This window comes from Achromobacter sp. Root83 (assembly GCF_001428845.1).
Taxonomy (GTDB): Bacteria; Pseudomonadota; Gammaproteobacteria; order Burkholderiales; family Burkholderiaceae_B; genus Achromobacter.
This window is the reverse complement of record NZ_LMIU01000004.1, coordinates 112,562-155,809: the sequence shown is the minus strand read 5'-3', so window position 1 is coordinate 155,809 and position 43,248 is coordinate 112,562. Positions and strand designations below refer to the sequence as shown.

The 43,248-nt window shown below is 66.3% G+C and carries 29 protein-coding genes and 2 pseudogenes (1 of these 31 running past the window's edge); 12 read left to right on the top strand and 19 right to left on the bottom strand.

The annotated features are described in order from the left end of the window. Nucleotides 1-9 precede the first annotated feature (9 nt). Both ASE30_RS29175 and ASE30_RS07660 read left to right on the top strand, forming a co-directional pair. Nucleotides 10-981 (top strand): annotated as a pseudogene (locus ASE30_RS29175) (phosphopantetheine-binding protein); the annotation flags it as partial. A gap of 100 nt (nt 982-1,081) precedes the next feature. Beyond that, nucleotides 1,082-6,373 carry a non-ribosomal peptide synthetase gene (locus ASE30_RS07660; RefSeq protein WP_162259911.1) on the top strand — a complete coding sequence of 1,764 codons (5,292 nt, stop codon included), beginning with the start codon at nt 1,082-1,084 and terminating at the stop codon, nt 6,371-6,373. A 15-nt stretch (nt 6,374-6,388) separates the two neighbouring features. Here ASE30_RS07660 and ASE30_RS07655 read toward each other — a convergent pair whose 3' ends face one another. From ASE30_RS07655 to ASE30_RS07645, 3 genes are all read right to left on the bottom strand, one after another. Further along, nucleotides 6,389-7,600: a PepSY domain-containing protein gene (locus tag ASE30_RS07655; protein WP_057283702.1), complete on the bottom strand. Its 1,212-nt coding sequence runs from the start codon at nt 7,598-7,600 to the stop codon at nt 6,389-6,391. After that, on the bottom strand, nt 7,600-9,735 hold the full coding sequence (locus ASE30_RS07650; protein WP_162259910.1) for a TonB-dependent siderophore receptor: 2,136 nt from the start codon (nt 9,733-9,735) through the stop codon (nt 7,600-7,602). Before ASE30_RS07650 ends, ASE30_RS07655 begins: the two co-directional genes overlap by 1 nt. A gap of 437 nt (nt 9,736-10,172) precedes the next feature. Beyond that, nucleotides 10,173-11,600: a diaminobutyrate--2-oxoglutarate transaminase gene (locus ASE30_RS07645; RefSeq protein WP_082601494.1), complete on the bottom strand. Its 1,428-nt coding sequence runs from the start codon at nt 11,598-11,600 to the stop codon at nt 10,173-10,175. 232 nt (nt 11,601-11,832) lie between these two features. Here ASE30_RS07645 and ASE30_RS07640 point away from each other — a divergent pair, with 232 nt between their 5' ends. Both ASE30_RS07640 and ASE30_RS07635 read left to right on the top strand, forming a co-directional pair. Beyond that, a complete protein-coding gene (locus ASE30_RS07640) occupies nt 11,833-14,226 on the top strand; it encodes a penicillin acylase family protein (protein ID WP_057283700.1) in 2,394 nt (797 codons plus the stop codon). Nucleotides 14,227-14,330: 104 nt separating this feature from the next. Beyond that, nucleotides 14,331-16,070: a cyclic peptide export ABC transporter gene (locus tag ASE30_RS07635; RefSeq protein ID WP_082601493.1), complete on the top strand. Its 1,740-nt coding sequence runs from the start codon at nt 14,331-14,333 to the stop codon at nt 16,068-16,070. 28 nt (nt 16,071-16,098) lie between these two features. On the opposite strand, the gene fhuF is transcribed toward ASE30_RS07635, so the two are convergent. From fhuF to ASE30_RS07620, 3 genes are all read right to left on the bottom strand, one after another. Then, nucleotides 16,099-16,929 carry a siderophore-iron reductase FhuF gene (gene fhuF / locus ASE30_RS07630; protein ID WP_156407574.1) on the bottom strand — a complete coding sequence of 277 codons (831 nt, stop codon included), beginning with the start codon at nt 16,927-16,929 and terminating at the stop codon, nt 16,099-16,101. A 3-nt stretch (nt 16,930-16,932) separates the two neighbouring features. Continuing rightward, nucleotides 16,933-17,130: a hypothetical protein gene (locus ASE30_RS07625; RefSeq protein ID WP_156407573.1), complete on the bottom strand. Its 198-nt coding sequence runs from the start codon at nt 17,128-17,130 to the stop codon at nt 16,933-16,935. A gap of 127 nt (nt 17,131-17,257) precedes the next feature. Next, the gene (locus ASE30_RS07620) at nt 17,258-18,157 is read right to left on the bottom strand and encodes a LysR substrate-binding domain-containing protein (RefSeq protein WP_057283697.1); all 900 of its coding nucleotides are present in this window, start codon (nt 18,155-18,157) and stop codon (nt 17,258-17,260) included. 125 nt (nt 18,158-18,282) lie between these two features. Here ASE30_RS07620 and argH (ASE30_RS07615) point away from each other — a divergent pair, with 125 nt between their 5' ends. Then, on the top strand, nt 18,283-19,815 hold the full coding sequence (argH, locus tag ASE30_RS07615; protein WP_057283696.1) for an argininosuccinate lyase: 1,533 nt from the start codon (nt 18,283-18,285) through the stop codon (nt 19,813-19,815). 24 nt (nt 19,816-19,839) lie between these two features. Next, complete coding sequence (locus ASE30_RS07610; RefSeq protein ID WP_057283714.1) at nt 19,840-20,802, top strand: tripartite tricarboxylate transporter substrate binding protein; 963 nt, start codon at nt 19,840-19,842, stop codon at nt 20,800-20,802. Nucleotides 20,803-20,808: 6 nt separating this feature from the next. Here the strand turns inward: ASE30_RS07610 and ASE30_RS07605 are convergent, their stop codons facing one another. Continuing rightward, entirely contained in the window at nt 20,809-21,723 is a 915-nt protein-coding gene (locus ASE30_RS07605; RefSeq protein ID WP_235515205.1) for a tripartite tricarboxylate transporter substrate binding protein, read from the bottom strand. A gap of 111 nt (nt 21,724-21,834) precedes the next feature. Further along, the gene (argH, locus tag ASE30_RS07600) at nt 21,835-23,346 is read right to left on the bottom strand and encodes an argininosuccinate lyase (protein WP_057283694.1); all 1,512 of its coding nucleotides are present in this window, start codon (nt 23,344-23,346) and stop codon (nt 21,835-21,837) included. 131 nt (nt 23,347-23,477) lie between these two features. Between argH (ASE30_RS07600) and ASE30_RS07595 the strand changes: the two genes are divergently transcribed. After that, on the top strand, nt 23,478-24,383 hold the full coding sequence (locus ASE30_RS07595) for a LysR family transcriptional regulator (protein WP_057283693.1): 906 nt from the start codon (nt 23,478-23,480) through the stop codon (nt 24,381-24,383). A 57-nt stretch (nt 24,384-24,440) separates the two neighbouring features. Here ASE30_RS07595 and ASE30_RS28405 read toward each other — a convergent pair. The 6 genes and pseudogenes from ASE30_RS28405 to prpR all read right to left on the bottom strand — a co-directional run. Beyond that, nucleotides 24,441-24,655, bottom strand: a pseudogene (locus ASE30_RS28405) (tripartite tricarboxylate transporter substrate-binding protein); the annotation flags it as partial. Nucleotides 24,656-24,842: 187 nt separating this feature from the next. Then, on the bottom strand, nt 24,843-27,227 hold the full coding sequence (locus ASE30_RS07590; RefSeq protein ID WP_156407572.1) for a TonB-dependent receptor: 2,385 nt from the start codon (nt 27,225-27,227) through the stop codon (nt 24,843-24,845). A 170-nt stretch (nt 27,228-27,397) separates the two neighbouring features. Next, complete coding sequence (locus ASE30_RS07585) at nt 27,398-28,366, bottom strand: FecR domain-containing protein (RefSeq protein ID WP_082601491.1); 969 nt, start codon at nt 28,364-28,366, stop codon at nt 27,398-27,400. Continuing rightward, nucleotides 28,363-28,872 carry a sigma-70 family RNA polymerase sigma factor gene (locus ASE30_RS07580; RefSeq protein ID WP_057283691.1) on the bottom strand — a complete coding sequence of 170 codons (510 nt, stop codon included), beginning with the start codon at nt 28,870-28,872 and terminating at the stop codon, nt 28,363-28,365. The genes ASE30_RS07585 and ASE30_RS07580 overlap by 4 nt, the downstream gene beginning before the upstream one ends. A 131-nt stretch (nt 28,873-29,003) precedes the next feature. Beyond that, nucleotides 29,004-30,227: an MFS transporter gene (locus ASE30_RS07575; protein ID WP_156407571.1), complete on the bottom strand. Its 1,224-nt coding sequence runs from the start codon at nt 30,225-30,227 to the stop codon at nt 29,004-29,006. A 315-nt stretch (nt 30,228-30,542) separates the two neighbouring features. Beyond that, on the bottom strand, nt 30,543-32,474 hold the full coding sequence (prpR, locus tag ASE30_RS07570; protein WP_057283690.1) for a propionate catabolism operon regulatory protein PrpR: 1,932 nt from the start codon (nt 32,472-32,474) through the stop codon (nt 30,543-30,545). A 165-nt stretch (nt 32,475-32,639) separates the two neighbouring features. Between prpR and ASE30_RS07565 the strand changes: the two genes are divergently transcribed. The 3 genes from ASE30_RS07565 to ASE30_RS07555 all read left to right on the top strand — a co-directional run bounded on the left by ASE30_RS07565 (nt 32,640) and on the right by ASE30_RS07555 (nt 35,813). Further along, the gene (locus tag ASE30_RS07565) at nt 32,640-33,836 is read left to right on the top strand and encodes a CaiB/BaiF CoA-transferase family protein (protein WP_057283689.1); all 1,197 of its coding nucleotides are present in this window, start codon (nt 32,640-32,642) and stop codon (nt 33,834-33,836) included. Nucleotides 33,837-33,844: 8 nt separating this feature from the next. Continuing rightward, complete coding sequence (locus tag ASE30_RS07560; protein WP_057283688.1) at nt 33,845-34,765, top strand: hydroxymethylglutaryl-CoA lyase; 921 nt, start codon at nt 33,845-33,847, stop codon at nt 34,763-34,765. Between the two features lie 109 nt (nt 34,766-34,874). Next, nucleotides 34,875-35,813: a tripartite tricarboxylate transporter substrate binding protein gene (locus tag ASE30_RS07555; RefSeq protein ID WP_235515208.1), complete on the top strand. Its 939-nt coding sequence runs from the start codon at nt 34,875-34,877 to the stop codon at nt 35,811-35,813. Between the two features lie 163 nt (nt 35,814-35,976). Here ASE30_RS07555 and ASE30_RS07550 read toward each other — a convergent pair whose 3' ends face one another. From ASE30_RS07550 to ASE30_RS07530, 5 genes are read right to left on the bottom strand one after another with little or no spacing between them, the layout of a single operon-like run. Continuing rightward, nucleotides 35,977-37,002: a tripartite tricarboxylate transporter substrate binding protein gene (locus ASE30_RS07550; RefSeq protein ID WP_057283686.1), complete on the bottom strand. Its 1,026-nt coding sequence runs from the start codon at nt 37,000-37,002 to the stop codon at nt 35,977-35,979. Between the two features lie 53 nt (nt 37,003-37,055). After that, nucleotides 37,056-37,829: an SDR family NAD(P)-dependent oxidoreductase gene (locus ASE30_RS07545; RefSeq protein ID WP_082601490.1), complete on the bottom strand. Its 774-nt coding sequence runs from the start codon at nt 37,827-37,829 to the stop codon at nt 37,056-37,058. Continuing rightward, nucleotides 37,826-38,545: an SDR family NAD(P)-dependent oxidoreductase gene (locus ASE30_RS07540; protein WP_057283685.1), complete on the bottom strand. Its 720-nt coding sequence runs from the start codon at nt 38,543-38,545 to the stop codon at nt 37,826-37,828. Before ASE30_RS07540 ends, ASE30_RS07545 begins: the two co-directional genes overlap by 4 nt. An 8-nt stretch (nt 38,546-38,553) precedes the next feature. Then, entirely contained in the window at nt 38,554-39,450 is an 897-nt protein-coding gene (locus ASE30_RS07535; protein WP_057283684.1) for an oxaloacetate decarboxylase, read from the bottom strand. A gap of 21 nt (nt 39,451-39,471) precedes the next feature. Further along, nucleotides 39,472-40,194, bottom strand: a complete 723-nt coding sequence (locus ASE30_RS07530; protein WP_057283683.1) for a GntR family transcriptional regulator — start codon at nt 40,192-40,194, stop codon at nt 39,472-39,474. Nucleotides 40,195-40,492: 298 nt separating this feature from the next. Here ASE30_RS07530 and acnA point away from each other — a divergent pair, with 298 nt between their 5' ends. Together acnA and ASE30_RS07520 are read left to right on the top strand one after the other, a co-directional pair. Then, complete coding sequence (gene acnA, locus ASE30_RS07525) at nt 40,493-43,192, top strand: aconitate hydratase AcnA (RefSeq protein ID WP_057283682.1); 2,700 nt, start codon at nt 40,493-40,495, stop codon at nt 43,190-43,192. 30 nt (nt 43,193-43,222) lie between these two features. Next, nucleotides 43,223-43,248, top strand: partial view of a dihydroorotase family protein gene (locus ASE30_RS07520; RefSeq protein ID WP_057283681.1) — the beginning only. 1,336 nt of this gene lie beyond the right edge of the window; 26 of the gene's 1,362 nt are visible here — the first part of the coding sequence; it begins with the start codon at nt 43,223-43,225; its stop codon lies off the right edge, out of view.

The window sequence follows — 43,248 nt, the reverse complement described above, 5'->3', positions numbered from 1 at the left end:
GGCCGGGCGGTGGCGATCGGGCGGCCCATCTGGAACACGGTGTGCCGGGTGTTGGACGCGGACCTGAACGCGGCGCCGCAGGGCGTGGCGGGCGAGCTGTATCTGGGCGGCGCGGGCCTTGCCCGGGGCTACCTGCACCGGTCGGCGTTGAGCGCGGAGCGCTTCGTGGCCGACCCGTTTACCGAGGGTCAGCGGCTGTACCGCACCGGGGATCTGGTGCGCTGGCGCGAGGATGGGGCGCTGGAGTACCTGGGGCGGCTGGACCATCAGGTCAAGATCCGAGGTCTGCGCATCGAGCTGGGCGAGATCGAGGCGCGGCTGCTGGCCGAGCCGGGGGTGGAGCAGGCGGTGGTGGTGGCCGCGGCGCAGCCTTCGGGCGGCCAGCGGCTGGTGGCCTACGTGGCGCCGCTGGGCGTCCAGGCGCCGGCGCTGCGCGAGGCGCTGGGGCGGAGCCTGCCGGACTACATGGTGCCGGCGGTGATCCAGCCGCTGGCGGCGCTGCCGCTGAACGCCAACGGCAAGATCGACCGCAAGGCGCTGCCGGCGGTGCAGGCCGAGGCCTCGCAGGTGTATGCAGCGCCGCAAGGCGAGATCGAGCAGGCGTTGGCGCGCATCTGGGCGGTGGTGCTGGGCGCGGAGCGTGTGGGGCGGCACGACAACTTCTTTGARCTGGGCGGGGACTCGATCCTGAGCCTGCAGATCGTGTCGCGGCTTCGGGCGGCAGGRTGGCGCATCACGCCGCGCCAGATGTTCGAACGCCAGACGGTGTCGCAACTGGCGGCCGAGGCGGTGGCCGAGAGCGGCCAGGCGGCTGCCTCGCAGACCGAGGGCGAGGTGCCGTTGCTGCCGATCCAGGCGGACTTCTTCGCGCAGCCGCTCGCGCGGCCGCAGCATTGGAACCAGGCGGTGCTGCTGGAGCCGGGCGCGGCACTGGATGCGACGGCGCTGACACGGGCGCTACRGGCGGTGCTGGCGCAGCACGACGCGTTGCGCCTGCGCTTCGAGGTCGATGCCGAGGGCGGCGTGCGCCAGGTCTATGGACCGGCGCCGCGCGCCGAGGGCCTCGCAGACCGAGGGCGAGGTGCCGTTGCTGCCGATCCAGGCGGACTTCTTCGCGCAGCCGCTCGCGCGGCCGCAGCATTGGAACCAGGCGGTGCTGCTGGAGCCGGGCGCGGCACTGGATGCGACGGCGCTGACACGGGCGCTGCAGGCGGTGCTGGCGCAGCACGACGCGTTGCGCCTGCGCTTCGAGGTCGATGCCGAGGGCGGCGTGCGCCAGGTCTATGGGCCGGCGCCGCGCGCCGAGGAGATCCTGTGGCGCCGGGATGCCGCCGACGCCACGGCGTTGACGGCGCTGTGCGAGGCGGCGCAGGCCAGCCTGGACCTGAGCCAGGGGCCGCTGCTGCGCGTGCTGCTGGCGGATCTGGCCGATGGCTCGCAGCGGTTGCTGCTGGCGATCCACCACCTGGTGGTGGATGGGGTGTCGTGGCGGGTGCTGCTTGAAGACCTGCAGTCGGCCTACGATCAGGCGCTGGCGGGGCAGGTCATTACGTTGCCGCCCAAGACGGCCAGCTACAAGGACTGGGCCCTGGCGCTGGCGCGGCACGCTACGCGCCTTGACGGCGCACGGGCCACCACGGGCGATGCGCCGGACGTTCCGGACGCCTTGCCCTGCGCCCGTCCCCAGGGCGCCAACACCATCGCATACGCGGCGACCGAACGCATGTCGTTAGACGCCGCGCAGACGGAGGCGCTGCTCAAGGCAGCGCCGGCCGCCTACCGAACCCAGGTCAATGACCTGCTGTTGACGGCGCTGGCGCGCGCACTGAGCGCCTGGAGCGGCCAGGATCGCGTAGCTATCCAGCTTGAGGGCCATGGGCGGGAAGACATATTCCCGGACCTGGACGTGTCGCGCACCGTGGGCTGGTTCACCACCCTTTATTCGGTGGTGGTGGATGCCGGCGGCTCGCCTGAAGCCGCCCTCAAACGTGTCAAGGAGACGCTACGCGAAGTGCCTGACCACGGCCTTGCCCACGGCCTGCTGCGCCATCTGGACAGGGTGGAGCGGCGCGGTTCGTTGGCGTCGTCGCCACAGGTGCTGTTCAATTACCTCGGACAGCTCGATGGCAGCTTCGACGGCGCGGCCGCTTGGCGGCCTGCGCGGGAATCGGCGGGTGCGAGCCAGGACGCGGAATCGCCGCTGGGCGCCGAGTTCGCCGTCAATGCCCAAGTGCTGGACGGCCGGCTCAGCGTTGCCGTGACGTACAGTGCCGCGCGCCACGATGCGCTGGCGGTGCGCGGTTGGGTCGCTGGGTTGCGCGAGGAACTGCTCGCCCTGGTGGCCCACTGCACGAGCGGCGCCCGTGGCGTCACGCCCAGCGACTTCCCGTTGGCGGGCCTGGACCAGGCGCAGCTTGACCGCCTGCCATTGGCGCCGGAGGTCGTACAGGATCTGTATCCCTTGTCTCCCATGCAGCACGGCATGTTGTTCCATAGCCAGTACGACACCGGCAGCGCGACCTACGTGAACCAGCTGCGCATCGATATCGGCGGGCTCGATCCGACGCGTTTCGAGCAGGCCTGGCGTGAGGCGGTGGCGTGCCACGAGGTGCTGCGCACGGGATTCCTGCAGGGTGAGCCGCCACTGCAATGGGTGGCTCGAAGCCTGCCGCTACCCATCAGCCGGCATGACTGGCGTGGGCGCGGCGACGCGGGGCAGGCGCTGGACGCGCTGGTCGGCGACGATCGCGCGCGGGGCTTTGACCTTGCCAGCCCGCCGCTGATGCGCCTCAGCCTTGTCGAGCTGGACGGCGCGCGTCATCATTTCATCTGGACCCATCATCACCTGCTGCTCGATGGCTGGAGCGTGTCGTTGCTATTGGGCGACGTGCTGCGCCGATACCGCGGTGAAACCGGCGGACCCGCGGCAGGGCGCTATCGCGATCACATCGCCTGGCTCACCGGGCGCCCGATGGAGCAGACCCGCCGCTATTGGCAAGACCTGCTGGCCGATGTCGATGCGTCGGCGCGGCTCGCGACGGCCAGGAGCAGTCCGGCGCAAGCCGAATCGGGAACAGGCCGACTGCGGCTGACGCTGGACGAAACACAGACCGCCATGCTGATGCTGGCCGCCAAACGCATGCGCGTGACGCCCAACACGTTGGTGCAGGGGGCATGGGCGGTGTGGCTGGCGATGCAATCGGGCCAATCGCGCGCGCTGTTCGGCGCTACGGTGGCTGGCAGGCCCGACAGCCAGCCAGGCACGCAGGCCATGCTGGGACTGTTCATCAACACCTTGCCGGTATGCGTTCCCGTCGTGCCGGATCAGCGCATCGACGAATGGCTGCGTGCGCTGCAGGCGCAAAACCTCGCGTCGCGCGAGCACGACCATGCTCCCCTGTACGAAATCCAGAAATGGGCGGGCCAGGCCGGGCGTGATTTGTTCGACAGCGTGCTGGTGTTCGAGAACTATCCGATCGATCAGGCCCTGCGGGAGCAGGCGGACGACGGGCTCACATTCACGCAGCCCGAGGTCCGCGAAGAGGTGAACTATCCCCTGATGCTGAGCGTGTCGGGAACCGCGAGCCTGACGCTGGACCTGGTTCATGATCGCGCCCATTTCGGCGTTGCCGATGCAGAGGCGTGCGCGGCGCGCATGCGCCACCTGCTGTTGGCGTTGTGCGATGCCGGCGCCGTGCGCTTGGGCGATCTGCCGCTGGTCACGGCGCGCGAACACGAGGCCATGGCGCGGTGGGAGATCAATTCGACGCACGATGCGGCGGCTCTTCCATTGCCGCGCCAGATCGAGGCCATGGCGCGACAGCGTCCGGATGCCATCGCGGTGTCCGGAGACGGCGTGCGTCTGTCGTATGGCGAGCTCGAGACGCGCGCCAATCGTCTGGCGCACAAGCTGATCGAACTGGGCGTCACCCCGGGATCGCGGGTGGCGCTGGCGGTGACGCGCGGCGGGGCCATGCTGGTGAGCCTGCTGGCGATCCTGAAAACGGGCGCCGCCTATGTGCCCATCGATCCGGATTATCCCGCCCAGCGCATCCACGACACCCTTGAGGACTGCCAGGCGCGCCTGATCCTGACCCAGGTGGCCGTGGCGCAGCGGCTGCCCCGGGTGCCCCGGCTGCGGCAGCTGGATCTCGATAGCCTGGACCTTGCCGGCATGCCCGGCACGCCCGTCCGCGTGCCGTTGCATGCGCATGATCTGGCCTACCTGATCTACACCTCCGGTTCGACGGGCAAGCCCAAGGGAGTCATGATCGCGCACGCGGCGCTGACGAATTTCCTGGGCGCCATGCGCGGCGTGACGGGCCTGGGCGCCCAGGACACGATCGTCGCGGCCACCTCGCTGTCCTTCGACATTGCCGCGCTCGAACTCTATCTGCCCTTGGTCACGGGAGGCCACTGCGTCGTGGCGGACCAGACCGTTGCGCGAGACGGGGCGGCGCTGGCTGCGCTGCTGCGCGACAGCGGCGCGACCGCGTTCCAGGCCACGCCGGCGGGCTGGCGCGCCATACTCGCGGGCGGCTGGCGCGCACCCCATGCCGGGTTCAAGGGGTATTGCGGCGGAGAGGCGCTGCCGCTGGATCTGGCCCGCGCATTGACAGAGGGCGGCGTGGCGCTTTGCAACCTCTACGGCCCAACCGAGACCACGATATGGTCGGCTTGCGCGGCGGTGGACCCCTTGGCGCCCGAACTGGGCACGCCCGTGGATGCGACCTCGCTGCGGGTGCTTGATGCCGGCTTGCGGCCGGTGTGGCCGGGAGCCGTGGGCGAGCTCTACATTGGCGGCGCGGGCCTGGCGCGTGGCTATTGGCGGCGTGCGGGACAGACGGCCGAACGTTTCGTGGCCGATCCCTTCGTACCGGGTGCCCGCTTGTACCGTACCGGAGACCTCGTGCGCCGTCGCGCCATGGGCCAATTGGACTACCTGGGCCGCGCCGACCAGCAGCTGAAGATCCGGGGCTACCGGATCGAAGCCGGAGAGGTCGAAGCCGCGCTCGCCGATCTGCCGGGCGTCGCCGAGTCGGTGGTGGTGGCGCGCGGAGAAGGTGGGGATCAACGGCTGATAGGCTATCTGGTCGCGGAGGGCGGCGCGACGCTGGATCCTGAAGCCATGCGGCTGGCGCTCGCGCGGCGGCTGCCCGCGCAGATGGTGCCCAACGTGCTGACGGTGCTGCCCCGCCTGCCGCTCACCCCCAATGGCAAGATCGATCGAAAGGCCCTGCCCGCTCCGGAGACACGCCGCCATGCCGACGAGCCGCCCGAGGGCGAACGCGAAGTGGACCTGGCCCGGATCTGGTGCGAGGTGCTCGGGCTGGACGCAGTCGGCCGGCACGACAACTTTTTTGAGCTGGGCGGACATTCGCTTGGCGCGATGCGCGTGCTGGCGCTGGCGCGCGAACGGCTGGGCGCGGGCCTCGGCCTGAGCCTGCAGGACCTGATGCACACGCCGACGCTGGCGGCGTTGGCGGCGCGGAGCCGTTCGCCGCTGGTGCCGCTGAACCGCCCGGTGCCCGGGCCGGCGCTATACGTCCTGCACGCGGGCATGGGGACGGTCATGGACTATCTCCCTCTCGCGCGGCAACTGAGCGGCGGGGTGGCCGTGAAGGGGCTGGTCTGCCGCGGCCTGCAGGATGGCGCGCACCTCGACCACAGCCTGGCGCAGATGGCCGACGACTATGCCACGCTGATCCGCGCGGACCAGCCGCGGGGGCCGTATCTGCTGGGCGGCTGGTCGCTGGGCGGCGCGTTGGCCGGCCTGATCGCGCACCGGCTGGAGGCGGGCGGCGACGCCGTCGCGCTGCTGGGCATGATCGACCCCGCGATTCCCGGCGACGACCTTGTCGACGTGCGCCCGTGGAACCAGGCCTTTGAAGAGGCCCTGGGGCTGTTGTTCCCGGGCGAGCGCCACACCGGGACCTTGCCGGCCGAAACCGGGGATCCCCGGCGGGACGTAGCAGCCGTGCGCGTTGCGCTGGAGCCGCTATACGCGCGCGCCGCGGGCAGGAGGACGTCTCGCTATGGCCAGGCTGGCATGGACGAAGTAGCGCGCATGTTCATCACCGGCCGCATGCTGGCGCGCGCCAGTCATGGACCGCAGGAAGCGCTGCCGTGCTCCCTCGCGGCGCCGATGCACTGCTGGTGGACGGCAACGCGGCCGGAAACCGAGCGCGCCGCGTTGAGGGCGCAGATGGGGCCTTGCCGCCCCATCGAGCATGAGATCGACGCCTTGCATGCGGACATCGTCCACGATCCGATTCTGGTCGATGCGCTGGCGGACGCGGTGCTGCGGGCGGCGCGGCAGGCCCAGGCAGGCAACCCGGAACAGGGAGGAGCGATGGCCGCGGCAGTGCCGTAAGCGGCCGGCGTAGTGTCAGGGGCGGGTCGCGCGGCGGCCCGCCAGCGCCCGGGACTGATGCTTTTTCCACCAGATCACGATGCCGGTGATACTGAGGAGCGCCGTCACCAAGCCCAGCGCGCAGACCACGATGCGGCCCGCCAGCCCGCCGATCTGGCCGCTGTGCAGAGGAAACTGCAGTTGGGTGAAGACGTCGGCGGGCGTGCCCTGGCCGGGGACGGTGGCGCCGACCAGCGCGCCGCTCTGGGCGTCGTAGTACAGCAGGGGCGCACCCAGGCCCAGGCCCCGATCGTGGTGCGAGGGCCACAGCAACGCCAGATATAGGCCCAGTGAGCGAAAGTGGCTGATGCCGCTGACACGCTCGTCCCAGCCCTGCGACCGGGCGTGGTCGTCCGCGCGCTTGCGGATGGCGTCGAAACCCAATGCGGCGGCCGGATCGCGCGCTGGCTCCGGCGTGGCCGCCGCGGGAATCGGAGTGAGCGTGGAGACGGCAGACAGCGCCGGCCGGAACAGTTCTTCGCGCAGATTGAGATAGGCGCTGCTCAGCGCCAGCAGAATCAGCGCGACCCACAGCCACAGGCCGAATGCGCGATGGAGGTCCAGATTGAGCCGATAAGCACCCGCGCCGCGCTTGATCATCCAGGCGGGTTTCCATTTTGAAATTCGCGGTGCGCTTCGGGGAAGGGTGAGGTAGAAACCCACGAAGCTGTCGAGCAGCCAGATCAGCGCGATGCCTCCCATGAACCACCAGCCCCACAGGCCCGGCAGGAACAGGCTGTGATGCACCTGCAGCATGAAGGGCACGAAGTTCTCCGGCTGCAGGCAACAGGCCACGCGCGAGCGCCTGCCTTGCACCTCGCCCGTGCCGGGATCCACATACACCTGGTCATAGGCGAGCGGGGAATGGCCTGGCCGCGCGGATACAAAGGCGAAGGCGGTGTGGCCAGGCACCCCGTCAGAAGTCAGATAGTCGACCTGCAGGGCCGGGTCGGACTGCTCCAGGCTTCGGGCGAGCGCATCGTAGCCCAGCGGCGGCAGCTCGGAACGCGCCTGGTAGAACCGGGGGTTCAGCCAGGCGTCGATGTCATGTCCAAAGGCAAGTATGCTGCCGGTCAGCCCCGCCACCGTCAGGAAGATTGCGGTGAGCAGACCGGCGTAGCGATGCACCCAGACCCATGTCTGGCGGTCGGCCAGCCCACGATGGAGACGGGGGCCGGCCCGGCTCATCAGAAGTCGATGCTGGCCGACAGCATGTAGGTGCGCGGCGCCGCGTACGTGACGGTCTGGTACGCCGGCGACGAATCCCAGTAGCGGCGGTTGAACACGTTCTCGACCGCGGCGCGGAACACGACCGGATGGTTGGAGATTTTGGTGGCGTAGCGCGCGCCCAGATCGAAACGCGTCCATGAGGGCACGGTTTCGGTGTTGGTGGCGTTGAACGGGATCGACGAGGTATAGATCATGCGCGCGGTGGCCGTCAGACCCGGAACCTGCGGAATGTCCAGTTCGGCGCCCAGTTTTACCGACCAGGTCGGGATACCCGCCGCCTTGGCGCCGTTGAATTGGCCTCCGGGGGTGTCGGTCAGGATGGCGCGCGTCCAGGCAGCGCCGCCCAGCAAACGAAAGCCGCGCATCGCTTCGCCAAACACCTGCAGCTCCAAGCCGCGATTGCGCTGTTCGCCGGCGACACGATAGACGTTGTCGGCGCCCAGGAATCCGCTGGGGCGCTTGATCTGGAACGCGCTGAGGGTGGTCGAGAAAGTACCCATGTCGACCTTGGCGCCGATCTCCATCTGCTTGGAGACGAAGGGCTGGAACACCTCATTGGCATTGACCGCCGTGGTGGGCGCCACCGGGCCTTGCGAGAGCGCCTCGACGTAGTTGGCGTAGAGCGAGAGCTTGTCGATCGGCTTGACCACCAGCCCGACCGCCGGCGTGTTGGCGCTTTGCTTGTAGTTGGACTCGAACGCGCCGGTATCCCACGCGTAGGCGTTGACATCGATCTTCTGGTGGCGCATGCCCAGGGTCAGCAGCACGCGTTCATCAAGCGCCGACAGGGTGTCGGTGATGGCATAGCTGCGCAGATGCATCGAGGACAGCGGCGTGAGCGGTCGGTCGAAGTCCAGGCCCGTCGGCTCGGGCAGGTCGGCCGGATCGTAAAGGTTGCTCTCGGCGGACCAGCTCGTCTGCGGCTGGTAGTTCGAGATCTTGGAATCGTAGTCGGTGACTGCCAGCACCGTGGTGTGCTTGATCGGGCCGGTATCGAAGCGCAGCCGCATGTTCAGCTCGCCGCTGCGTGTCTTGTTCTTTTCCTCGAGCGCGCTCGGGAAGAAGTTGACGTCGCCATCGGTGTTGGACAGCACGCCGAACGGCGTATTCATCTTGCGGCGGGTCTCGGCTGCCCCGAAAGCTCCGCCTATGCTCAGGTAGTTGGTCACGTCATATTCGGCGCGCGCCATGCCGAACACGTAGTCCTTGTCCTGGTAAGACCAGGTCGGCCACAGATTGGTGTCGCCGCGGGGCGCCTCGGGCAGTTCCGGGGCCGCCACGAAGAAGTTGCTTTTGGCGCCCGTGATCTTCTGGTTGCTGGCTCCCATGTCGGCGCTGGCACGCAGGCGTTCGCCACGATAGTCCAGGCCCAGGGTGACGTTGGAGGCGCGCTGCTTTTCGTGGTCGACCGCGGAATTGCCGTCGCGGTAGGCGGCGTTCAGGCGCACCCCGAAGGCGTTGTCCTGTCCAAAGCGGCGCCCGATATCGACGTTGGCGCCCAGATTGCTGTCGCTCATGTAGTTGGTGCTGAGGCGAGTCAGCGGCGTGTCTTCGGCGCGCTTGGGCACGAGGTTGATCGAGCCGCCGGCCGTGCCGCGGGGCGAGCTGCCGTTGATCAGCGTGCTCGGACCCTTGAGGATTTCGACCCGCTCGATGCCTTCGAGCTGCACGCCTTCGGAGCTGGCGATGCCGTACAGGCCGTTGAAGCCGATTTCCGCCCGGTTGACCTCGAAGCCGCGGATATAGAAGTTGTCGAAATACCACGGACCGCCAACCGCCACGCCGGGATCGTTGGCAATCAAATCGCTCAGACTGCGCGCCTGCTGGTTCCGGATGAGTTCGGAAGTGAAAGACATGACGCTGAACGGCGTGTTCATCATGTCGACATTACCCATCAGGCCGAGGCGGGCGCCGCGGCTGACCTGGCCTCCCGCATACACCGGCGGCGTGTCGTCCGGCCTGGCTTCGGCCGCACCCGTGACGGTGATCGACGGCAATTGCTGAACCTGCGCGCCGCCGGTGGCGTCTTGGGCAAACCCGCTGGGCGCCCATGCGGCGGCGGGCAGGCCCGCAGCCGCAGACAAAGCAAGCACGAGCCTGCGTTTGCAAGAGGGGAAAAGCATAAAGTGCTCCGATGTCATGGATGGAAAATGCCGACTGTCCAGAGAGGAAAGTCCTCAAGAAAACCCGTCAATCACACTCGCTGTCAGGACCGTCCGAAAGCCCGGTCCGTGATCCCCCAGGCAAGCGCAATGCCCACGCCGCGCGCTTCGCAGCGCGGTACAGGCCATTTCCATACATACACGAGCACTTCATTGTTCTTGTTTGCCGCCGGGCCGCGTGCAGAGGGCCCGGCAGGACGATGCCGCGGGCACCGTCCCAGGTACTTGCCACGTTCACGACAGAGCGCAACAGTACGTATCAGGGTAAGTATAACTAAGAATCAGTATCAATCAAGAATTTCAATGTGGAAACCAAGCCGGCGGTTCGGCCTCCGTCTCGCGGGGACGAATGCCGGGATTGCGGTCTGTCACCCCAGTTCCAGGGACAGCGAGGCATCGAGGATCGCCGCCACGCGGTCGATCTCATTGGCGGTGATGATGAGCGGCGGCAGGAGGCGCAGCACGCTGGAATGCCGTCCGCCGAGCTCCAGGATCAGACCGCGCCGCAGGCAGGCCTGCTGCACGCGCGCGGCGGCCTCGCGCGCCGCGGGGCGATGGCCCAGGTGACTGGAAGGACCGGCGGGATCAATCAGCTCTATCCCGGCCATCAGTCCGCGTCCGCGCACATCGCCTATCACCGGATGGCGCAGTTGCAGCTGCCGCAGTTGATCGCGCAGGCGCCGGCCCATCGCCGCTGCGTGCTCCACCAGCCCTTCGGCCTCTATGTGGCGCAGCGTGGCCGTGCCTGCGGCCATGGCGAGCTGATTGCCGCGAAAAGTGCCCGCGTGCGCGCCGGGCTGCCACAGGTCGAGATCATTCTTGTAGACCACCACCGACAGCGGCAGGCCGCCGCCGATTGCCTTGGACAGCACAAGCACATCCGGCACGACGCCGGCATGTTCAAAGGCGAACATCTTGCCGGTGCGGCCGAAGCCGGTCTGGACTTCGTCCACGATGAACGGCACGCCGCTGCGCTCGGTCAGGGCGCGGACGCCGCGCACCCATTCATCCGCCGCGGGAATGACACCGCCTTCGCCTTGCACGATCTCCGCGATCAATGCCGCGGCGGCGGGCACACCGCCTTCGGGATCGGTCATGACGCTTTCGAGGAGATTCAGGCTGTGGGCGACCGTTGTCGCCGGGTCCGCGCCGAACGGGCTGCGATATTCGTAGGGGTAGGGCAAGAACTGCACGCCGGCGTTGTTGCCGCCCAGGGCGCTCTTGGCGCCGAGATTGCCCATCAGGTCCAGGGTGGTCTGTGTCATGCCGTGGTAGGCGCCCTGGAACGCCAGCACCATGCGCCGCCCGGTGGCGATGCGCGTGAGTTTCAGCGCCGCTTCCACCGCGTCGGCGCCGGTCGGCCCGCAGAACTGCACCCTGGCCTTGCCCGCGAGGGCCGGCGGCAGCAGTCCAAAAAGCGTTTCGACGAACGTGTCCTTGACGGGCGTGGTCAGGTCCAGCGTGTGCAGCGGCAGGCCATCGCGCAGCACCGCCTGGATTGCCTCGATCGCCACCGGGTGATTGTGGCCCAGCGCCAGCGTGCCGGCGCCCGCCAGACAATCGATGAACACGCGGCCTTCCACGTCTTCCACATAGATGCCATGTCCACGGCGTAGCGCAATCGGCAGGCGTCGCGGGTAGCTGCGTGCATTCGATTCGCGCGCGCTTTGCCGCTCGAGCAGCGGATTGCTTCGCAACTCATAGGGGTGCAGCAGGGGATCGCGACCCTGGGCCCACGGAAACCGGGCGGTGAATGGGGCAGACGATGGCGGCGCGGACAGACCGATGGCAGACATGGAATTCTCCCTGAGGGTTGGAGCCGGGCAAGGGGGCGGTATAAGCCGCGACACGGCCGGGCGCATGAGCGCCGCGGCATCACGGGCGTTCCCAAGCTAGACGGGGCGGGCCCGGCTTTGTTTAGCCCGCCCCGCCTGGGCGCAAGGCCGGGTACTAAACAAATGGCGCGTCTGGCCGTCTATCAGCAATACGCACCGCACCATGCGGAAGGCAAACCATGCGCGAGGCGGGATGAACGGTTCGAGATGGGGGGACGCCGCCATACGCGCGGTGGCGGCGATTCTGGCTGCCATGGCCGGCGTGGCGCCGGGCAAGGCCGCCACGCCAGTGGAATTGCGCCGCACCGGGGACGGCACGCCGCATATCAGGGCGGCCGATATGCGGGGCGCGGGGCTGGGAGCGGGATATGCCCAGGCCGAAGACGCGCTGTGTACGCTCGCGGACGCCTATGTCACCTTTTCGGGGTGGCGCGCCTACACGTTCGGCGCCGAGGACCGGCCCGCCTACAACGCCACCTACACCGGCGCCAACAATCTGGAGCTCGACGTTTTTTTCCGCGTGTTCCTGGGGCCGGAGCCGCTGGCGCGCTTCAAGGCCGCGCAACCCGCGCCCATCCGGCAGCTGGCCGAAGGTTACGCGCAAGGCTACAACCGCTACCTCGCGCGGGCCCGCGCCGCGCCGCATGCCGCCAATGAGCCCGCCTGCCTGCGCCAGCCGTGGGTGCGGCCCATCGATGCCGACGACGTCTATCGCCGCATCCAGGCCGCCTCGCTGGCCGCGGGCTACGCGCGCTTCATCCCGGAGATCGTCAACGCGGCGCCGCCCGGACGCGCCGCACCCCTGGCCTGGGGAAGCACGCCCGCCGGCGCCGTGGCGCCGGCCGACGCCTGGCACGTTGGCGGCGTGGCCGGACTCGGCAGCAATGTCCTTGCGTTTGGCGCGGACGCGGGCATGGCATCCGGGGCGCGCGCAAGTGCGGTCCTGTTCGGCAATCCGCACTGGTTCTGGGGCGGACCCGACCGCTTCTATCAGATGCATATCACCGTTCCCGGCGAACTCGATGTAGCTGGCGCCGGCTTTCTGGGCGTGCCGCTGCCGATGATCGGGTATACCGGCAACGTAGCGTGGTCGCACACGGTGTCGGCGGCGCGGCGCTTCGGCCTGTTTGCGCTGCGCCTGCAGCCCGGCGATCCGCTGCGCTATCGGGTGGACGGGCGGACCGAACCCATCCGGGCCCGGCGGGTCGACGTGCCGCTGCGCGGTCCCAGGGGCGAACCACGGCAGGTGCGCCGAACGGTCTACGAGAGCGGGCTGGGCACGATCGTCGACCTTGCCGGCAAGGCGCCGCAGCTCGGATGGACGGCCCAAAGCGCGATCGCGCTGCGCGATATCAACCGAGACAACCATCACGTTTTCGCCACCTATCTGGCCTGGGCCCAGGCCCGCTCGCTCGACGAGTTCGTGGCGATTGCCCGCCGCGACCTGGCCATGCCTTGGGTCAACACCGCCGCGATAGGGCGGGACGATCCGCGCGCCTGGTATGGCGACATGGGCGCCGTCCCCAATGTGCCGGACGCATTGCGCGTGGCTTGCGCCACGGCGTTCTCCCCGCTGGTGGCGCAGTGGGACCCGGCGATTCCGATGCTCGACGGCAGCCGTTCGACCTGCGGCTGGCCGATAGACCCCGCCACGCCGCTGCCCGGCCAGATGCCGGCCGACAGGTTGCCGGCGCGCTTTCGCGCCGACTATGTCGCCAACATGAACGACAGCTACTGGCTTGCCAGCGCCGCTCAACCCCTTGAAGGCTACGACGCGGTCCTGGGCGGCGAGCGGCAGCCGCTGTCGCTGCGGGCGCGCCATGGGCACGCCATCGCGCGCCAGGCGCGCGAAGAGGCGCGGGGCGACCCCGGCCGTCTGGCCCGCTTTCTGGAGACCGAGACGCTGGCGGCGCGCGATTATGCGGCCATCGAGTTCAAGCCGGCGCTGCTGGAGGCGGCTTGCGCCAGCCCCCCGTATGCCTCGCTGGCCGAGGCCTGCGCGATTCTTTCCCGGTGGCGCGCGACGGCGGGCGCGGGCGATCGAGGCGCCTGGCTCTGGAGCGCCTTCTGGCAGGCGGTAGAGGCGTCTCCCGCGGGCAAGGCGGGCACCCTGTACGCGCGGCCGTTCGACGCCGCCGACCCCCTGAATACGCCGGCCGGCATCCGGCTAGGGCCCGGGCAGGCGCGCGCGGCGCTGGCCGCGGCGGTGCGCAACTTGCATGAGCAGGGGATCGCCCTGGATGCGCCGGTGGGCGCCTACCTGAAGGTACCCTCGCCCGCAGGCCCGATCCCACTCTATGGCGGATGCGGCAGCGGCTACTTCACCATTGCCTGCCCCGCGGAGCCCGGTGGCGGCATGGATGGGCGGGCACACGCCAACACCTACCTGCAGATCGTGCGGTTCGGCGCCGATGGCGTGCAGGCGCGTACGCTGCTGGCCAGTGGAGAACGCGAGACGGCCTGGAGCGGCGGTCCGGGCAGCGAGGTTATCCGGCGCTACGCAGAGCGCCAGTGGACGCCGGCGCCCTGGCGCGCCGAAGAGATCGAAGCCGCGCAGATTTCGCTGCGATTGCTGGCACCGCCTTGATGCGGCGTGGTGCAACCCCGCCCTCTGGCGCGGATGTGGCCCGCTAAACATCCGCGGCCTTTAACCGTCTTATTCGAAGACACTCACCGGCTCGGGGCCCCTACATGCTTTTTTACCTGATCAAGCAGTCGCGCGGTTTGGTGGTGACGGCGGCATTCGCCAGCATCCTGGCCGGCCTGAGTTCGGTCTGGCTGGTTACGCTGATCAACACGGCCATTACCGTCGACCCCGCGGGGCGCGCCGCCTTGGCTTGGCGCTTCGCGCTGGTGGTCGTCGCCGTACTGGTCTTCACCATTACCGCCAACATCCTGTTCCAGGTCCTGCGGCAGAAGGCGGCCGCCGACTTGCGCGCAAAGGTCGCCGAGCGCGTGATGGACGCGCCCATCCGGCATCTCGAGCGGCTCGGGGCCGGCAAGGTGCAGTCGGCGCTCGCCGACCATGCGATCCATGTCGCGCAGTTTTTCGTCAGCCTGCCCGGCGTGCTGACCAACGGCGTCATCGTCATCGGATGCATGGTCTACCTGGCGACACTGTCCGGGTATGTGTTTTTGGCGGGCGGCGCCGTGATCCTGTGCGGCTCCATCGGCTATTGCTACGCATACACCAAGGCCATTCACCATCTGCACCGCGCCTCCGAAATGCAGGATCGCCTGTTTGGCCACTTCCGGTCCCTGACCGACGGCGCGAAAGAACTGCGCCAGAACCGCCGCAGGCGCGAACGCTTTGCCGCGGACGTGCTCGGCCGTTCGATCGCGCAGGTCAGCCGCGAGCGCGTGATCGGCATGTCGATCTTCGAGGCCGCCGTGGGGTGGGGAAACTTTCTGATCTACGGCTTCATCGGTCTGGTGCTGTTCGTGCTGGCGGCCGACGTGCCGAACCAGACCCGCGTGATCACCGGCTTTGCACTGATTTTCGTGTACATGGTCTCGCCGTTGCAGGCGCTGCTCAATTCATTGCCCGAGGCCAATATCGCGCGCGTGGCATCCCGACGCATCGACGAACTGACCGCCGGCATGGTCGGCAGCGAAAATCTCGCCGGCATCGAGGCCCCCAAGGCATTCACCCGCATCGACCTGCGCGGGCTCAAGCACCGCTACTTCCACGAGCAGAGCGACGAATTCTTCGAGCTGGGCCCGATCGACCTGAATCTGCTGCCGGGCGAGATCGTGTTTTTGGTGGGCGGCAACGGCAGCGGCAAGACAACCCTGGCCAAGCTTCTGGTCGGCCTGTATCCGCAGGATGACGGTGAGCTGCTGCTCGACGGCGAGCCCGTGACCGACGCGAATCGCGATACCTACCGCCAGTTGTTCTCGACGATCTTCTCGGATTTTCACCTGTTCGATCAGTTGCTGGAAACGCCCGGGCAGGCGCACGATGAGACCGGCAACCGCCATCTCGAAAAGCTGCACCTGCACCATAAGGTCAGGATACGCGACGGCGCCTTCAGCACCCGCGAGTTGTCGCAGGGGCAGCGCAAGCGCCTGGCGCTGGTCGCCTCCTATCTGGAGGACCGTCCGATCCTGGTGTTCGACGAATGGGCGGCCGACCAGGATCCGGTGTTCAAGCGCTTTTTCTATCGCGAGGTACTGCCCGAGTTACGCGCTCAAGGCAAGACCGTCCTGGTCATCTCGCACGACGATCGCTACTTCAGCGTGGGGGACCGCGTCGTGCGCCTGGAAGAAGGCAGGATCGTGTCACAGGATGTCTCGCCGCTGCGCGGGACACACCGGCCACGCGCCGCCCCGGATGCCGCCGCCGCGGAAGGACTGTCTTCCGATAATTCGGATGCGCCGGAAAACGCTCCGTCCGACGCACGGATACAGCCCGCCAGCACGGCCGCCTGAGCCTCTGCATGCCAGCCACGGGTCATCGTCAGCCGGCGTTGATCGCTCTGGATTTGCGCGGCAGATTCTCCGGCGCGAGCGGGCAGGCTCCGCAATAGCGCGGTTCACCAAGCTTGTAGTAGAGACAGCAGGCCCGATGGACCTGGACGGTGCGCGATGGCGTGCCGGGCGTGGCGGGCAGAAGCACTTCACGCGGCGGTTGGAACAGGGGGTTGGAGCCGCCGCCGGGTGGTCCGGCCGGATCAAGGCGCGTCCAGGTCGGATCCTCCAGCAGGGCGCGCCGGTCCTCGGTGGAGACGCGGGCGAACGCCGGCTGCTCCTGGCCGCCGTCGAACACGGCCTGCACGTGCCGTGCGACGTTTACCCACGCAATGCGGCGCGACAGCCCGGTCAAACCGTTCAAGGCTTCCGTCAGCGGATCGAGATGCCGAAAAACCAGCGCCTCGTAGCGTACCTGCGCAGCCGCTTCGGGCGCTTCGCGTCCGGGACCTGTCACATAGAAACGCACCGGCTGCCCGTCCGGATCCACGTCAAGCCACATCTCCGCCGGCAGCGTGGGCAATGCATGGCGAAACAGCGTAAGCGCTGCCATCGAGTAGGGCAGGAGCGTCCAGAGATATCGCATATGCCACATCGAGGCCGAGGCCCTGAGATCGGTTCCGGCCGCCTTGAGAAAGGCGTGATTGCGGACCAGGATGCCGTGCAGCAGAAGGGGTTCGGCCAGCAGGCGTGCGACGGACACGGCGTCGGGCGGCGGTTCGGCTTCCACGAGCGTTCCGGCGCTGTCGGCCAGCGGGCCGGTGAACAATGGCGCGAGTCTCTCGACAATGGAGACTGCCGGATGGGCGGTCGCTGACACGGGTCAATGCGCGCATTCAGCGGTGGCGGCCCCGTCCCGGCGGCCCCCGTGTGCGCCGGGCTTGAGCAGCTGGCTCAACAGCCAAAGCCGCCGCGCATGCATGAACATCTGAAAATGAAGCGGATCCTTGCTCAACCAGTCGGCCAAGGGGGCGGGCAGCGGCCAATCGTTGCGGTAATCCGGTCCCAGGCGGTTGAACACCCAATCCATTGCACAGGCGGAAATGCGATCGCAAGGCTCATTTTGCATGCCGGGCTCCCTGGACAAGGCATACATTTACAGACGCGTTGACGCCGGCTTTGTTTAGTTCGACTTTGAACGGCCCTGGTCAAAGGGGGGGTGGCGCCCTGTTCAGCATGGCGAATGTTCCCTGCACGCATTCAGCCATCCGCCGGGCAAGGGCACTGGTTGGAAAATGATCCGAAGTCACGGCGTAGCTATGAAATTCGACCCTCTCCGAAAAGGGAATTTCGCGCAGGTCCGGGACGGACAGGGCCCGCGACACGACGGGGTTGACGATGGACACGCCGAGCCCTTTGCTGACCAGGGTGCATATCGTCGTGGCGTAGGGCGCCTCGATCGACGTGATTCTTGAGTCATTCGGAAAGTGGCGGTCAATCGCCGCCCGATTGAAGCTCCCGGCCGGCAAAGAAATAAAGTTCTCGTCATTGAAGTCTGAAGGCTTCAGGACCTTTTTCGCGGCAAGCCTGTGGGAGGTGTTCACGATGCCGACGCCATGGGCGGTGTTGAGACGCTGATAACGCAAGCCGGGAACGTCCGTCTGAATCGAGCAGAATCCGATGTCGCAGAAGCCGGTGGCCATCCACTTCGCCACGACGTCGGAGCCTCCGGTGCTGACCACCACGGGTATATCCGAGGCCTCCTGCCGGAACAGGCGGATGGCGTCCGGCAAGACGCATTGCGTGATCGATCCCACCGCGGCCACCCTGAGCAGGCCCGTTCCCCTGCGGCGGATGGAGCTGGCGCTGTCGTTCAGCGACTCCAGACCGATGAATGCCCGCTCCACATCGGCATAGAACGCCTCTGCCTCGGGCGTGGGAACCAGCCGCGTGCCGACGCGTTGGAACAGGATGAAGCCCAGCGTCGTCTCCAGCAGCGCTATCCAGCGGCTGACATTCGGCTGCGATGTGTGGAGCAGGCCGGCCGCCGTGGTCATGGACCGCGTCATCATCACGGCGCGAAAGGCCTCGATCTGTTTGAAGTTCATTGGTGGTTCCAAAACGTCTCGGTCAGATCATATCAATTTTGTATTCCTAGCCGTAAATATCTGATTTGACGTATGAATTGGCGCGGCAGGAGACTACGGTCTCACTGTTCTTACGCGATAAAAAAATGGAATCCAAAGTCAGCAGCCGCCTGAAGCAACCCCTCGCGCAAGAGGTGCTCACCCACATTTTTCTTCCGCGCCTGAATCGGGAGTTCCACTCCAACTTCGAGATGCTCACCCAGATCAATCTGGCGCACTTGCTGATGCTGCGCGAGCAGGGGATTCTTGACGAGGGCGCCTCGGCCGGCCTTGCGGCGGCGCTGCTCAAGATGCAGGCGGAAGGACCGGACGCCGTGGAATTGGACCCGGCGCGGGAAGAGGCCTACTTCAATTACGAGGCGCATCTCATCAAACTGGTGGGCCAGGAACTAGGTGGCCGCCTGCACACCGCCAGAAGCCGCAATGACATTGGGGCCACCATCGACCGTATCCGCGCGCGGGACTTCGCGGCGAGGATCGGGCATGCGCTGATCGCTGTCGCACAAGCCGCGCTGGAGCGGGCCGAGACGTTCGCGCACTGCGTGATGCCTGGATACACCCATATGCAGGCGGCGCAGCCAATTACTTACGGCTATTACCTTTCCGCGGTGGCGGACGCCTGGTCGCGGGATATTGGCAGGCTTCTGCATGCGATGGATACCGCGGATGCCTCCCCCTTGGGCGCCTGCGCGCTGGCTGGCACATCGTTTCCGATCGATCGCGCCGTCACCAGCGCGATGCTGGGCTTTTCTCAGCCGCTCGCGAACGCGCTGGATGGCGTGGCGTCGCGGGACTTCGCTCTTGAACTGAGCGCCACGCTGTCGATCATGATGATCACCTGCAGCCGCCTGGTGCAGGACTTCTACATCTGGTCGACGCCCGAGTTCGGCTACCTGTCCTTTCCCGACAGTATCGCAAGCACTTCCAGCATCATGCCGCAGAAGAAGAATCCGGCGGTACTGGAGTATCTGCGCGGAAAGACGGGCCACGTGATTGGCCTGACCACCGCCGCCCTGACGACAGTGAAGTCCACGCATTTCACGCATTCCGGCGACAGCAGCCGCGAAAGCACCAGGACCTGCTGGGAAGCATGCGAAGAAGCGCTGAAATCCCTCGAACTGATGAAGCTGCTGGTTGAGCAAGTCGAGCCCAACACCTCGCGCATGGCCTCCCGCGCCTCCGAGGACTTTTCCACTGTGACGGATCTGGCGGACCTGCTGGTCCGAAGCGCCAATACGTCATTTCGCGACGCCCATCACATCATTGGCGCGGTGGTCAGGCGAGCGCTTGATCAGGGGATGACGGCCAGGCAAATAACCCCGGCAATGATCAGCGCGGCGGCGGTCGAGGAACTGGGGCGCGAGATATTGCTGGACGCGGAGGATATCGGCGCCTGCCTGGACCCGGTGCGCAACGTGGCCGCGCGTCAATCGCTCGGGGGACCGGCGCCACGGCTGGTCCGGAAACATATCGAGGAACAGAGAGCCCTGCTTGGCAGGCAGCGCGATCTTATCGATGCGACGGTCACGCGGGCCGCCGATGCCCGGCAAGCGTTGCAGCGGCGAAGTCAATTGCTTGTTTCATCCGACACCGGCGTACCTTCGCGCCAGGGCGCCTGATCAATCCAACAAGGGAGTTCAATGATGCTGAAATTTTTCATCGCGCTGGTGGCTGCAATGGGAATTTGCCAGGGCGCCCATGCCCAGACGTATCCTGGCAGGCCTCTTACGCTGATCGTGCCTTTCGCCCCGGGCGGCACCGTGAATCTGATGGGACGCCTGCTGGCCAATCGCATGTCCGAGGTGCTGGGCCAGCCAGTCATCGTTGAGAACAAGCCTGGGGGCGGGGGAAGCATCGGCGCCAATTTCGTCGCGAAGGCGCCCGCGGATGGATACACGCTTCTGCTGGCGACGATGGGGCAGCAGTCGATTCAGCCGCTATTGACCAAGAACCTGCCCTACGACGCTTCCAAGGACTTTGCGCCCGTCGCGCTGTTCTCCACGGTGCCGAACGTGCTGGCGGTGTCCGCCGATACGCCGGCCAGAAGCGTCGCCGAGCTCGTGGAGTACGCAAAGCAGAATCCCGGGAAGCTGAACATGGCCTCGGCGGGCGTCGGCTCGGTCAATCATCTGACTGGCGAGCTGTTCATGTTCAGATCGGGCGCCAGATTCGAGCATGTGCCCTACCGGGGCGCGGGCCCGGCGACGGCCGAGTTGCTGTCGGGGCAGGTGCAAGTCATGTTCGCCAACCTGCCGAACGTGCTGGCTTACATCAAACCCGGAAAGCTTCGCGTGCTGGCGGTCGCCAGCGACAAGCGCAGCGCTGCGATTCCCGATGTGCCAACGCTCGCGGAGGCGGGTGTAAAGGACGCCGTGGTCGAGTCCTGGTACGGCGTCATGGCGCCAGCGGGAACCGATGCGAAGGTGATTCGCAAGCTGCAGGAAACCGTCATCGGCATTGCAAACGAAAAGGCGATGATCGCGCAGCTGGCGGAACAAGGCGCGGTGCCGTTTCCTGGCACCAGCGCCGACCTGGAAAAGCTCTCCAACGAGGAGACCGCCCGTTGGAAACAGATTATCGAGAGCGCAAGGATCCAGACGAACTGAGCGGAATCAGTCCATCTGAATGTTTGCAGTCTCGATGACAGGCGTCCACAGCTTCAACTCATCCGCCATGATCTTGGCGGATTCTTCAAGGTTGCTGGCAAACGGCACGGCGCCTTGTCGTGCCAGAGCCGCCACGAACTCCGGTTCCTTGGTGACCGCCATCACGCTGTCCTGAATTTTCTCCAGCACCGCGCGGGGCGTGCCGGCCGGCGCCATGATGCCGTACCAGGAATCCAGCACCACATCCTTGACGCCGCCTTCCGCGAAGGTCGGCACATCCGGAATGACAGAAACTCTCTTGTCTGACGCCACGCCCAGAAGGCGGACCCTGCCTGCGTTGACCAACGGCAGCACATTGGGCAGGTTCACGAACAGCGCGTTGACCTGGCCGGCCTGCAAATCGGTGGTGGCGGGCGCCGCGCCTTTATAAGGAATATGCGTGAGCTGGACATTCGCGCGATCCTGGAAAATCTGACCCAGAAGGTGATTGATCGATCCGATCCCGGCCGATCCCATGTTGAGCGCGCCAGGATTGGCTTTCGCGTAGGCAACGAACTCAGCCATCGTGGCCGCCGGCGTGTTCTGCGAGACCGCGAGCACGTTGGGTACCGATGCAAAGGTCGCTGCCGTCACCAGATCCTTATTGCTGTCGAACGTCAGCTTTTTGTACAGCAAGGGCTGCATGACCTGCCCCTGCGTACCCACCAGCAAGGTGTAGCCATCAGCGGGCGCCTTGGCGGCATAACCCGTGCCGACGACGCCGCCGGCTCCGGCCCGGTTCTCGACGATGACCTGCTTGCCAAGGTGAACGCTCAAGCGCTCTGCGATCAGACGGCCCATGACATCGACCGTGCCGCCTGGCGCGAACGGCACCACCAGGGTGACAGGTTTGCTGGGGTAGGCCTCGGCATGGGCCGTCATGCAGACGCTCAGTGCGACGGCGGTCAGGGCGATTTTTTTGAACATGGGGATGCTCCTTGGCGGTGAACGGAGGAAATATCTGGTGAGGCACATTCGGCTGGGCGGGCGGTCCTAGCGTGACCACTGCTCGACGGCCCGTGCTCGGGCCGCCGTGGCGGCGGCGAGCTTGTCCGTGCGCACCTGGAGCCACGCCTGTTGTTCGGCGACGGCAGCGATTGCGGATTGCGTAAGCTCGTTGATCCGTGGGGCGGCCGTGGCGCCCGTGGAGGTGCGTGTCTGCACGAATGCGCGGGCGTCCAGGCAGCCGCGAACTGCATCGGTCGACAGCCCCGGAGGGGGAAGATCCAAGGCAGCGGCCGCATGGCGCAACAATTCGGCGGTGACGCCACCCACTGGAATGCCCTGATCCACGCATTCGCGTACCAGACGCGCCACCAGGCTGTGGGCCTCCCGAAACGATAAATTGCCCTCGCGCACGATGCGATCGGCCAGGTTGGTGGCGGTGGACCAATTCTCATTGGCGGCCTGCGCCATCCGGGCTTCGTTTACCGTCAGGGTCGCCACCATGGCCGTCATCAGCTGCAGGCTGCCCTGGGTGGACGTGAATGCCGAGTCAAGAATGGGCACCTCGCGCATCACCACGTCGCCCGTCCCTTCTGCGCGGAACGTGGCCAGCGCGGTCGCAAGCCACGTCGTGGATCCGCCCGCCGCAAACTTCACGGCCTCCAGTCCCGCGGGATTCTTCTTTTGAGGAAAGATCGAACTCGTGCCGCAGAACTCATCCGCCGTTTGCACAAAGCCGAACTCATGGCTGGACCACACATGCAGATCCGTTGCCAGGTCGTTGAGCGTCGACATCACAAACGACAGCGCGCCGGCGATCTCGGCGGCGTAATAGGCCTCGCGCGCCAGCTTTGAATTCACGACCAATCCGTCAAACCCCAGCAATTCCCGCGTGCGTTCACGATTGATCGGCCAGGCCGTACCGGCCAGCCCGGCGGATCCCAGCGGGCTCAGGTTGACCCTGGCATAAGTCTCGCGCAGTCGATCGAAGTCGTCGGCCAGCTTGCTGCTGAACGACAGCAGATAGTGGCCGAACGTGGTGGGATGGGCGTGCTGCAAGCACGTATACCCCGGCATCAGCGTGTCGTCATGAAGAGCCGCCAGCCCGAGAATCGACTCCTGCAATGCAATGACGCCGTTCATCACCTCAACTAGATGGCGTCGCTTGTACAGCCTGCGCACCGTCGGTCCCTGGTCCAGGCGGCTGCGGCCAGTATGCATGCGGCCGCCAATCGATTCCCCCACCCGATCGAACAGGAACGCCTCGACCTGCAGTAGAAAACTGCCCTTCGCCGGATCCATCGGGAAGCGGCTGGCGCCCAGGGCCGCGATCTCTTGCAAGGCTTGCAGGATCTCTCGCGCGTGGGCAGCGGCAAGAATCCCCTGCTCCGCCAGCATGATCGTGTGAGCAATATCGACCTGAAGATACTCATCGAACTGACGGACTTCTCGCTCGAGATGAGGCTTCTCGTAGAACTCCACCATCAGCCGGGATGGCGGGGCCTGGAGCCGTGCTTCAACCAGGGTCCGGCTGGATACGGTAGTGGGGGTGCTGTTCATCAAACTCTCTCGGCTACTGTCGGCAAATGAAGGGGCATATCTCAGTACGCCCGTTGCGTTGACGCCAATATAGGTAGCCGTGCCTCATCCGTCCAATTGATTTGAATGCTACGATCCGATAAGGAATATTGATGGGGGTTGACGTGGAGTTGCGGCAGATTGAAGCCTTCGTATCGATCGCGACGTTGCGCAGCTTTCGTGCGGCCGCGAACCGCCTGTACATCACCCAGCCGGCCATCTCCATGCGGCTCGTGGCGCTGGAACGCGAGGTAGGCGCTCAGCTCATTGATCGCAGCGGCGGCGACGTCCAACTGACGGCGAAGGGCATGCAGCTCCTGCAGTTGGCCGAACAGATGTTGGAGACCTCGACCCGCTTCAAGCAACTGGCGGACGGACAGCAGAGCCAAATGCAAAAGGTCCGGATCGGCGCCACGGGCACCATCGTCAGTGCGTGGATCGTTGACCTGTTTTCAGAAATCGCCCGGGACCTGCCCCATCTGACCGCCGAACTGATCGTCGACACCTCGCCCCGTCTGCGCGAATTGTTGGAAAAGGGAGAACTGGACCTGGCGATCATCATGGGCAATACGCTGAGCGCAGGGGTGCGTAACCTGCCGCTGGTGCGGTATCAAAACCAATGGATCGCCAGCCGGTCCCTGCGTCTGCCGAAAACCATGTCGCTGCGGGAATTGGCCGAATACCGGATCATGACCTACGCCCGGGACTCGGCGACATACGGATCCGTCGAGGAACTGTTCCGCAACAACGGTCTGTGGCCGGTGAAGCTCAGTTCAACCAACTCGACCGAGGCGTTGCTCCGCATCACCGAGGCGGGCTGGGGCATCGGTGTGATCAGTGAAGCGTGCATGACGGGGGCGCGGCACGCGAAGTCGCTTCAGGTGATCACATGCCCCGTGCAGTTGCCGGAATATGAGTACGTGGCGTCCTACCACATGGATTCCGCCGGGCGCGTGGGCATGATGGTGGCGGAGCTTGCGCGGCGGGTATGTTTGCGATTGCGGGAAGAAAAAAACTGAGCTTTGGGGGGCGGGCCCGCGACTTGCCAGGCCCGCCCGCGTCAGGGTGCCGCCGTATCAATTGGCCGTGATCTTGCCGACTTCGATTACCTTTTTCCAGCGCGCGTATTCCTCGGCCTGGAACTTCGTGAATTCGGCCGGCGTGTTGCCCACCACCTCGAAGCCCAACTCCAGCAACTGGGCTTGACCGTGGGATCGTTCAGGCTTGCGACGACCGCGTCGCGCAGCTTGTCGCGGATGTCGGCCGGCAAACCTTTGGGCGCGGCAAAGGCCAGGCCGCGCGCATTTTGTTGGCGCGGTTGCGGGGCGAAGCGGTGCCCGATCGAGTCATAGACGTCGGCTACCAGATCATTGAACGGGCATCCACCAACGGTCGTTGATCTGCGTGAGGCGGGTTTCCCCCTTCAATGAAGGGGGACGTTTAAAAACGTCCCCCCCAGCATTGCCCGCCGACCCGCCTCAGTACTGATACCGCAGCGTCAGCATCACGCTGCGCGGCTGGCCGTAGTAGTTCTGCCGCGAGGCGCCGCCGAGCTTTTCGTAGTACTTGCGGTCGAAAAGGTTGTCGACCGTGAGCGTGCCTTCGACATGGCGGTTGTAGCGATAGCCGATCTGGGCCGATACGAGGGCATAGCTGCCCTGTTCCCAACGCACCTTGCCGCTTTGCAGATAGTTGCCGCTGTTCCAGCGCACGCCCGTGCCCACGCTGAAACCCTGCAGCGCCGGCTGGGTAAAGCGGTAACGGGTCCAGAGGTTGATGGCGTGACGCGGGGTAATGGTGCTGTACGAGAGTCCTTCCGTGCCTTGGGCCGCCTCGAGGTACTTGGTCTGTGTGTAGGCGTAGCCCGCCACGACGTCCCAGTTTGGCAGCACCAAACCGCTGATCTCGGTCTCGAAGCCCTGGCTGCGCACCTTGCCCGCCGCCACCGAATACATCGGATTGTTCAGGTCGTTCATCGCCCGGTTGCGGTCCACGATCTGGAACAGCGCGGCATGCGCGTTGAGCGTGCCGTCCATGAACGCGCCCTTCAGGCCGGTTTCGATCTGTCGCCCCACGCGCGGCGACAGCGTATTGCCTTGCGCGTCGATCTCGGTCTGCGGCTGGAAGATATTGGTGTAGCTTGCATAGGCGGACACCTGCGGCGTCAGGTCGTATACCAATCCGGCATAGGGCGACGGGCGCGCGTCGATGCGGGTTGTCGTCTGGCTGAAGTCACCGAAGTACTGGTTGGCGTTGCGCGCGTCGTTCTTCCACCAGGACAGGCGCGCGCCCGCGATGACCTTCAAATGGTCGGTCGCCTGGATATTCGCCCGCGTATACAGGCCGAACTCGCTCGTGCGCCCGTCATTGCCGTTGACCTGATCCATCTCGGGCACAGGCATGTCGATGACCGGCTCGTACACATTGGTCGGGAACAGCGTGCCGCCACCGTAATTGAATTGCTTGCGCGTGTAGCTGTAATCGGCGCCCACCAGCAGGCTGTGCTCGCGGCCGAAGGCTTCGATGGGCAGATTCAGGTGGGCGTCCGCGCCCGTGGTCTTCCAGTGATTGCGGTAAGACCACGCGATAAGGTTGGTATTGCCGGTAAGCGGATCCACGGCTCGGTTGGGCCAGGTGGTCAGGCGCGTCGGCGTATCGGTATCGCGATGGAACACGCTTGCCTTCGCAGCGCCGCCGCCGTCGAGCCGGTGTTCCAGATCGGCAAAGACCTCGGTGGTCTCTTCTTCGATGCGGTTCCATTGCGCGCTGAGATTGGTGCCGCGACGGACGTCGAGCAGCGAGCCATCGGCATAAGCCGGCAGGCCGAACGCCGGTGTAATCCGGGAGCGTTGATGCGTAATGCCGGCCGCCAGCGTGGTGCGCGGCGTAAGATCGGCTTCGATGATGCCGTAGAGCGTGGGCCGCTCCGAATCCACCCGGTCCACAAAAGAGCCGCGGTCTTCGTACGCCGCGATGAAGCGTCCCCGGACCTTGCCATCGCTATCGAAAGGCGTGCTCAGGTCGGCCACCGCCCGGTAGTAATCCCACGATCCCACGCTGGCCTGCGCGCCGAAGGCGAATTCCTGCAGCGGGCGCTTGCGCACGAGATTCACGCTGCCGCCGGGCTCGCCGGTCCCCTGATAAAGGCCGGACGGGCCACGCAGCACTTCGATGCGGTCATAAATGGCCAGGTCGAAGCCCGCCGACAGGTTGCCCGCCCCGGCCGGCGCGCGCATGCCGTCCACCTGGATCGAGTCCAGCGTATAGCCCCGGGAAATGAATCCGGACATGTTGCCACCGCTCGAGAGCGTCTCGACGGTGATGCCGGTCACATTGCGCATCGCGTCCGACAGGCTGTTGAGGTTCTGGTCATCGAGCTGCTGGCGCGTCACCACCGATACCGACTGCGGAATCTCCTTGAGCGTCTGCGTGCCCTTGCCCAGCGTGACCGCATTGCTGGCGTACGAGCCCGTACCTTCGCTGGTGGCGCGTTCTGCCGCCCCCGTGACGGTTACGGCCTCCAACTGCGTGACGCCGCCCTGCGGCGCGGCCTGCAAGGCGTAGGTCCCGGCCGCGCTGGGTACGGCGCGATAGCCGGTGCCCGCAAGCAGGCGGTCGAAGCCTTGCTGCACGCTCATCTCGCCCGAGAGGCCCGGGCTCTGGCGGCCTGCGAGCCAAGCAGGGTCGTAGACGATCTGTACGCCCGCCGCGGCAGCGTAGCGCGCCAGCACGGTATCGAGCGAGCCCGCGCCGATCTCCACGCGGCGCACCTGCGAGGCCGGCGCCGTGCCGGTAGGCGCCGCGGACTGCGCGCCCGCCGTCGCGCTTGCGATGGCCGTGCACCAGAGCGCCGACCAGATCATTGCCTTGCGGGATCCTCTGCCCCGCGCTGCGCGTACACGTGCCATCACTCTTTCATCCTTTCATCGTCAAGCAAGAAGCGCCCGCATCCCCTTGATGCGGTCTTACTTCCTATTCCGCACGACAACGAAAAAGTGATCACCTCGACGCAAAATATTTCTTTTGCCGCCGCTCAGGCGCCTGCCGGTCCGACCGACACCCAGTAACGCGTGACGCGTTGCACGGCGATCGGCAGGCGTTCTGCCAAGGCGTGCAGGGCCGCATCCGTATCGCGCAGCGACAGCGCGCCCGACACCCGCAGGTCGGCGACCTCGGGCGAGCAGCGCAGGAAGCCCGGGCGATGGCGCGCCAGCTCCGCCACCACATCGGCCAGGCGCTGGTCGCGCACGACCAGCATCCCTTGCTCCCAGAGCGCCGCGCTGTCGTCCACCGGCGCGAGCCCGCCGGCCTGGCCGAGCGTGAAGCCGCCACGCTGCCCCGCGTCGATGCGCAAGGGAGCGGCGTGCGCCGGCTGCGCCAGCACCGCATGCTCGAACACCATGACCTCGGTGCGGTCGTCGACCAGACGCACCGAGAAGCGCGTGCCCAATGCCTGTACCTCGCCCTGCGGGGTCTGCACCACGAACGGCCGATACCTGTGCTGCGTCTCCTGTCCAGTGGTCACCAGCACCTCGCCCGCCATCAGCACCAGACGGCGCTCGGCGGTTCCGTAGCGCAGGTCGACCGCGCTGCCACTGTTCAATACCAGCCGCGTGCCATCGTCGAGCATGCGAGTCAGTTGTTCGCCCGCGGCGGTGCGCAGATCCGCGCGCCAGGCGGGCGCCTCGCGCCACGCGATCCAGCCGGCCGGCGCCATTACGCCCAGTCCCAGCGCCGCCCGTAGCACGGCGCGGCGGCCCTGCCGCTTGCGGGTAGCGCGCAGTACGCTATGGCCGATCGGCGCGGGCAGTCCTTCGAACGCGCCCAGCACCTGCTCGGCACGTGCCCAGGCCTGCGCATGGGCCTCGCCCTGCGCGAGCCAGCGCTCGAACGCCCGCCGTGTGGTCGCATCGGCGGGCTCGTAGCGCAGCCGGATCACCCAGTCGGCCGCCTCCTCGAGCAACCCGTCGTCCGGCACGGACGTCATGGCGTGGATACTCATGCTGCGACGGCCATGCAGGCCAGCAAGGCCTTGCGCAGATGGCGCCGCACCGTGATCACGGGTTTGCCGGTCTGCCCGGAAATCTCCTGCAGCGTGAGCCCGTCGAGCTGCGCGAGCAGGAACATGTCGCGCGTGGCCGTGGGCAGGCGCTGCAACATGGCGTCGATCGCCACCAGCGTCTGCACGATCATGAGGCCCGTTTCCGGTGGCGGCACCTGCGGCGCGGGCAGGTGCGCGATCGCGTCCAGATAGGCCTGCTGTACCGCGCGACGGCGCCAATGGTCGACCAGCAGCCCCTTGGCAATATGCGTGATCAGCGCGCGCGGTTCCTCGCGCAACACGGGAGGCCGGCGCGCGGCCATCAGCCGCACGAACGTGTCCTGCGCCAGATCGGCCGCGTCGCCGCTGTCGCCCAGCTTGCGATGGAGCCAGCCTTGCAGCCAGCCATGGTGATGGCGATAAAGCTGCTCGACCGCGGGGAGGGAAAGAGAGTCGGAAGATTGCAAGATGCCCAGCAGTCTACCGAATGCGAATAAGAAATACTATTAATTAGAATTGGCGTAGGGCGGCGGCGAGGCTAGCGCGCAACAGACAGGGACGTAGCGGGCTGGCGCGAGCAACGTGCCATTGCGCATGGCTACGCCGCCGCTGCCTTTCTCCGCATGGCGAAACCCAGGGCGACGACCGACAGCACCAGGGGAATGAACGACACCCACAGCACCGTGTTCCAGCCGTAGGCGGACAACAAGCCGCCCGACGAGAAGGATCCGATCGCCATCAGGCCGAAGACGATGAAGTCATTGAGCGACTGGACGCGGGTCCTTTCCTCCGGCCGATGGCATTCCAGGACCAGCGCGGAGGCGCCCAGAAACCCGAAGTTCCATCCCATGCCCAGCAAAATCAGCGACCACCAGAAATGCGCGACGTCGATGCCGCCCAGGCCGATCGCGGCCGACAGGCCGATCAGGATCAGCCCCGCGGTCGCCACCCGGCCTGCGCCGAAACGGACGATCAGGCTGCCGGTGAAGAAGCTGGGCGCATACATGGCGATGACATGCCACTGCAATCCCAAATTGGCGGATTCCTGGGAGTGGCCGCATATATGCATCGCCAGCGGCGCCGCGGTCATGAGGAAATTCATCAGCATGTACGAAACCGCCCCGGCGATCACCGCCGCGATGAAGCGGGGCTGCAGCGCAATGTCGGAGAGCGGTCGGCCGCCCGCCATCTCCGCGGACGTCGGTGCGGGCAATCTGACGCCCAGAAGGATGAACGCGGAAATCGCCGCGACAGCCGCCTGCGCCGCAAACGTGGCCGCAAACATATGCGGGGGCCAAAGGTTCATCGTCCAGGTGACCAGTTGCGGTCCGACGATGCCGGCGGCGACGCCTCCGGCCATGACGAGGGACAGCGCGCGTGCCCGCCGTTTCGGCTCCACGCCGTCCGCGGCGGCGAAGCGGAAGGATAGGACCACCGCGGCGTAGACGCCGCCGAAGAAAGTGGCCAGGCAGAAAAGCCAGAAGCCTTCCATCATGACCGCCAGCATGGCCAACAGGCCGGTGAGCACACCAGCGCTGGTGCCCAGCAGGAATGCAGCGCGCCGGCCGTGGCGTCTCGCGATCGCGCCCATCGGCAGCGTGCATGTCGCCATGCCCACCACGAAAATGGAAATCGGCAAGGTTGCCAGCATGGGCGTCGGGGCCAGCATATTGCCCACGATGGAGCCGGTGGCGTAGACGACTACCGAATTCGCGCCGGCCAGGGCTTGAGCGGTGGTCAGTCGCCAGATGTTGCCCTGTTGAACGTTCTCGGGCAGGACTGAGGAACGTTCGTGCCCCAGAGAGGCGCTGCTGTGTGTCATTTCTTTGGAACGGAGTGGGTGGTGAAACGCGAAGTTGGCGAGCGACGCATTCGTAGGCATGCCAACCCAGGCAGAGGGGGCGTCTGGCGATGCGGCGCTCGGTCTTCCCCAGGACTTCCGGCATTACACCGCAATAGACGTTTTTGATCTATAGATAAAACGCCAAGTTATATAGAATCGGCGACACGGGAACGCACTCATGCAACCCTGCCGTTCGAGACAGTGCGCGGCTCACCAGTTCTTTCCCCAGGTGGCAGACGCACCGTTGGGTCTTGCCGATGGGTAGATCGCCGACTCGCAGGCTTCTTGCGTGCCCTATGCCTCGGGCGTGCGCGCGCTCATCCACCGCCAGAGCGTTGACCGGCTCACGCCCAGCCGGCATGCCGCCTGCAGCCGGTTTCCTCCGCAGGCGTGGAGCGCCTGTAAAGCCCGTTCGCGTTGGGTAGTGGCCGGGTGCGGATCGGGGGAGGGCGCGTGCGGGTCGAAGAGTTCGGGGCAGTCATGCCGTAGCGCGTCGTGATCCACGTCTTCAGCGCGCGCATATTGCAGCAGGAAGGCGGCGATGCGTTCGCAGATGTTCTCCAGTTCTCGCACATTGCCGGGCCAAGCGTAGCGCGTCAGGCGCGGCAGCCAGGGCACGAGCAGGGGGCCTGGGTCCATGCGGATGTCCAGGCGCTTCATGCAGCGCGACAACAGCGTTTCCAGCAGGGGCGGGATGTCGGCCGGACGCTCGCGCAGGGATGGAATGGCCAGGCGCAGGGTGTTGATGCGGTAGTAGAGATCCTGGCGGAAGCGCCGTTGCGCGACCATGTCGTCCAGCGGCTGATGAGTGGCAGCGATGATGCGCACGTCCACCGGAATGGCGGCCGTGGCGCCCAGTCTTGTGACTTCGCGTTCCTGGAGCACGCGCAGCAAGCGGCTCTGGAGCGGTAGCGGCATATCGCCGATCTCGTCAAGAAAGAGCGTGCCGGTATGGGCGGCCTCGAACAGTCCGCGCTTGCCGCCGCGGCGCGAGCCGGTGAAGGCGCCTTCCTCATGGCCGAAGAGTTCGCTTTCGAGCAAGGATTCGGGCAGCGAGGCGCAATTGATGGCCACAAAGGGCCGGTCAGCGCGCTGGCTGTCATTGTGGATGGCCTGGGCGAACAATTCCTTGCCAACGCCGCTTTCGCCGGCGATCAGCACGGTGAGATCGGTGCGGGCATAACGCCGCGCGGTGGTGATCGCACGCTGCAGCTCGGCGCTGTGGCCAATGAGTTCGGAGAAGTGATATCGGGCGGTGTTCTGACGCCGGCGCTGCTGCACGCGCAAGCGGGTATCGGCCTCTTGAATACGCCCGGCATCGGAAAGCGCCAGTGCCGCGCCCACGATGCGGCCGTGTTCCCGGATGGCCGTACGGTTGGCCACCCAGTCGCGCCCGCCCAGACGCAGCGGACTGCCGCTTTCCGGTTCGCCGCTGTCCAGCGTGGACGCCAGGCTCAACTCCGGCCGCAACTGGTCCAGGCGTTGGCCTATCAGCGCCGCGGTGTCACGCTCGAGCAAGCTCTGCATGGGCGGGTTGACCGCGATGATGCGGCCTCCGCGATCGACCGCCAGCACGGCATCCTGCAGGCTGTGCAGCACGCCATTAAGCTGGTCATAGCGTCCGGCTTCCATGCGCGCAAGCCGCGCCAGCTCGATGGCATCTTCGAAACCCTTGCGCACGCTGGCCAGCGAATAGGCCAGCAGGCCGTGCAGCCCGGCCTGTTCCGCCAGCTCCACCACCAGGCTGGATCCCACGATCACACGGAAGTTCTCGCGCCACAACTGCTCGAACTGCTGGCGCGCATGTTCGGGCGTCAAGTACGCGTGCTGAGCGATCTCGATGTTGAGCAAGTCCTTGATGGCGTCGAGTTCTGGAATGGTCTGCCCGTACATGACCACGCCTACGCGGTCGTCAATACGGCGCGCCTGGATCAGCACCTGCAACAAGTCAAATCCGGTCAGCTGAATCGTCGCCACGGGAGCCTGCAGCCCCGCGCGCAGGATGCTTGCGTTGGACCCGGCGCTGACGAAGGCATCCACCGCGCCCCGTTCCAGCATGTCCCTGGCGATGGCCAAGGCGCCGCCAAAGGTGCCATCGACCACTTCGATATGCGCGCGGCCGGTGAACTCGGCCACGACCGGCATGGCGAACTCGCGGATTTGGCGATAGCTCAGGAAGCAGAGGCGCGGAAGGGCAGTGCCGGGGGGTGAGGTCGGATAGACCATGCCGCGATCCAATGAAACGTTATGAACGTTTCATGAATGTCTCATGAAACATCGCGATTCGCCAGCGCTGGGTTTTAGTCCCTACATTCAATGGCTTAGGAAGATGCTCCGGGTTGGCACGCCGTTTGCATAAGGGGATTATCAGGAAACGTCGGAGCTTTCATCTTGGCACTCGAACACATCACGGTCTTGGACCTGACCCATATGCTTTCCGGTCCGTACGGAACCATGCTGTTGGCGGACCTGGGGGCCCGCACCATCAAGGTCGAACCCCCCGGAACGGGCGAGGGAACCCGTCGTCTGCTGGAGCGCGACCCGGATTACTCGCGGGAGGGCATGGGCGCCTACTACCTCACGCTGAACCGCAACAAGCACAGCGTCTGCATCGACCTGAAGCAGCCCGCGGGGCTCGCGGTGTTCATGGATCTGGTGCGCCAGGCGGATGTCGTGTTCGACAACTTCGGCGTCGGAGTCACTGCGCGCCTCGGCATCGACCACGCCGCGCTCTCGGCGGTCAACCCCCGCATCGTCACTTGCTCGGTCACCGGATTCGGTAGCACGGGGCCGGACACGCAGCGTCCTGCCTTCGACCTGGTGGTGCAGGCCATGGGCGGAGGAATGTCGATATCCGGCACACCGGAACAGGGCCCGACGCGCAGCGGCATACCTATCGGAGATCTGGGCGGCGGCATGTTCGGCGCCATGGGAGTGCTGGCGGCGTTGGCCGAGCGCGAACGCACCGGGCGCGGCCAGCATGTGGACGTGTCCATGCTGGATGCGCAGATTTCGCTGCTGAACTACATGGCGACGATGCACCTGATGTCGGGCATCGTGCCGCAAGGCATCGGCAACAGCCATTTCGTGCATGTGCCGTACAACAATTACCCCACGGCCGACGGCCATATCATCGTGGCTTGCATAGGCGATGCCTTCTGGGAGCGCTTCCTGGAATGCATGGACCTGCCCGGGCTGCGCAAGTCCGACTACGCGCGGCAACCGGGGCGATATGCGGCCAAGGCCGACATCGACGCGGTCGTGGCCGCCGAGCTGCGCACGCAGCCCACGGCCTATTGGCTGGAGCGGTTGTCGGCGGCGCGCATTCCGTGCGGTCCGGTCAACAACTTCGGGCAGGCCCTGGACGATGCGCAGGTGCGGGCGCGCGACATGGTGGTCGACGTGCGCCTGAAGTCGGGCGCGATGGTCCAGATGCCTGGCAATCCCATCAAGCTGTCGGCGGCGCAAGCAGAGGAATTCGGCCGGCCGCCCGAGCTCGGCGAACATACGGATAGCGTGCTGGGCATGCTGTCCGGATACGACGGTGAACGGCTGGCGGCGCTGCGCTCGTCCGGCGCCATCGGCTAGGGAACGCCATGTCCATCATCATCACCGATGTCGCCCCGCGCGATGGCTTGCAGAACCAGTCCGTGACCGTATCCGCCGAAGCCAAGGTCGAGTTGATCCGGCTCCTGCATGAGGCCGGCGTGGCAAGCGTGGAGGCGACCAGCTTCGTATCGCCCAAGGCCGTGCCGCATATGGCCGACGCCGAACAGGTCGTCGCCGCCGTGAACGCCTCGATGCCCGGATTGAGGACCTCGGTGTTGGTTCCCAACATGAAAGGCTTGGAGCGCGCCCATGCCGCCGGCGCGCGCGAGGTGGCAGTCGTGCTGTCGGCCACGGAGACCATGAATCTGAAGAACATCAACATGAGCCTGGCACGCGCCACCGAGGTGTGCGCGCAGACCCTGGACGCGGCGCGCCGCCTGCGGTTGCGCACGCGGGCGTACGTGGCGGTGGCGTTCGACTGTCCTTTCGAGGGGCCCACGCCGCCGTCGGTCGTGCGCCAACTGGCGCAGCGCATGGCGCAGGCCGGCGCCGATGAGATCGTGATCGCCGACACCATCGGCTCGGCCGGGCCGGGCGCCGTCAAGACCTTGTTCGAGGCGCTGGCGCCGGAGCTGCCTGTCGAGCGGCTGGCCGCGCATTTTCATGATACGCGCGGGTTGGCCTCGGCCAATGTCTGGGCGGCGCTGGAGGCAGGAGTGCGGCGTTTCGACGCTAGCGTGGGCGGTATAGGAGGATGTCCCTTTGCACCCGGCGCGGCGGGCAACGCCGCCACCGAGGATCTGGTGCTGATGGCGGAGCGCAGTGGTTTGCGCACAGGTATTTCACTGTCCGGGCTGGTTCGGGCGGTGGCTTATGCGGAAGGCGTACTCGGCCGCCCGCTGGGCGGACGCAGCATGGCTTGGCTGCGGCGCCATCACGCTGCAAGAGGCGATACCGCATCGGCTTGAGGACAAAGGGAGCTGGATTCGATCGCCTTATAACAATCAAACAGGAGACAAAACCATGGAAAAAATATCGCGGCGCGGGCACGCCATATTGGGGCTGGGGCTTTGCGCCATGGCATTGGCCGCGGCGCCGTCCCATTCCGAACCGGGGGATTATCCGACGCGCCCCATCCGTCTTATCGTGCCCTTCGCGCCGGGCGGTGTCACCGACACCGGCGCGCGTCTGGTCGCCGACCGGCTGGGCCAGCGCCTAGGGCAGCAGGTGATCGTCGACAACAAACCGGGGGCGTCGGGCAACATCGGCACGCAGATGGCGGCCCGGGCCGAACCCGATGGCTATACCCTGGTGGTAGGCTTTGACGGCACGCTGGTCATCAACCCGCATGTGTATCGCACCACGGGCTTCGATACGCTCAAGGATCTGGCGCCCGTGAGCAAGATCGGGGACGCCGCGCTCATTATCGTGGCGAATCCTTCGTTGCCGGTTCGCAACCTGAAAAACGTGATCGACTATTCGCAGGCCCAGGCCAACGGCCTTTCCTATGGCAGCGCGGGCGTGGGAAGCACACCGCACCTGGCTGGCGAGCTTCTGCGCCAGCGCACGGGGGCCAAGCTGGTGCATATCCCCTATAAAGGCGGAGGCCAGGCCATGGCTGACGTCGTGGGCGGGACGCTGCCGCTGCTCTATACCGCGGTCGCCGGGGCCTATCCCTATATACAGCGCCAGCAGCTCACGGCCATCGCTGTAAGCAGCGCAACCCGGCTGGCGTCCCTGCCTGACGTGCCCACCGTGGCGGAGTCCGGCGTAGCAGGATTCGAGTCGGTTTCGTGGATCGGTATTCTGGCGCCGGCCGGCACCCCCAGTGCTGTCATCGCCAGGCTGCAGAAGGAAATCCACGCCGTCGTTCAGTCGTCCGACATCAAGGAGCGGCTCATCGGCCTGGGCATCACGGCCTCGGGCAACACACCAGAGGAATTCCGCAAGCAAATCGCAAGCGATCTCGATAAATACGCCACGATCGTGAAAGCGGCGAACATCCGGGCGGAGTGAACGCCGAGGCGATGCCGCGGGCCTTGCGACGTCACGAGATCGAACGGCATGCCGCCTTCGCGATAGCCCTGGCATTGGTTAGCCGGGCCCGATAGCGCCTGGATGCGCGCCGGGTCCTCGCCAGGGCTTGATGGCTCGGACCCGGCAAACGCGAGCCTGCTGTTTAGTCGATGCGCGCGCCGGAGATCTTGACGGCCTCGGCCCACTTCGCGATTTCCTTTTGCACGAAAGCCTGGAACTGTTCTGGCGTGGACGGCGTGAACTCGCTGCCGGCGGCGATCATCTTTTCTTTCGCTTTCGGGTCGGACATGACGTCGCGCATATCCGCCGAAATCTTTTCCACCAGCGGTTTGGGCGTGCCCTTGGGGGCGAAGAAGCCGGACCAGGGCGGGGCTGCAAAGCCCGGGAAGCCCTGTTCGGCGACCGTGGGATAGTCGGGCGCGCTGGCAAAGCGATCCGCCGTCGTCAGCGCGACGATCTTCAGCTTGCCGCTCTTCGCGTAGGCTTGCACGGCGGGCAGGCCCGTGATGCCTACCTGGATCTGGCCGCCCAGCAGGTCGGTCACCATCGGGGAGCTGCCGCGGTACGGAATGTGCGCGAGCTCGAACTTGCCCTGGTTCTTGATCAGTTCCATGCCCAGGTGCGACGCCGTGCCGTTGCCGTCGGAACCGTACGAATAGTGGCCATCAGGCTTCTTCAGCAGGGCGATGAGTTCCTGCAGGTTGTTGGCCGGCACGTCGTTGTTGACGATGATGGCGTTGGGATAGAGCGTGGCTTGCGTGATGGCCTCGAAGTCCTTGATCGGGTCATAGCGCATGTTCTTGTAGAGCGAGGTATTGATACCGTGCGAGCCCGTCACACCCAGTACCAGGGTGTAGCCGTCGGGCGCGGCACGCGCCACGTATTCAGAACCGACGTTGCCGCCCGCGCCTGGCTTGTTCTCGACGACGACCGCCTGGCCCCATTTCTTGGACAGGCCCTCGGCCACCAGGCGCGCAGTGATGTCGGTGGCGCCGCCCGCCGGGAACGGCACCACGATGGTGACGGGACGCGTGGGGAAGTTGTCCGTGCCCTGCGCGAAGGCGGGCGCGGCGGCCAGTCCGACGGCGCCGGCAAGCATGGCCAGGGCGCCGAGGATTTTGCGGCGCGGCCAGCCCGCGTGCGTTGCGGAGGAAATCGGGTGTGTCATGTTTCAAGGCCCTTGTTATGTGGTGTAAGCACTGTGTGAAGAAACGGGCCGCGCTATTGCGCGGTGTACCCGCCGTCGGCACGAATGTCCGTGCCCGTGATGAACGAGGCTGCCTCGCTCAACAGGAAAACAACCGTCCGCGCGACTTCATCCGCGCTGCCGAGACGTCCGGCGGGATACTTGGCGGCCAGCGCGGCGCAGGCGGCCTGCGCGCTGCCGTAGCGGTCGACCAGCCTGCTGGTCAACACCGCGCCGGGAGACAGGCTCAACGAACGGATGCCGTCCGGTGCGTGGTCCACGGCGATGGCACGCGCCAACGCGATCAGGCCCGCCTTGCTGGCGCCATAAGCGCCGCGGCCAGGCGCGGCCACGCTGCCCAGTTGCGAGGCGATATTGAGCACCACGCCACCGCCGGCGCGAACCATGTGCGGAATGGCCCATTTGCTCATCAGCCACGCCCCTGTCAGGTTCACATCCAGGGCCTGCCGCCATTGCGCAGGCGTCAGATCGGCGACCTTGGCGCTCGGCGTGACTGTGGCGGCGTTGTTCACCAGCGCGTCGATCGCGCCCCAGTGGGCAGCCACCTGATCCACGGCGGCCCGGGTGGCGTCGGCGTCCGTCACGTCGCAGCTCAACGCCAGGACGCGGGATTGCACCGTGGACAGCGCCGGGTGGCACTGCGCCAGCAGGTCCGCATCCCGATCCAGCCGGGCCACGCGGGCGCCCGCGTCCAGGCAGCGCGCGACGATTGCCTGCCCCAGTCCCCCCGCGGCGCCGGTCACGATCACGGTCTTTCCTTTCAGGACGAGCCCGTCCGCGGTCGTCATGGCGTCATCGCTCCCAGCGAGGCGCCGCCGCACACGTAGAGCGTCTGCCCCGTGATGGCCCCTGCCTCTGCACTCAGGAAGAAGGCGATGGTGGCGGCGACTTCGCCCGCATTGATCAGGCGGCCCAGCGGCAGGTCCACCCGCGCGGCGGCACCGCGCTTCGGATCGTTCAGCATGGGAGTGTCGACCGCGCCCGGCGCGATCACGTTGACCGTGATACCGCGCCCGACGAGCTCTGCGGCCAGGCTGCGCGCCAGGCCGATCTGCGCCGATTTGGTGGCGGCATAGGCCAGGCGGTGCGCCCGGCCCAGTACGGCCCGGCTGGACACGAGCACGATGCGGCCGCTGCCGTCGGGCAGTTGCGGCGCCAATGCCTGGACCAGCGCCATCGGCGCGGCGCCATGCAGCCGCCACAGCAGTTCCGTGTCTTCCGGGCGCGTATCCAGCGCACCGCCGGTGCGCACCACGCCCGCGCAATGCACCAGCGCGGTCGGGCCGCAGCCGGCCAGGCCAGCGCACAAGACGCGCAGCGCGTCGGCGTCGGCCAGATCGCAAACCACGTGACGGTATTGCTCGGGGTGCTGGATGGCGGCGGGCGCGATGTCGACGCCCGTCACGCGCCAGCCGGCGGACAGCAGCCGTTCGGCCAGTGCCAGTCCGATACCAGAGGCCGCGCCTGTCAGGACGCAATGCGCCGGCGCGTTACGCTCGATCATGGCTGTACTCAGGCGTCCAGCGTCGTCAGGCGCTTTTCCATCGCGCGCATTTGCTCGTAGCCCATCAGTTGCATGATGTCTTCGATGCCCACCAGAAGGTCGGGGCGGTCGGCGGGCTCGCCGCTGGCGATCACGCCCTGCATGACTTGCAGCGCCTGGCGCATGCCATGGATGGCGGCTGCGGGCAGCATGCGCGGCAGGCTGATGCGCTTGACGCCGATCTCCTTCAGGCGCGGCAGGGGAATCAGCGGGGTGGTGGGACGGTTGCGGATGCCAAACCCCATATTGATGCTGACGGGGATGCCCGCCGCGTCCACCAGGCGCTTGATGTCGTCTTCCGTGCGCACGGCGTCGGGGAACAGCATGTCCGCGCCGGCGCGGGCATACGCGCGCGCACGCTTGACCGCGCCTTCAATGCCTTCCAGGGCAAGGGAGTCGGTGCGGGCGATGATGACGAAGTCGTCGTCGCGCCGTGCCAGGCAGGCCGCTTCGATCTTCTTGACCATCTCGGCCTCGCTGACAACGTCCTTGCCGGGCATGTGGCCGCAGCGCTTGGGACTGACCTGGTCTTCCAGGTTGATGCCGGCGACGCCGGCTTCCTCGAACATCTGCACCGTGTGGTAGACATTGACCGGATTGCCATAGCCGGTGTCCGCGTCGGCCGTGAGCGGTATGGAGACGGATCTTGCCAGATGACGGCAGTGGGTGACGTTTTCGGACAAGCCCATCACGCCGATGTCGGCGATGCCCAATAGCGCGTTCGATACGGCCGCGCCGCTGGTGCAAGCGGTCTTGAAACCGGCGGCTTCAACCAGGCGGATGCTGTATCCATCGTAGACACCGGGCGACACGATGAAGGGTTCGTTCTTCAGCAGTTGCCGAAACTGGTTGCGCGGGTTGTTCATGTGATGCTGCTCCAAAGGGCGTTATGCGGCCGAGACGGGCTGCCCGGCGATGCCGGACGCCCCTTCCGCCAGATGTTCAAACAGGTGATGCGCCGCGCGTTCGATGTGCGAGCGCATGAGCGATTCCGCCAGTTCGGCATCGCGCGCGCGGATGGCGCGCAGGATCTGCCAGTGTTCGGCGTAGGCGTCGTCCTTGCGTTCAAGCACGGTGCCGGAATGCCGGCGGTAGACGCGCAACAGGTGATAAAGGTCGCCGCACAGGGCGTTGATGATGCGGGTGTTGCCGCTGGCCAGCACGATGCGTTCGTGGAAGTCGAAGACCCGGGGGGCCGGTGCGCCGCCATTGGCGGCCTCCAGGCGGCGCTGGCGGTCCTGCTCCAGTTCGACCAGCAACTGCGCGATCTCGTCGTCGCGCATGCGGCGGGTGGCGAGGTTGCACGCCACGCCTTCCAGCGCCATGCGCATTTGAAAGAGCTCCAGGGCGGACTCCGCCGACAGCGTCACGACGCGCGCCTTGATGTAGGGCTCGCGCGTGACCAGCTGGATGCCCTGCAGGCGGCGTACGGCCTCTCGCACCGGGCCGCGGCTGACGCCGAACTCTTGCGCCAGCGCCACTTCGTTGATGACGCTGCCCGGTGCGAGCCGGCCCTGGTAGATCGCGTCCAGCACCTGGTCGAACACCACGTCGGCCAGCGGGCCGGAGGCGTCTTCCTTGGTGGCGATGGAGGGCGTGGAAATGTTCATAGTGTTAACAGCCTATCAAATGGATCTTTAAAGTGTCAACTCTTTTGGCCGGTTCCCCATTTTGATCCTGGGGTGGCGCCGAATGAGTTTTCCGTCGTGTGACAAGCATATTTCGTATGTTTTCCTAGGGGTTACCCCTAGGAGATAAGACTTTGTATCTATCTACACTTCAAGAAGGTGCCTGCGAAACTGTATGCGACCGTAGTCGTGTTCTTTGCTCTTATGGCGATAGTGTTGACACTATTGTTTTGTAGGTCGTAAGATGACCGCAGTTTAGATTCTCCCGATTACCGCTGCCATGATCCAGTCTTTCCCCTGTCGAGGCGCAGCGCTGCGCTACGCGGACCTGTCCGCCGCCGCCCAGGCCGAAGGCCGCGACATCCAGGCGTATCCCTATGTCATCCGCGTGCTGCTGGAGAATCTCCTGCGGCACCGCGCCTGGGGCGCTGCCATTTCCGAAGCCGAAATCGGCAGGTTGTGGGATTGGCGGCAGCACCCCGGCGCCGATCTTTCGCTGCACGTGGCGCGGGTGATCCTGCCCGATTCCAGTGGTCTGCCGGTGCTGCAGGACCTCGCGGCCCTGCGCGATGCCGTGGCTCAGGCGGGCGGCGACCCCGCGCGCGTCGATACGCGCATTCCCGTGGACCTGATCGTGGATCATTCCCTGCAGGTCGATTATTGGGGCGACACGGGCGCCGTGCAGCGCAACCTGCGCCGCGAATTCGAGCGCAACGACGAACGCTACCGATTCCTGAAATGGGCGCAGCAGGCCTACAAGGGCTTGCGCGTCATCACCCCGGGCATCGGGATCATTCATCAGGTCAACCTGGAATACCTGGCGCCGGTGGTAGTGCGGCATGCCAGGGCGGACGGCGACTGGGCCTATCCCGATTTCGTGATCGGTGGCGATTCCCATACGCCGATGGTCAACGCACTGGGTGTGCTGGGCTGGGGGGTGGGCGGCATCGACGCCGAAGCGGCGCTGCTGGGCCACGCCTATACGTTCCCGATTCCGGAGGTCGTGGGCGTGCGGCTCCATGGGGCCATTGAAGCGCCGGCCCTGACCACGGACGCCGCGCTGCTGGTCACGCAGCAGTTGCGTGCCGCGGGCGTGGTGGGCAGCATGGTCGAATTCTTCGGCCCGGCGGTGGAGGCGCTCAGCGTGCCGGAACGCGCGACCATCGCCAATATGGCCCCTGAGTACGGCGCCACCTGCGGCTTTTTCCCGATCGACGCGCGCACGCTGGACTACGCCCGCGTGACCGGCCGCGATGACGGGCAACTGGCGCTGATTGAAGCCTATGCGCGCGCCAACGCCTTGTGGCGCGATGCGCGCCAAGCCGACCCCGTCTATAGCCGGGTGATCGATATCGATCTGTCGGCGGCGCGGCCCAGCGTGGCTGGTCCGCGCCGGCCGCAAGACCGGATGGATGCGTCCGATGTGGCCGCGGATTTCCGCCGCCGCCTGGGCGCGCCGCTTTCGGAAGGGGGCTTCGCCGTGGACGCGGCAGCCGCGGCCGCGCATCCGGCGGGGCGCGAGGCCATCGGCCATGGCTCCGTGGCGTTGGCAGCCATTACTTCCTGCACCAATACGTCCAACCCCAGCGTGATGATGGCCGCCGGCCTGATCGCGCGCAAGGCGCTGGCGCGCGGCCTGACGCCGCCGGCCTGGGTCAAGCGTTCGCTGGCGCCGGGATCGCGCGCCGTGACTCGGTACCTGGAGTCCGCGGGGCTGCTGGCTGCCCTGCAAGCGCAAGGGTTTCACGTGATCGGCTACGGCTGCACGACCTGCGGCGGCAAATCAGGCCCCCTCGATTCCGCGGTGGCCGATGCCATCGCCGAAGATGGCCTGGTGGCGGCGGCGGTACTGTCGGGCAACCGGAATTTTGAAGGGCGCATCCATAAGCTGCTGCGCGCCAACTACATCGGATCGCCCGCGATGGTGGTGCTGTATGCGCTGGCGGGCCGCATCGATGTGGATTTCGAGCGCGAGCCGCTGGGGCCCGACGCCAATGGCGAGCCCGTCTACCTGCGCGACATCTGGCCCAGCCAGGACGAAATCGATGCCTTGCTGCCGCTGGCGTCGGACCCTGCGCTGTTTGCCGAAGTCTATGACCCCGCCAGCCTGGACAGCTCGATCTGGCGAGACCTGGCCGCGCCTTCCGGCCTGCGCTTTCCCTGGGACCCCGAATCGCAATACCTGGTTGAACCGCCGTTCTTCAAGGCCGAACCGGGGCGCGACGCGCTGGCGGACCTGGCGGCAGGCCTGACGCGCGGGCGCGTGCTGGCGGCGTTCGGCGACTCGCTGACCACTGACCATATTTCGCCCAGCGGCGAAATCCCTGCGGATACGCCGGCGGGCCAGTATCTGATCGACAAGGGCGTGGCGCCGCGCGACTTCAACACCTACGTCGCGCGCCGCTGCAATCATCATGTCATGACGCGTGCCACGTTTGCCAACATCCGCATCAAGAATGCCATGACGCCGGGCGTGGAGGGCGGCGTGACCCGCCATCATCCCAGCGGCAAGCTCATGCCGGTGGTCGAGGCCGCGGCAGCCTACCGCGAAGCGGGCGAGGCCAGCGTCATCCTGGGCGGCCAGGACTACGGCATGGGCAGCAGCCGCGACTGGGCGGCGAAGGGCTCGGCGCTACTGGGCGTGCGCGCGGTGATCGCGGAATCCTTCGAACGCATCCACCGCGCGAATCTGGTGGGCATGGGTGTGCTGCCGCTGGCGTTCGCGCCCGGCCAGGGCTGGCGCCAGCTAGGCCTGACCGGCGCCGAGACGCTGTGCTTCGAGAACGTGGCCAATGGCGTGCTCAAGGGTGAACCCATCGACGTGACCGCTGAAGACGGCGAACGCCGCATCCGATTCCAGGCCTATGCCCAGGTGCTCACGCACGCAGAACGCAAACTCATGGCGGAGGGCGGGATTCCCGCCAGCGTCCTCAATGCATTCTTGACCGACACGGCGGCCGCGGACACGGCCCATTGCTGACAACGCGCATCAATCAGGAAACACGACATCATGCTGGATCTCCTACTGACCAATGC

What these genes read in the sequence shown, in the direction of transcription:
- ASE30_RS07610 (WP_057283714.1), top strand. Translation starts at nt 19,840, where the DNA reads ATGCTGAAATTTTTCATCGCGCTGGTGGCTGCAATGGGAATTTGCCAG.
- ASE30_RS07530 (WP_057283683.1), bottom strand. Translation starts at nt 40,194, where the DNA reads ATGAACATTTCCACGCCCTCCATCGCCACCAAGGAAGACGCCTCCGGC.
- acnA (WP_057283682.1), top strand. Translation starts at nt 40,493, where the DNA reads ATGATCCAGTCTTTCCCCTGTCGAGGCGCAGCGCTGCGCTACGCGGAC.
- ASE30_RS07595 (WP_057283693.1), top strand. Translation starts at nt 23,478, where the DNA reads ATGGGGGTTGACGTGGAGTTGCGGCAGATTGAAGCCTTCGTATCGATC.
- argH (WP_057283696.1), top strand. Translation starts at nt 18,283, where the DNA reads ATGGAATCCAAAGTCAGCAGCCGCCTGAAGCAACCCCTCGCGCAAGAG.
- ASE30_RS07535 (WP_057283684.1), bottom strand. Translation starts at nt 39,450, where the DNA reads ATGAACAACCCGCGCAACCAGTTTCGGCAACTGCTGAAGAACGAACCC.
- ASE30_RS07590 (WP_156407572.1), bottom strand. Translation starts at nt 27,227, where the DNA reads ATGATCTGGTCGGCGCTCTGGTGCACGGCCATCGCAAGCGCGACGGCG.
- ASE30_RS07640 (WP_057283700.1), top strand. Translation starts at nt 11,833, where the DNA reads ATGAACGGTTCGAGATGGGGGGACGCCGCCATACGCGCGGTGGCGGCG.
- prpR (WP_057283690.1), bottom strand. Translation starts at nt 32,474, where the DNA reads ATGGTCTATCCGACCTCACCCCCCGGCACTGCCCTTCCGCGCCTCTGC.
- ASE30_RS07645 (WP_082601494.1), bottom strand. Translation starts at nt 11,600, where the DNA reads ATGTCTGCCATCGGTCTGTCCGCGCCGCCATCGTCTGCCCCATTCACC.
- ASE30_RS07560 (WP_057283688.1), top strand. Translation starts at nt 33,845, where the DNA reads ATGTCCATCATCATCACCGATGTCGCCCCGCGCGATGGCTTGCAGAAC.
- argH (WP_057283694.1), bottom strand. Translation starts at nt 23,346, where the DNA reads ATGAACAGCACCCCCACTACCGTATCCAGCCGGACCCTGGTTGAAGCA.
- ASE30_RS07575 (WP_156407571.1), bottom strand. Translation starts at nt 30,227, where the DNA reads ATGACACACAGCAGCGCCTCTCTGGGGCACGAACGTTCCTCAGTCCTG.
- ASE30_RS07545 (WP_082601490.1), bottom strand. Translation starts at nt 37,829, where the DNA reads ATGACGACCGCGGACGGGCTCGTCCTGAAAGGAAAGACCGTGATCGTG.
- ASE30_RS07635 (WP_082601493.1), top strand. Translation starts at nt 14,331, where the DNA reads ATGCTTTTTTACCTGATCAAGCAGTCGCGCGGTTTGGTGGTGACGGCG.
- ASE30_RS07540 (WP_057283685.1), bottom strand. Translation starts at nt 38,545, where the DNA reads ATGATCGAGCGTAACGCGCCGGCGCATTGCGTCCTGACAGGCGCGGCC.
- ASE30_RS07550 (WP_057283686.1), bottom strand. Translation starts at nt 37,002, where the DNA reads ATGACACACCCGATTTCCTCCGCAACGCACGCGGGCTGGCCGCGCCGC.
- ASE30_RS07605 (WP_235515205.1), bottom strand. Translation starts at nt 21,723, where the DNA reads ATGACGGCCCATGCCGAGGCCTACCCCAGCAAACCTGTCACCCTGGTG.
- ASE30_RS07620 (WP_057283697.1), bottom strand. Translation starts at nt 18,157, where the DNA reads ATGAACTTCAAACAGATCGAGGCCTTTCGCGCCGTGATGATGACGCGG.
- ASE30_RS07555 (WP_235515208.1), top strand. Translation starts at nt 34,875, where the DNA reads ATGGCATTGGCCGCGGCGCCGTCCCATTCCGAACCGGGGGATTATCCG.
- ASE30_RS07585 (WP_082601491.1), bottom strand. Translation starts at nt 28,366, where the DNA reads ATGAGTATCCACGCCATGACGTCCGTGCCGGACGACGGGTTGCTCGAG.
- ASE30_RS07655 (WP_057283702.1), bottom strand. Translation starts at nt 7,600, where the DNA reads ATGAGCCGGGCCGGCCCCCGTCTCCATCGTGGGCTGGCCGACCGCCAG.